Consider the following 57,671-nt stretch of genomic DNA (forward strand, 5'->3'; position numbering starts at 1 on the left):
CGCTCCATTTAATGAATGAATATTAACTTAATCAGTAAGTTAAAGTTTCATTAATCATTAAAAGTACGTTTATCTATTTTACTTTTAGTTTTTTTAGCTCTTTGTTGTTGTTTAGGTGTTTTATTTTTAGCTTTTGGTTCGTTTTGTGATTGCTTGCTATTCCCTGTTGATTTTTCATTGTTTGATTTTGTATCGTGTGTGATAACACCATTTTCAAATTTAGAAGTAGCGTGAGCTTGATTATTTTTTACTTGGTCTTCATTGGTGTTAATTGTTTTGTCTTCTTTTGTAACTAAATTAGGAACAGTATTAATACCTTTTGATTTAGCAACAGAAGGCTCTTCTAATAAAGTTTTTGTTTTATTGGCTACGCTTGAGTCATTATCTAATTTACTTTTTTTTGTTTTAGCAGCTGATGCTAGATTTTTCGCAGTAACATTTTTATTATGGCTAGCATCATCCTTAATTGAAGGATCTGATAAATTATTATTTGATGATTCAACTTTTACTGCATTTTGTTGTGCTGTTAATTCAGTAGCACTAACCTCTTTAGTTTCATTTTCTTCTTTCTCTGTTTCAGCTTTAGCTTCTTGTATTTCTTGTGCTTGAGGTGATTGGTCTGATAAATCATCTGACGTTTCAGCTTTGATTGCATTTTGTTGTGCAGCTAATTCTGTAGCACTAATTTCTTTTGATTTTGAATCTTTTTTAGCTTCAGCCTTAGCTTCTTGTATTTCTTGCGCTTGTGGTGATTGATCTGCTAAATTATTCGACGTTTCAGCTTTGATTGCATTTTGTTGAGCTACAAGTTCATCATTGCTAACTTCTGAATTGTCTCTGTTTTTAAAGTCATCAATTTTTTGTTTAACATTTTCGATATTACTTTCAGTTTGTTGCTTAATATTTTGGTAACGATTTCTCAATTCTTTTTCTTTAGTCTTCGCACCATCGATTTTTTCTTCAGCTTTATTTTTATAAAATAACCCTACAGCTGAACCGATTAAAGCACCTGTAATAAAACTAATTACAAAGTCCTTACGTGAAGGATGAGAACTGAACTTGTTGTGACCATATTCAGAATTTGATACATCATAATTATTAGAATTCTGATTTTCACCTTGTCCGTGTAAATCTTTACCAGTGTTGTTAGTCGCAAACTCGTCTCTATTATAATGTTCTGTATTTGAACCTTGCCTAGATTTACCATTTTTTTGGTTTGGTCCATTATCATGTAAATCATGACCAAAATTATTTTTTTCAAATTCATCTCTGTTGTAATGTTTTGTCGCATTTGACTGTGCAGCACTATCTTGTTGATTAGCACCTTGTCCATGCAAATCACTGCCTGTATTAGATGTTGCAAATGAATCTCTGTCATAATGCTTTGTTGCATTTGATTGTGATGTGTTGTCTTGTTGATTAGCACCTTTTCCGTGTAAATCATTACCAGAATTTGTAACTTCAAATGCGTCACGATTATATTTCTTGCTCATATTAACTCCTCCTATAAGAAAAGCACTTAAATAAGTAAAAACCTCATTTAAGTGCATTTGATTGAATCATATTAAAAGTTTTTCTCAACGTTAGTAGTGTAATTTTCGTTAGAATGATTTGCATCATTACCTACAGATGTGTTTCTGTAGTTTGCACTTCCTCTACGGTAGTGTCTATTTTGCCATTTGTCAGCAATTTCCATTGCAACATTTGACCATTGAACTACTTGAGAAATTTTATCTTCATTTTGAGAAATATTATGTGTAATTGAGTTTGTTACACGATCAACTGAACCATTTAAGTTTTGAACTGAATCACCGATGCCTTTAACACCGTCGACAACAGAGTTTAAACGTTCAACTTTTCCTTGAATATCTTCAGTTAAGCGATTAGCTTTGTGAAGTAAATCAGTTGTCTCACGAGTAATACCTTGAACTTGGCCTTCAACACCATCAAGTGTTTTAGCAACGTGATCTAAATTCTTTTTAACTGAAATTAAAACAACAACGATTCCAATACATAATACTAAGAATGCAATCGCAGCGATAATTCCAGCAATTGGTAAAATCCAATCCATTAAAAACGCCTCCTAATTACCATTTACTTTTAAATAAAAGCTATTAATTATAAATACCCAACATAATTATATATAAACATATTAAAATTCATTTGTCATGCCGACATGTTCTTCATATGCACGTTGTAACTTTTGAATGTCACCTGCACCCATGAATAAGATGACTGCATTATCAAATTGATCTAATACGTCAATATTATTTTCTTCGATAAGTGCAGATCCGTCAATACGATTTATCAAATCTAGAATCGTTAAATCGCCAGTATTTTCACGAATGGAACCAAATATTTCACATAAATAAACATGGTCCGCTTTACTTAATGATGTTGCAAATTCATCTAAGAAGGCTTGTGTTCTTGAGAAAGTATGTGGTTGGAAAACTGCCACAATATCTTTATTTGGATATTTTTTACGTGCTGTTTCAATTGTAGCACTAATTTCTCTTGGATGGTGAGCATAATCGTCTACTAATACTTGATTAGAAACATTTGTTTCATTAAAACGACGTTTTACACCACCAAATGTTTCTAATGCCTCTTTAATGTTGTTAACGTCCATCTTTTCTAGGTAACTAATTGCGATTACAGCTAATGCATTTTGGATATTATGATCACCGTACTGAGGTGATAAAAATTGATCATAATATTCACCATTAACATAAACATCAAATTGAGTGCCTTTATCCGTGATTTGAATGTTATCTGCGTAGATATCATCATTTTTATTTAATCCATAGTAATAAATTGGAACATCGGCTTTAAGTTGTCTTAGATGATCATCGTCACCCCAAGCAATAATTGCTTTTTTGACATTGTGCGCCATGCTTTGGAAAGCACTTGCTACATCATCAATATCTTTGAAGTAATCAGGATGATCAAAGTCAATATTTGTCATAATTGCATAATCTGGATGATAACTTAGGAAATGTCGACGATATTCACATGCTTCAAATGCAAAATAATCGCTCGCAGGTAATCCCATTCCAGTTCCATCACCAATCAAGAATGATGTTTTTTTATCACCATTCATAACATGTGATAATAAACCCGTTGTTGATGTTTTTCCGTGAGCACCAGTAACTGCAACAGATGTATATTGATCAATTACGTGACCTAAGAAGTCATGATAACGAATAACATCTAATTTTAAATCATGCGCTTTAACAATTTCTTCATGAGTATCTGGAAACGCATTACCTTGTATTACTACCATCCCTTTTTCAATATTATCTGCATTGAATGGTAGTATTTTAATTCCTTTATTTTTCAATGCTACTTCTGTAAATACATATTTTTCAATATCAGACCCTTGCACCTCATGACCAAGATCATGCATGATCTGTGCTAACGAACTCATTCCAGCGCCTTTAATACCAACAAAATGATAATGCGTCATATACATAAAACTCCTTTAAATTAATCTTTCTTTATGTCTGCTTCAGTAATAAATACATCTCTAGGTTTAGAACCATTAGCACCTGAAATATAATCTAATTGTTCAAGTTGATCTACAATTCGAGCTGCACGGTTATAACCAATTTGGAAATGTCTTTGAATTAATGAAGTAGATATATGTCCTTCTTTAACCATAAATTCACACACATCATCAAATAATTCATCTTGAGCTTGTGTTTGATTCTTTTTAAGTAATTCCTTCTCTTCGAATAAATAGTCAGGTTCTCTTTGATCTTTTATGAAATCAACTACATCATCAATCTCATCATCCGAAACAAAAGTACCTTGGACACGAATTGGTTTATTCATTCCGCTACCTAAATAAAGCATATCCCCATATCCTAACAAGCGTTCTGCACCGCCACTATCTAAAATCGTTCTTGAGTCAACGCTTGAAGATACCATAAATGCAATACGTGTAGGTATGTTAGCTTTTATTAAACCAGTGATGACATTCACAGAAGGTCGTTGTGTTGCAACTAACATGTGTATACCGCATGCACGAGCCTTTTGAGCTATTCGAGCAATTGATTGTTCTACTTCTTGAGGTGCCATCATCATTAAATCAGCTAACTCATCAATAACAATAACAATTTTTGGCATTCTTTGCTCATATGGTGCTTTTTTATTGAAGGCAGTAATATTTCTTACATGGAATTGCGCAAATAATTTGTAACGTTTTTCCATTTCATCTACTGCCCATTTTAAACTTTGTGTAGCTGCCTTTACATCAGTAATAACAGGTGAAACTAGATGTGGTAAATCGTTATATGGTGCAAGTTCTACCATCTTAGGGTCAATAAGTAATAATCTTAATTCTTCAGGATGATTTTTATAAAGTAATGACATTAAAATGCTATTGATACACACAGATTTACCTGAACCAGTCGCCCCTGCAATTAATGCGTGAGGTGTTTTAGCTATGTCCATCAATAATGGTTCATTATTGATTCGATTACCCATTGCTACTGTTAATTTAGACTCGGCATTTTTAAATTTTGGACTCTCTAAAATAGATTTTAAATTGACTTTCGTAGGATTTAAATTCGGTACTTCAATACCAACTAAACTTGTTCCAGGAATTGGTGCTTCAATTCGAATATCTTTAGCAGCTAGAGCCATTTTAATATCATCTTGTAAAGCTGTAATTCTTGAAACTTTGACACCCTTTTCTACCGCCAATTCAAAACGAGTTACACTTGGTCCTTCTGTAACATTTTGAACTTCAGCAGGTACATTAAAATAATAAAAAGCGTCATTTAATTCTTGTTTTTTCTCTTCAATCCATGATTCATCTATTTCATGTTCTTCATGATCTTCTAATAAATTAAGGGTTGGTAACTTAATATTAGGTCCTCTTCTTATAGGAGCCTTATGATTAGCGTCATTTCCATCTTTATGATTCCTTTTTGAAGTATCATCGGAATAATCCTCTTTAGAAACAAACTCATTAATATCTTGTTTATTATCATTTTGATTATTTGAATTTTGAACTTTTCCAAACTGATTTCCTTTAGGTATATCATTGTTTTGACTATTATCAACATCTTGATGTTCATTTTCTCTTGTGTTTTCGTCATTTTTAAAATTGTCTTTTTCAACTGAATGTTCGGAACTTTCATTGTATTCAAGAGATGCCAAATTAAAATCAGTTGATTCGTCAGAATTTAATTGTGACTCATTTAAATGATTGTCGAATTCTGCATTCATTTTCTCATCTTGTGCTTCTTTTTTTGTTTCAGGTTTTAATTCGGGCACATTAACTTTGTTTCTTGAAACTGAATTTTTTTTAGCATCCATTATACGCTTCTTATCAGAAGGTGTCATTACAACATTAAATGGTTTACTACCAGGCTTGATTGACATTTTTTGAGGTATTTTATTAGTTTTATTAGATGATAGTTCAGGTTTTTTATCTTCACTTAAACTATCTTTTTCAAGATGTTCTGAATCATCTGTTGTATTAGACGTTAATAATACATCTTCGTTATTAAAAGACTCATTTTGTATATCTTCTGTTTGTGATAACTTTTGATTTTCTTTATTCTTATCTTGTGCCAATCTTTCATCATTTTCTTCGTCTTCATTAGTTGCGTATTCTATATCTGAAGAAACAGCATTTCGAACAGCATTATTGATATTATTTTCTGATGGATTTTGTTGATCTTCAGAGTTATTCACTTCATCATTAAATGATAAATCATTTGTTTTATCTTGCATAAGTGATTCTGATTCATTAATCTCTCTATAATTAGCATCGTCTATTTTTTCATCATTGTTTTCAGAAATTGTTTTATTACTAATACCTTCATTTTCTCCATCATCCATGACTTGATCATGTAAATCATCATCATGAAGCATTTCTTCATGACTATTGGTGTCCTCTAAGTAGTCATCAAATTTTTCATTTGAATAACTTTCCACTTTATTATTGTTAATTTTTAATGATTGTTCTTCTAATACATCTTTAACTTGTACATCATCCTGACTAACTTGTTGGACGCTAGAAACTTGATTTAAATCAATTTCTTCATAATTGTAGGGTTCATGAGATTCATTTGAAACTTCCGTTTGATTATCAACATTACCACTATTAGTTTGTTCATCAGTTTGATTTTGAACTAGCCCATTGTGCTCATCTGCTAATGATTTGTTCTTACTATAATAACTATGCTTGCTTTCATCGATTTCATCTTCATTCGATTTATTGCTTACATTGTCACCTTGATTAAGTGAACTTTCACCAGTATATTGTTCTGCTTGCTTAGCATACATTTCATCGATTGCTCTTTGTATACTATCTTCTTCATCAGTTTGTTGTCGTTTATTTTGTAAGGCTTCTTTAAATTTACGCTTTTGTTGAACTTTACGCTCTCTTTCTTTTCTAATTTCCTCTACAATCTGAGATGCATAAATATTTTCAATATTCACCGTGTTATCACGTTTTGAATAATTTGGAGTACGCTCATTATTATTAGAGGTATTAGAACTTGATTCTATTGTTGATTCATTTTCATTGTTAATTGATGAATCAATTTGTGAGGAACGTTTAGTATCTTCCTTATTTGAATTGTCAGCTATACCATGATTACTTTCATGGGGAACATGTTCAACTGTGCTTGAACTAAATTTTGTTGTAGACTCTTTTGAATCTTCATCATCTTTAACAGGTGGTATTACACCGTTTTCGATGGGTCTACGCTTTTTAGTTCCAAAAATAGCAGATGGTACTTCCGATGTTTTAAAACTTGAACGGTGATATGTAGGTTCAGAACTTAAATGATAGTTTGATTTAAATCTTTCTGATTGTAACTTAACTCTAGATTGGTGATTAGAATTAGGTTTTAAATAATTTGAAACATTGGTACTAGAGTACTTGCTTTGATGTTTGTTAAAGCGTTGTGTATCACGTGTATCAGTATATTTATTTGATGACTTAGGACTTCTTGATTTAATAGAAGGTATACCAGTATCATCTTGATTTATATGATTTCTTCTACGTCGTCTTCTTGAATCTTCTGAACTATCATACTTAGCATAATTATTAGATTGATTTGTATGACCATCGTAAACAAATGAATCATATAAACTATGGTCATTAGTAGAATGTGGTCTATAACTATCTATATCATCATTACTGTCACGATAAATTGCTTCTTCATAATTCTCGTCTTGACCCACATCGATAGGGAAACGAAACTTACCTCTTGGACGATCATATATATCGTTGTTTTCAGGAAGTAATGAATCATCTTTATTTTGAGTTAGATCGCCATTGCGACGTTTACTTTTGCGTCTGAGCAATTCTTCATCAGAATTCTCTTTATTACTAAATAAATCATCAAACCAACTCATATATTCACTTCCTTCCTATCTTAATCGAAAAATGCTTGACCAATTTCATAGTCATTACTTAATACCATTATACCTTTTTCTTGAGGTGCATTTGGTAAATTTAATTCTTTCATAGAACAAATCATTCCACTAGAAGCTACACCACGTAATTCAGCATCTTTAATAACCATACCACTTGGCATTACTGCTCCTACTTTTGCTACAACCACCTTTTGGCCTGCCTCAACATTTGGTGCACCACATACGATTTGTAAATGCTCATTACCAACATTTACTTTTAAAACACTTAATTTATCAGCATCTGGGTGTTTTTCTTTAGTTTCAACATATCCAACTACAAACTTAGGAGATAGATCTGCATTTAATTGATAGTCTAATCCTGATTTATTTATGGCTTTCTGAAGCGCATCCACTAGTTCAGAAGTTAATTTAATATGTCCGTTTCCACTTATTTTGTTATATCTTGAAAATTCAAATATATTGAAACCGACTATTGTTCCTTCTTTACTAATTTCAACAATATCGCCTTGTTTTTTAAATTCAAACGGTCCATCAGTAGGTTCTATCTGTAGAAAAGCTACATCCCCTACTCCTTCTTTATTGTAAAATAAATTCATTTGAAATCTCCTCTATATCAATTATTTTTTATTATTAAATCTTTTACGATTTGCTTCTAATCGTTGAATAACATTTGGATCTCGCTTTTGTTTATTATTTTTACCCAAAATGAATATAGGTTCAAAATGTCCTTTTTCATAACCAAATGATAATGATGTGATTGGAACTAATCCCTTAGTGAAGAATTCCATTGTCAAATGAGCCATTACATCATAACCAGTTTTATTACGTATATCAGCAATAATTAAGACATCTTGATGTGGAACAGCTACTAACATTTCACCTTCACACTGTTGATAGATATCATCTAAAAATTTCGTATTCAAAATGCGACTAGCATCGTACCCATCATTTGAATTTACAAAATAGAAAATGTTTCCTTTAACTTCATCTGTTTTATATTCATTTTTGAGTTTACGTATGTTGAATAATGACATTTCTTTAACTTGTTGTTCAGTTAAACCAAGTGACTCCAACATACTTTCATCAATTAGTCGGTAAGATTTACCTAAATCAAGTGCGTAATAAATATTGGTTTCAGCTGTATGCTTTTCAATGATAAAACGATGACCTTCTTTTGTTTTTTTATCAAAACTTGTAGCACGTATGACAGGCATAATCTGGATGTTAGTCATTTTTTCAATGCTTTCATCATACATTTGAGCGATTGCTTCCTCGACATAATAAACAATTTCATCTATTATTTTCTCTTTTTGGACTTCATATTTAGCGACAATAGCGTTTAACTTGATTGTTACACCTTTATAATTGTCTTGTCTATATATACGTAATGTTTCCTCTTCACGATCAAATTTAAAATCAACATTTAGATGCGCTAAACGTTGTTTTAATTTATCTCTTATTTGAAAAACATTCATATTTAACACTCCTATATTCACACCTTATGCTATTTTACAATAAATTTGTAGTCAATTACAGAAAAAATAAGTTAGAGTTTAAATTCTACTATTTTTTAAATTACTTTTTAATTAAACATATTTACTCAAGAATTCATCAATTTGTTCAATAGATTTTCGTTCTTTTCCAATATAACTACCTACTAATTTATCATTTTTATACACTAAAAAGCTTGGGATACCCATAATATCATTTTCAATAGCTAAATCTATAAATTCATCTCTATCAACTGAAACAAAATTAAAATGTTTATACTTCTCTTCTAATCGAGGTAAATCAGGTTCAATAATACGACAGTCAGGGCACCAACCTGCTGTAAATTCAAATACTGTGTTTTCTTTCTTAAGTGAATTAAATTGAGATTCAGATTCTAATTTTATCATTTAATCTACTCCTTATCTTGGAATTGTAATTTGTTAATTTGTTCTATATTTAAATTTAATATAACTTGTTCAAGTAGCTGTCTTGCAGAATAGTAATCTCTAATATCAAAAACTGCATTCGTACTATGAATATATCTAGCACAAACACCAATTACTGCAGTTGGAATACCAATATTAGCTTTGTGTATTTCTCCACCATCTGTACCGCCTGGAGATATGTAGTATTGATATTTTATATGATTGTCTTCAGCTAACTTAATTAGATAATCTCTAAATTCTGGTTGTAGAATCATAGTGCCGTCTTTAATACGGATTAATGTTCCACCACCTAATTCACCTGATAATTGGTTTACACCTTTAATATCATTCGCAGGTGAACAATCTACAACCAAAGCAACGTCAGGCTGAATTAATTCAGCAGCTGGCTTAGCACCACGTAATCCTACTTCTTCTTGAACGTTAGCACCAACATATAAATCGACATCCAATTCTACATCACACAACAATTCTAGTATTTCAATTGCAATGACACAACCATATCGATTATCCCATGCTTTAGCACTATATCGATATTCAGATAACTGCGTCAATTCAGTATTTGGAACTATTGTATCTCCTATTTGAATACCTAATTCCCTTACTTCTTTATCAGAACTTGCACCTATATCTAACAATAAATCTTTTATTTCAGGTACTGCTTCATTTCCAGTTCTAAAGTGTTTAGGTATATTAGAAACAATCCCTACAATAATGTCTCCTTTTCTGTTTTTAACTTGAAGGCGTTGACCCTGCCATATATCATTTGCTACTCCTCCAAGATTGGTAAACTGTAACATACCATTTGTTGTTATATTTGTAATCATAAATCCAATCTCATCCATATGTGCAGCTATCATTACCCTCTTGGCATTAGCTTTTTTAGATTTTTTGACTCCATAGAAACCACCCATATGATTTACAATAAATTCATCAACATATGGTGCCATTTCTTTTTTCATATAATTTCGTACGTCTTCTTCAAAACCTGGCGCACCATGTAATTCACTTAAAGCTTTAATTCGCTCTAATGTTTTTTTCTTGTCCATCTTAACTAACACACTCCTTAAATGTATTATATCATTTTGAATATGGTACACTAATGATAAGAACTATTAATAGAGAGGTAAAGATTATGACACGTCAAACTTACAAATACATCTCAATTTCAGTTGCTTTACTTACAAGTGTTGCTACTATTATATTTATCTATTTTCTTAGAGAAAATAATAAAATCCAAAATCCTAGTAATGTTCTGAAAGAAGCCAAATCTTACTTTATGAATATTAAAGGTTCATTTATTCTTCATGAGCCGTATGTAGATGACAATTTATATCCAAACAGATTAATCTTTCAAGGTGGCATAACTCAAAGTAAGAATAATCAGCAAGTTGAATATATATTTTATGCGGATGCTAAATCGGGAGAAATCATTAATATTATAGAATTATAATAAAGTAAATGGTAAGAGGAGTTGGAATTAAAGTATGCCCACTCCTCTTACCATTTTTTACTTTACATGTAATTTCAATTATTAAAGCAAGCCTAAATCCAACATTTCACTAGTCAATCATTAACGCTTAATTGACTGCTTGATTGTTTTGCCATCAAGTTCATACTGAGCCGCGAAGAATACATTATCATGATAATACAAGAACCAATAATCTTGATAAATGTAATAGGGAATTAATCTTTCTTTTTCTCGAATGGATTGCATTGGATAATCGTCATATGCCATAACCCATAATGGATTAATATGTGCATTCGTAGGCATAATATCAGACATATGGACAGCTCTCTCTCCTTCACTTTCAATCGTAATAATTGATTGTCCATAACTATGACCACCCACGTGCTTCATATGAATGCCTGGATAAACTTCAACCTTTTTATCAAAAAGTATTAATTTATTTTCATAAGTACCTCTATTGATTTCCAAATAAGTTGCCTTACTACGTATGTTAGGGCTTATAAATTCATGCCACTCGTCTTGTTGCACAAAATGAGTAGCTTTCGAAAAAATTGAGTTGCCGTCAACATCTGTTAGACCTGTGGCATGATCAAAATGCATATGGGACATAAGTACCATATCTATATCTTCAACATTTAAATTTAATTTTTCTAGTTCATCATGTATTTGACTTTCATACATGACACCATAATTTTTAAGTTGTTTATCAGTTAATTTATGATTACCAATTCCAGCATCAATCAAAATATTTTTATCCCCTGTTTGAATTAAAATTGGGTAAGTTAAATTTGGAACTTGGTTTTTCTCATTAACAGCATATCGTTTAGTCCATAATGGTTTAGGAACTACTCCAAATATGGCCCCACCATCCATTTGCGTCATACCACCATTTAAATAATTGATGTTAAATGCGCCTAATTTCATATTAAACACCTTCCATTTGTCTTTTTATCTATTAAGTGTTCAGATATCAATCTAAGTTACAATACAATATCCACTTTAAAAATAAATAAACAGGAGTGGTACATTATTCATAATGAATCATTGTACCACTCCTGTAGGGTGATTAGAACTGAGTATATTTTATTGTTGTTAATTTCATTATTCTATCACTATTTTAATATTTGTAATACATTATTTCAATAGTACTTATTATTGAAATTTTACTAACTAATGTTTAATAGATTTATGAAATTTCGCTTCCATACGATAAATTCTAGAACCTTTTTCAGAAAATTTCTTTTCATATTCTGTCAAAATATTATCTTCATCATCTTCGTCATGTAGATTTAGATTTAACTTCGTAAAGTACATCCCATATTGCGACATACTTTCTAAACTGAAAGCGAATAAACCTCTATTATCCGTTTTAAAATGAATTTCTCCATCTTCTTTTAAAATTTGTTGATATAAAGCTAAAAAAGTATGATATGTCAATCGACGTTTAGCATGCCTTTTTTTTGGCCAAGGATCTGAGAAATTTAAATAGATTCGAGAGACTTCACCATCATTAAAATACTCATTTAACTCTATAGCGTCATTACATATCATTTTTAAATTTGTCAGGTTTAGTTCCTTCACTTTATCCAACACTTTATACATTACACTTTTTTCACGTTCCATAGAAACAAAGTTTATTTCTGGGAATTTAGAAGCTAGTGTAGTTATAAATTGCCCCATACCAGATCCAATTTCTATATAAATCGGTTGCTCTTTATCAAACCACTCTGACATTTTTCCAGCATGCACCCCATCCATATCAACTAAATTAGGATGTTCTTTCAAATAATCTTCCGCCCATGGTTTATAGCGAACTCTCATACACGAAATCTCCCTTAGATAAATAAATTGCTATTCATAACCTCATTTAAGAATTTCAACCAATTATTCATATCTTTAAATCTTTTCTGTTCTTCATACCACTGAACCATTCCGATTGATTGAATTACCGTATACCATTTCATACGCTTGTTTAATTCAATGCTCTCTTCTACACCGTATGTTTTAAACCAGTCTGACCAGTTTTTTTCGGGAACGTAGTTATAAAGCAGCATTCCAATATCAATTGCAGGATCAGCAATCATTGCACCTTCCCAATCTACTAAGAACAACTCATCCCGATCAGATAATAACCAATTATTATGATTCACATCTCCGTGTACAACAGTAAAAAAGCGAGAATCTAGGTTAGGTATGTGTTCTTCTAAATATGTTAATGATTTGCGAATAATATGATGTGTTAATACTTCTCTTGATAATGAAGCATTAATCTTTTTTAACATAATATTAGGTGTGATTGGTTCCATTTCCATTCGTTTAAGCATATTGAGTAAAGGTTTTGAACCATGAATCTTTTTTAATAATGCAGCAACTCGTGATTGATACATTTCATCAGGTTCTAGTTCTCTGCCATTTTTCCAATGCTGCGCTGTAACTACTTCACCTGTTTCAATACGTTTAGTCCAAACCAATTTAGGTACAATCCCCTCAGCTGAGAGCGCTGCTATAAATGGATTAGAATTACGCTTTAAAAATAGCTTTTGTCCATCTTGTTCAGCCATGTATGCTTCACCTGAAGCGCCACCTGCAGAATCAAGTGTCCACCCTAATTGATAAAACTGCTCCAACTCGTTCACCTCACTTTCAATTAGAAAATGGCTCGAGAAATATAGTTTTCAAGAGCCATATATTCTAATTTATTATAATCATTTGTTGGAAAAAAGATTATATATTTCAAAATAGTTATGTTTTTACATATAAGTCATAATTTTAAATAATATGTTATTGTCCCCTAACACTTATTTAAATAAATACGTCTCTTTTATCACTCAATGTTGATTTTATAATTTTTAGCCTTCTTTTTCAACTGAAAATGAGAAACAAAAAGATACATTTTACTAGTCGATACTAGCTAAAATTCGATTCAATCTTTAGGTTTCATTATAACACATTTTCATATCTTTAAACTGAGTATTTTTAATTTAATTCATTTAATTTATTCACACTGAAAAATAAAAAAGAACGTACTATAATTCTATCTTTTAAGAATTAGTACGCTCTTCAATTTAATTATTTTAATGAATTAACTACTTCTAGATTCAATATATTTATTAAAGCCTTCTTGTAATTGACGAGTAACAGGACCTACCTTACCGTCACCAACTTGTTCACCATCAATCTTAACAACTGGTGTCACTTCAGCAGATGTACTAGAAACAATGACTTCATCAGCATTTTTTAAGAATTCAACAGTAAATGTTTCTTCTTTAAAAGGAATATCTTCATCTTCAGAAATCCATTTAATAACCTTACGAGTAATACCATTTAAAATGTAATTATTAACAGGATGCGTATAAATGGCACCATCTTTAATCGCATATACATTACTAGAAGCGCCTTCTGTAACAGTTTCCCCTCTATGTTGAATTGCTTCACCAGCATTGTATTTAACCGCATATTCCTTTGCAAGTACATTTCCTAGAAGGTTTAAACTTTTAATATCACAACGTAACCATCTAATATCTTCAACAGTAGCTGCATTAATACCATTTTCTAAATCATCATATGGACGATCATAACTTTTAGCAAATGCCATAATAACCGGCTTTACTTCTGGAGTTGGGAACGAGTGATTTCTTGGTGCTACACCACGCGTAGCTTGAATATAGATACCACCATTTTGAATATTATTTACCTTTAATAATTCTCTAACTACATTTATTAATTCTTCGACAGTATAGCCTAAATCTAATTGAATTTCACTTGCACTTCTAAAAAATCGTTCAAAGTGTTCTGTTACTGTAAATAATTTCCCATCATATGCTCTAATGTATTCATAAATCCCATCACCAAATACATAACCACGGTCTTCATAAGATACTTTAGCTTCATTTTGGTCGATAAATTCGCCGTTAATAAAAACTTTTGTCATAGATTATCCCTCCACACAAAGTGAATAAATTGCTTCTAAATAGATACTTGTCGCGTTGAACAATTGCTTTTTAGTAATATACTCATTCTTTTGATGCATTAAATCCTCTGAATCTTCAAACATAGCCCCAAACGCTACACCTTTATCAAGATTTCTAGCATATGTTCCTCCACCTATTGTATATGGTTCAGACATATCACCAGTTTGATTTCTATAAGCTTTAACTAATTTTTGTACAAATGGATCATTTTTGTCTACAAAATGAGGTTGTTGAACTTTTCCTAATTCAAGGTCAAATCCATATGCTTTAATTTCTTTTGTAAATCGTTGTATTGCTTCTTCAAACTCAAATTTTTGAGGATAGCGTAAGTTTATGCCAAAACGTCCACCTTGTTTATTGTCGTAAGAAATTATACCAACATTTGTTGTTACATCACCCATGACGTCTGTATGGAATTTCATACCCATTTTCTCACCAAAGTGTGATTCATGAAGATAACGATTACTAAAGTCTACAAACTCTCTTGCCGTTTGATTTAAATTTAATGTTGATAAGAAATCTAATAAATATAAACCGGCATTAACTCCTAATGAAGGGTCCATACCATGAACAGCTTTACCTTCTAGCGTTAAAACTAACTCACCACTATCAACAACACTCTCACCCTGTAATTTATTTTGGTCTAAGTAGTGTTCAAAATGTTGTACAACGTCTGTCATATTTTCTTTTACAAATACTCTAGCTTGTGCATGATCTGGCACCATATTATAACGTTGTCCAGATTCAAACGATATTAATTCATAATCTGGTTCATCTTGGTCTTCAGAAGTGCTATTTTGGACTAAATCGAAAGTTGTTATACCTTTTTCACCATGAATAGCTGGAAATTCTGCATCCGGTGCAAATCCTAATGTAGGCATTTCTTCAGTTTGGAAATATCTTTCAGTACATCTCCAATCGGATTCTTCATCCGTACCTATAATGATATGAATGCGTTTCTTCCAATCAACTTTCATATCATTTAAAATTTTAACTGCATAATAAGCAGCTATTGTAGGACCTTTATCATCTAACGTACCTCTAGCAATAATTGCATCATCAGTTACAACTGGGTTAAATGGGTCTGAATCCCAACCATCTCCGGCGGGTACAACGTCAACGTGGCATAAAACGCCTAATACATCGTCACCCTTGCCCGCTTCAATTCTGCCTGCAATGTGATCTACATCATGGGTAGAAAAACCATCTCTTTGTGCAATTTCGTACATATAATCGAGTGCTTGTCGTGGTCCAGGACCAACTGGAGTTTCATCAGATGCTTTTGAATCATCTCTGACACTCTCAATTGAAAGTAGACCTTTCAAATCATCGATAATTTGACCTTCATATTCTTGAACTTTTTCTTTCCACATTCGAGATCAACTTCCTTTTCAATAGATATACATTTTATTTTACATAACTATGGAGATAAATTACAGTAAGATGTCAGAATATTTATAGATTTTATAAAAAATATTATTAACTATATTAAATTTATACATTTGACACCCTTATATGGAGTTATATTTAACAAGATTGTACGTTAGCATGTTTAGTAATAATTATAGTTACTTGTTTTCAAATGTATCTTCTTATTAAATAAAAAAGAACCTAATACATTTTTCAATGTTCAGGTTCAAAAACATCTTAGATAAAATCAAGATTAATCTTTATCTTCTAATGCATTATTATTTTTCTTTAAGTCTTCTTCAGTGACAACTCTTAAATTGTTATTAACAGTTGCGCCACCTTCATCATCAAATTTACCTTCTTCTAATGAATCTTCTTTATTAGCATCTAAATTAGTAAATTTTGATTTTTCTTCTTCTAAAAATGATTTTGGATCATTTTTTAAACGATTAGCATAGTCTTGAGGATTATTTTTAACTTCTTGAATTGTTTCATTAGCTTTAGAACTTAATTGACTTGCTAAACCTCTTGCGTTTTCTTTGTATCCCTCTGGATCTTCTTTATATTTATTATATTGTTCTTTTAATTTATCTCTACTTTCTTTTCGAGATAATACTACTGCTGCAGCTGCAGCGCCAACACCAGCAATTATTCTAAATAAACCTGTAGTTTTAGCCATATTAAACACCTTCTCCTTTGTTAATGCTGTAAAAGTTTTAATTCTTTATCTGAAAGTAACTTATACTCTCCAGATTTGAGATTTTCATCTAACGCCAAATTAGCGATTTTAAGACGTTTTAATTCTAATACCTCATTTTCAATGGCGTGAAACATCCTTTTAACTTGATGATATTTACCTTCATAAATTGTAACCTGTGATGTAGTTTCATTTATTCTAGTTAATTGTGCTGGTTTGACTGGACCGTCAGAAAGGATGATGCCTTTCTTAAATGCGTCAATATCAGCTTTAGTAACGGGATTTTGCGATGTCACTTCATATGTCTTAGAAACATGTTTAGAGGGACTCATTAAATTATGACTAAATTGACCATCATTTGTAATGAGTAGTAAACCTTCAGTATCCTTGTCTAGCCTTCCAACTGGAAAGATATTTAGATGTTGGTATTCCGGAATTAAATCAATTACTGTTCGATTTGATTCATCGTGTGTGGCTGAAATATAACCTTTTGGCTTATTTAGCATAATATAAACATTGTTAACGAACTCAACTTGCTTTTCATTTACACAAACCATATCTTCTGTGGGGTTAATATAAGATTTAGGTGACTTCTCGACTGAAGTATTAACTGTGACCTTTCCTTTTTTTAAAAGTTGTTTAACTTCAGTACGCGTTCCAACACCCATGTTTGCTAAAAATTTATCTAATCTCATCTTAGGAATCCAACTTTACGACGAATCTTACCAGGTAAATCCCCTAAAAACTCATCAGCTAATCTGTTCTTGATTGTAATTGCTCCATAAATCAGTCCACCAACTATAACCCCTATAATCAGTATTATAAATGCACCAGATTTTCGATCTACAGAAATAAATAAGCTTAGTAAGAAGTAGACTACTTCAACACTTATCATCATGATTAAACTATAAATGAAAATTTTAGCAACTTGAACCAATGTATCAGTAAAGTGGAACTTGGCATAAACTTTTAAAATCATTAAGTTTGCAACATTGGCAACCGTTAATGCGATTGCAGTACTTAAAACAGCTCCTGATGTATGGAATATCATAATTAAAGGAATATTTAAGATTAATTTAACAAATACTGAGCCTAAAATGACAAAAACTGTTAATTTTTGTTTATTTATTCCTTGTAACATTGAGGCAGTAACACTCAATAGAGAAATTAATATTGCAACAGGCGCATAATAAAATAATATTTTATTACCATCTGGATTGTATTGATAAAATACTGTATATAACGGTGAAGACAATGCCATTATACCTAGACTTGCCGGAACTGTTATATACATCAATACACCAATTGAAGTTTTAATTTGGCGATGCATTTCATTTAAGCGACCCTCTGCAAAAGTTTTGGTAATAAATGGTATTAAACTAACAGCAAATCCAGCAGCTAAAGATGTTGGGATCATAACAATTTTATTTGTTGTAAAGTTTAAAATTGTAAAGAAATAGTCCTTATTCGCATGAAACCCTGCTGCATCTAATGCATTATTATGTGTAAATTGATCCACTAAATTAAATAAAGGAAAATTCAAACTCACAATAACAAATGGAATACTATATGAAATAATTTCCTTATACATTTTTGTGTATGGCACGTCCAAACCGGTATGATCAGAAGCTACCATTTTTTGAATATGAGGTTTACGTCTACGCCAGTAATACCAAAGCGTTAACAAACCAGCAATTGCACCTATAGCAGCTGCAAATGTTGCTATACCATTTGCTTGTAGATAAGAACCATGAAAAACATTTAATACTAAAAAACTACCTATAAGAATAAAAACTATTCTAGCAATTTGTTCTGTTACTTCTGAAACAGCTGTAGGACCCATAGATTCATAACCTTGAAATACTCCACGCCAAGTAGCAAGTAATGGTATAAACATAACTACCATACTAATAACTCGGATAATCCATGTGATATCATCGATTGTCCAACCGCCTTTGCCTTCTTTGCGTCCTAACGTTAAAGCAGCAATGTCTGGTGCTAAGAAGAATAATATTAAAAATCCAATTATTCCAGAAATGGACATCACTATAAAACTCGATTTATACAATTTTTGTCCGACTTTATACGCACCTAAGGCATTATATTTAGCTACAAATTTTGAAGCAGCTAACGGTATGCCTGCGGTTGCTACAGCAATTGCAATATTATATGGAACATAAGCATAGTTGAATGGTGCTAACTTTTCTTCCGCATTTGCACCCATAATGGCATAAAAAGGAATTACAAAAAGTACACCTAAAATTTTAGTAATAAGAATACTTAATGTAATAAGAAAGGTACCTCTTACCATTTCCTTATTTTCACTCATATTTAATCTTCCTGCCTTTTTAATAATCAAATTATTTAATTTAAAACCTGTAATTTTTAAGGGCTTGCATTACTATAAAATATATCACAAAATACTAATTGTTTACTAATTACTTTAATAGTTTTACTAAATTTAAGTTTAAACGCATAATAAATCAAGATATATAATTAATTAATTAATGATGAACCAATCTTAAATTATAACTAAATTTATTGAGAATTCAAACGTATTTTAATTTATAATAAGAGAACTATGATTAACAAATGGAGGTTACTCTATGTATCAAACGATTATTATAGGTGGTGGACCTAGTGGGCTTATGGCAGCGGTTGCTGCATCAGAACAAAGTCAAAATGTACTCTTATTAGAGAAGAAAAAAGGTCTGGGTAGAAAACTTAAAATTTCAGGTGGTGGTAGATGCAATGTTACAAATCGTTTACCTTACGCAGAAATAATAAAAAATATCCCTGGTAATGGAAAATTTTTATATAGCCCCTTTTCAGTATTTGATAATGAATCGATAATCAACTTCTTTGAATCCAGAGGCGTCAAATTAAAAGAAGAAGACCATGGCCGTATGTTCCCTGTCACAAATAAATCTCAAGATGTAGTTGATACACTTGTAAATACCATAAAACAAAATAAAGTTGACATAAAAGAGGAAACTATCGTCAATGATATTAACGTAGAAGATAACGGGACTTTTAACGTTATAACTGATAAAGGTATTTTTTTAAGTAAAAGTGTCATTATTGCAACTGGTGGAACTAGTGTCCCTCAAACAGGTTCAACGGGTGATGGCTATAAGTTTGCTAAAAAATTAGGACATAGTATCACTGAACTCTTCCCTACTGAAGTCCCTATAACTTCAGCAGAGTCCTTTATTAAATCTAAAGAACTTAAAGGTTTAAGCCTAAAAGACATAGAATTATCTGTACTTAAGAAAAATGGTAAAAAAAGAATAAGTCATAAAATGGATATGATATTCACTCACTTTGGTATAAGTGGTCCTGCAGCGCTAAGATGTAGTCAATTTGTTTATAAAGAACAAAAAAACCAAAAGAAAAAAGAGATTAAAATGCAATTAGATGTGTTTCCAGAATTTAAAAATCATCTACTAGAAGAGAAGATAACATCCATCTTAAGTGAAGAACCTGACAAATATATAAAAAATAGTTTGAGAGGGTTAATAGAAGAAAGGTATCTTCTATTTATGCTAAAACAAGCTCAAATTGATGAAAATACTACTTTTCATCATTTATCAAATCAGCAACTTAAACAATTAGTTGAATGCTTTAAAGCGTTTACTTTTGAAGTTAATGGGACACTACCAATTGATAAAGCGTTTGTAACTGGTGGTGGTGTAAGTTTAAAAGAAATTTTGCCTAAAACAATGATGTCTAAAATTCAACCAGGACTATTTTTATGTGGTGAAGTCTTAGATATTCACGGTTATACTGGAGGATATAATATCACAAGTGCTTTAGTTACCGGCCATGTAGCGGGAAATGAAGCAGCCATATTTCAAATAGAATAAAAAGAACTTCCTTCAAACATATTGGTATTCAAAATGTTTGAAGGAAGTTCTATTAATCTTTAATTTGATTGTCAAAAATAGTGCAATTCAATCTTATTTAGCATTTTTTCTTCGTTTTGATATTAATAGCAAGAATAATCCACTTATTAAGGATAGTTGAGTTAATGGTACGACGTTAGATGTCATATTCACACCTGTATTAGGCAATTGTGAGCTTCCATTAAACTTAGTTACTTCTAATTTATAATTTACTTTTTCTTTTTTATTTTTAGATTCTTCTTTTTGTATTTCATTCACTTTTTCAGTACTTTTTACAATATTAAATTTAATATTATTAAGTTTAACCTCTTTTTCTTCAACAATTTGCTTTAATAGAGTATCATGTTTAGCTTTAGCTATAGTATTTGTTTCTGAAATTAACTTACTATATTTATCATCAATATTATTTACTTCACTATTACTTTTTGCTTTTTTGATTGCTGCGTAAGCTTTATTTATAATTTGATCAATCTTATGTTTCGCAGTCGATTTTTCTTCATCAGTTGCAAATTGATTTGAATCAATTTTTGCTTTTTGTTTTGTTGCAATATCCATAAGATGTTTGATCGCTTTTTCTTTCGCAATAACTGTAGTTTGAACATTTTTAATTTTCAATTCACCTTTATTTAAAGACTCGTCGACTTCGTTATTGTTTAAAGATTTATCAATATTTTCTTTCGCAATTTTAACTGCTTCATCAACTTTCGCTTTTGCCTCTGCTTTCTCCTCATCTGTCGCATTTGGTGTTTGATCAATTTCTGCTTTCTTCGCTTGTGCTACATTATCAATCGCTGTTTTTGCTTCATCTTTTTTAACAACCGTCGGTTGGACGTGATTGATTGCTTCTATTCCATTTGTTTTTGCGTTATCTACGCTAGCGTTATTTGTCGCTTGGTCTATTGACGCTTTCGCATTATTTGCTGCTTCATCGACCTTAGCTTTTGCCGCTACTTTTTCTTCTTCTGTCGCATTTGGTGTTTGATCGATTTCTGCTTTCTTCGCTTGTGCTACATTATCAATCGCTGTTTTTGCTTCATCTTTTTTAACAACCGTCGGTTGGACGTGATTGATTGCTTCTATTCCATTTGTTTTTGCAGTATCTACATCATTGTTATTTCTCGCTTGGTCTATTGACGCTTTCGCATTATTTGCTGCTTCATCGACCTTAGCTTTTGCCGCTACTTTTTCTTCTTCTGTCGCATTTGGTGTTTGATCGATTTCCGCTTTCTTCGCTTGTGCTGCATTATCAATCGCTGTTTTCGCTTCATCTTTTTTAACAACCGTCGGTTGGACGTGATTGATTGCTTCTATTCCATTTGTTTTTGCAGTATCTACATCATTGTTATTTCTCGGTTGGTCTATTGACGCTTTCGCATTATTTGCTGCTTCATCAACTTTCGCTTTCGCTGCTGCTTTTTCTTCTTCTGTCGCATTAAGCGTTTGATCGATTTCCGCTTTCTTCGCTTGTGCTGCATTATCAATCGCTGTTTTCGCTTCATCTTTCTTAACAACCGTTGGTTGGACGTGATTGATTGCTTCTACACCATTTGATTTTGCGTTATCTACGCCGGCGTTATTTGTTGATTGGTCTATTGCTTTCTTCGCTTCTGTTACTGCATCATCGACCTTAACTTTTGCCGCTACTTTTTCTTCTTCTGTCGCATTCGGCGTATTATTAATAGCTTCTTTTTTTGCAGTTGCAGCATCGTCAATTGCTTTTCTTGCTGCTGCTTTCTTAACCGTATCAGGAAGAATTCCAGAAATTATTGTAGTGTTGTTGGTTGTTGCTTCATCTACTGCGTTATTTGTAGTTGCAGCATCAATTGCAGCCTTTGCTTGTTTAGCCGCTTCATCAATTTTGGCTAAAGCTACATCTTTCTCTTCTTGAGTAGCCTCATTGTTATTATTTACTAATGCCTTTTGATTTAAGACCGCTATATCAATCGATTGTTTAGCATCTGATTTTTTAACTATTTCTGGTTGAATATTGTTAATTGCACTAATACCATGCGCTTGAAATTCATCAACACCATCATTAGTGGTAGATTGGTCTATGAGTCTGTCAGCTTTTCTAACTTCATCTGTTACCCTTTGAATTGCTGCATCTTTTTCTTCTTGTGTTGCATCACTCAATTGATTAATTAAAGCTTTTTTCGCTTCAGCTGCTTGTTCTATAGCCTTTTTACCATTTGCTTTTTTTGTAACAACCGCATCAATAGTATTAATAATATCTATACCATTAGTTTGCGCTTGATCTACATCATTGTTTGATGTAGCTTGATCAATTAAAGCTTTTGCTTTATTTGCTTCTTCAGTAGCTTTATTCATTGCTACCTCTTTTTCTTCTTGTGTCGCATCATAATGACCGTCAATGTATACTTTACGTTGGGTTAAAGCCGCTTCAATTGCTTGTTTAGCTTCAGCTTTTTTAGTAGCGGTTACATTAATTAAATTGATTTGAGAGATACTGCTTTCTTTTAGTGGAGCGATATCATTACTAATAGTTAATTTATCAATTTCAGCTTTATTCTCGTTATATTTATTTTGTAATTTGGTTAAAGCAGCTTGTTTTTCTTCAGTTGTAGCTTCAGTATTACTATTGATAACACTTTCTCTAGCTTTAGCTGCTTTATCTATATCAAATTTAGCTTTTGCTTTCTCTAAGTTTAATAATAAGTTATTGATTTCTGCTTGGTTCTTTCTATCGGTTAATGGTGTAGCATCTGTTTCATTTTTTACAACCTTTGCACTTGTGAGTGCTGTTTGTAGATTGTTCCATGCTTCTGTAGAATAATTACTTTGATTAACTTGACCAAGTTCAGTTTCAATTTCACTAATTTTACTATTAATGGCATCTTTATACATATTGACAGTTACAGATTGCGTTGGAGCTATTGTACTACCTTGTCTTTGATCACTCTCAGTAATAATAAATTCATTATTACCACCATATCTTAAGTAGTTGTTGTCACCAGGTGTTTGCACAGCAAAGTCTCTTGAACCATTTTTACGGTTCATGTTAATACCTTCAGTTTGATAAATTAGATTCGCATTAAAATCCTTTTTAATTGGAACTGTAGTAGGTATTGATACAGTATAAGAAATATTTCGAGTAGTACCAGTATCTATTGGATTAATATTAAGCGTAAGTTCTCTAGTACCTTCATTAAATGTACCAGTTGCATTCTCAGCTGAGACAAAAGTCACCCCTTCAGGTAATACAACTTTATATTGTGTTTTGTTAGAACTAGAGTGACCTTTGTTCTCAATAGAAACATTTAATTTAGCATTTACAACAGGTGAACTATCAGATGTAGAGTTAGCTTGGTATTCAGTTTGAACTGCACTCACTTTTAAATAAGCACCAGTATTAACAGAAACATCCGCAACTACACCACCACCAAAGTTATTAGGACCTTTAAGTAAACGATGTCCATTATAAGTGTCATGACTGACATTCACTAAAGACTCAAATTGTAATCTAATTCTTGAAATGTTTTCAGGTACATTAAAAACACCTTTAAAAATACCGAAAGCTTGGTTACTTGTTTTAGGCGTACCTTTATACAATAATGTTGATGGATTATTAGCATCATATATATACATGCGTGCACTATTAAACCCAGAAATATTACCTATTGAGGAACCTAAGTAATGAAATTGTAATTCAGAACCAGGTGTAACATCGATATCTTGATATATCGGTCCTACACTATTATCTGGTCTTCCGTAAGATAAATTATCGCTATACTTAGATAATACAGCACCAATTTTATTATTAGTCTTATCGAATGTGATATAAGTGTATGATGGTAAGACTTTTGGTCCCCATACTAATGGTATTTGTGTTTGTTGGCTATTGACTACTTTCCATCCAGGAATCTTACTTGCTTCATCCATTGCAGATTCTGTATTTGCTGTTGGAATTTCAGCTCCGTTAGATGTATCAGTAAAGTTACCGTTAACGACTTGACCTGAGTTTGTTTCATTAATAGCCATTGGGTCTTGTTGTGTTTGAGTATTTGAAGTTACATCATTAGCATCACGTTTCGCTCGTTTGTGAACTGTTGTCGCTTTACTATCCTTATTGGATTTATTATTCTCTAGAATTGGTTGATTTGTATCAACATTATTATCTTTAACTTTTGACTTATCTTTATCTTTGTCAGATATTTCAGTGCTATTTATATTTTCTGCGCTATTTGTAGTTTGAGTTTTATTTGGAACTTCAGTAGTCTCACTAACAGCCTCTCTATTTAAAGTAGTATTATCATCTATCTTAGATTCACTTTTAGATGAATCTTTAATAGCATCTGGTTGATGTTGATTTAAGTTTTCCGTATTTTTTGATTCAGTAATTTTTTGTTGAGCTAATTGACTATGCTCATCTAATTCAGCTGCATGTCCTGTGTGAGTGATAAATGCTAGAGTAGCAATCACTGTTGAGAACGTCCCAACTGTAAATTTACGTATACTGAATTTTTGTTTTTTAAATAGATTCATTAAATATCCTCCTTGTAGTCTGATCTTGATGTCTTTGATTTAATGAATTTGTCAAAATATAGTCTGTACACTATTTGACCACTTACGAAATTATTCTATCACTATTGATTATTGTACGCTAGTGTATATTTAATTATTCTTTTAAAAATATTATAAAATATGATCACAAAAAAAAGAGATTGACATATTAGTCAGTGATATGCTCCCTTCAAAGTAGACATTGAAAAAATGAAAAACTTTGAAGAGGGCTTTTTTATGACAAGCCATCCTAAAGTAGATGTAGACTTACTACTATATATGTTTCAAGAATATGAAAAAGGTATTTCATTCCAGTATTTAATCGATACATTAAAAAATAGATATTAATATCAATACTTTATATCCAAAATACAAGTATTATAAAACTCATGGAATTGAAACACTACTTCCAAAAGCTCACTACAATCATTATCCCAAGGATTTGAAATTAAAAATTATAAATGAATGTTTTAATTCAAATCAATCCGCTCAAGATCTCGCCATAAAATACAATATTTGTAGTTCGACACAAGTTAAAAGTTGGATAAAAATGGATACTGAAGGAAAAGAGATTAAAAAACAATCTCCTAAATCTGAGGTGTATATCATGAAAGCAAGACAAACCACATTCGAAGAACGTGTCGCAATTGTTGAATATTACTTAAATCACAAACAATCATATAGAGAAGTTGCAGAACACTTTAATATCACATACGACCATATTTATCAGTGGATCCAAAAATATCAAGCTCATGGAAGTGATGGATTAGTAGATGGCCGTGGCAAAGGCAAACCGCAATCTATATTGACATCAGAAGAGCAAAAAGAAGCAGAAATCAGAGTATTAAAAGAACGTAGTAGATTACTAGAAATGGAAAATAATGTTTTAAAAAAGTACAATGAAATAGAAAGGGAGATGATTCGCAAATACAACAAATCGCGTCGTACAAAACAATCGAAACGTTAAAGAATCAATATCCGATTCGACAATTATGTCATGTATTAGGTATTTCTAGGTCAAGTTATTATAAGTGGTGCCATCGTAAACCCACTAAACGAGAAATGGACAATGAACAACTTAAACAAGACATTGAAACCATTTATCATAAGTATAAGGGCATATATGGATATCGCCGTGTTTATATCTATATTAGAAAATATTTAAATAAAAAAGTAAATTACAAACGTGTTTACCGTTTGATGAAAACACTCAAATTAGCTACAGTAATACGACCTAAGCGCAAACCTTACCGTCGTTCAACACCTTAAATTACAGCAGTCAATATACTTAACCATCAATTTGAAGTTGCATCACCGAATAGAACTTGGTTAACAGATGTCACAGAATTTAAAATCAAAGATGGTCGTAAACTTTATCTAAGTGCTATTTATGATCTAGGTACTAAGCGAATTGTTAGCTATGAACTAGGCTTATCTAATAATAATATGTTAGTTTTCAGCACATTGGAGAAAGCAGTCCAACAAGTTCAAAATACCAAAGGTATATTGTTTCATAGTGACTGTGGTTTTCATTATACTTCCAAGTTATTTAAATATAAGTTAGAACAAAACGGTATGATTCATAGTATGTCTCGTGTTAGTAGATCTATAGATAATGGTCCTATGGAATGGGTTTGGGGTACGATTAAAAGTGAGATTTTCAAAGGCAACAAACGATTTATTTTTAATAATGTTGAAGAGGCAAAGCAACAAATAGAAAAATACATTCATTTCTTTAATACAGAAAGAATCACATTAAAAATGGCCGATTTTGTCTAAAAACAAAATCAACCATTCATTTTAATTATTTAATTGTCTACTTGACTGGGTGTAGTTCACAGCCTCTTAATGTTAATTAGATGCTATCAATAACTGTACCTTCAGTACCCCACTCATTCATGCCACCTTCAACATTAATAGCATGTACACCTTGATCTTCTAAATATTTTACAACTTTTGCACTACGCATTCCTGCGGCACAAATAATATAATATGTTTCACTTTTATTAAAATGATTTAAGTTGTCAGGAATTTGATCCATAGGAATTGTTTTAGCTCCAGGAATAACTCCCATTGCAGTTTCTTCATCTGTACGAACGTCCACAATATTCACTGGATTAGATTCTAATACTTTTTCTTTTAATTGATCTACTGTAATAGATTCCATTATTAAAACTCCTTATATTATTATTTTGCAACGATGTTAACAAGTTTTTGAGGGACTGCAATTACTTTTTTAATGTCTTTACCCTCAATCGATAGTTTAACATTTTCATCTTGTAATGCTAATGTTTCCATTTCATCTTTAGAAGTATCTTTAGGAATATTTAATTTTGCTCTTACTTTACCGTTCACTTGTACTACAATTTCAACCTCTGAATCTACAAGTAATGATTCATCATATGTTGGCCATGGTTGATAAGTAATAGTGTCTTCATTACCTAAACGGTTCCATAATTCTTCACAAATATGTGGTGCAATTGGTGCCAGCATTTTTACAAAGCCTTCAGCATATGGTTGATAAATCGTTTCTGCTTTATAGCAATCATTAATAAATACCATTAATTGACTTATCGCAGTATTAAAGTTTAATGTGTTGAAGTCTTCTGTAACTTTTTTAACAGTTTGGTTATAAACTTTATCTAATCCATTATCATTATTTTCAACTATTTTATTTGATAATGAACCGTCTTCATTGATGAATAGTCTCCAAACACGGTCTAAGAAACGTCTTGAACCATCAAGACCATTTTCACTCCAGGCAATAGCTGCATCTAATGGTCCCATAAACATTTCATATAATCGCAATGTATCAGCACCGTGTGAATCTACAATATCATCTGGATTAACTACGTTGCCTTTAGACTTACTCATTTTCTCGTTACCTTCACCAAGTATCATACCTTGATTAAATAATTTTTGGAACGGCTCTTTAGTAGGTACTACACCTAAATCGTAAAGAACTTTGTGCCAGAATCTAGCATAAAGTAAGTGAAGTACAGCATGTTCTACCCCACCAATGTATAAATCTACTGGTAACCAGTGTTTTAATTTTTCTGGGTCAGCTAACATATTACTATTATGAGGATCGATATATCTTAAGTAATACCAGCAACTTCCTGCCCACTGAGGCATAGTATTAGTTTCACGACGACCCTTCATGCCTGTCTTTTCATCAACAACATTCACAAACTCATCGATATTAGCTAATGGAGATTCACCTGTACCAGAAGGTTTAATTTCATCAGTTTCTGGTAGTAAAAGTGGTAATTCTTCTTCTGGAACTGTAGTCATAGTACCATCTTCCCAATGAATAACTGGTATTGGTTCACCCCAATAACGTTGTCTGCTGAATAGCCAATCTCTTAATTTATAATTTACTTTTTTCTCTCCAGCACCATTCGTTTCTAGTAATTCAATTGCTTTAGCAATAGCCGCTTCATTATCTAAACCATTAAGTTCTCCTGAGTTAACATGTTGACCTTCACCAGTATATGCCTCTTTTTGCACATTGCCGCCTTCAATGACTTCGATAATAGGTAAATCAAATTTAGTTGCAAACTCGTGATCACGTTCATCATGCGCGGGCACAGCCATGACTGCGCCTGTACCATAGCTAGAAAGTACATAATCCGCAATCCAAATTGGTAATTGCTCACCTGATAATGGATTTATAGCATAAGCACCTGTGAAGACACCTGATTTATCTTTGGCTAAATCTGTTCGTTCAAGGTCAGATTTTTTAGATGCGTCTTCTTGATATTTTTTTACTTCTTCTAATTTATCTTCAGAAGTAATAACATTTACGAGATCATGTTCTGGACTTAATACTAAGAAAGTTGTACCGTAAATTGTATCTGGTCTCGTTGTAAACACATCGATACTAGCATCTTCATTTTCAATTTTAAAAGAAACACGCGCGCCTTCTGAACGTCCAATCCAATTACGTTGCATGTCTTTAATAGATTCTGGCCAGTCAAGTTCATCTAAATCTTCTAATAATCGGTCAGCATATTCTGTAATTTTTAATACCCATTGCTTCATAGGTCGTCTATAAACTGGATGTCCTCCACGTTCAGAAACTCCATCAACAACTTCTTCATTAGATAGAACAGTTCCTAAAGCTGGACACCAGTTGACAGCAACTTCATCTACATAGGCTAAACCTTTATTATACAGTTGGATAAAAATCCATTGTGTCCATTTGTAATATTCAGGGTCAGTAGTATTTACCTCTCTATCCCAATCATAACTGAAACCTAATTCTTGTATTTGACGTTTAAAAGTTTGAATATTTTGCTTTGTAAATCCCCTAGGATCATTACCAGTATCTAATGCATATTGTTCAGCAGGTAATCCAAAGGCATCCCATCCCATTGGATGAAGTACATTATAACCTTGCATACGTTTATATCTAGACACAATATCAGTAGCTGTGTAACCTTCTGGATGCCCTACGTGTAAACCTGCTCCAGATGGATAAGGGAACATATCTAATGCATAAAATTTCTTTTGTCCTAGATTATCACTCGTTTTAAACGTTTTGTTGTCTGCCCAATAATTTTGCCATTTTTTCTCAATTTCCTTGTGATTATATCCCAAATCTTTTTCCTCCTATAAATAAAAAAACACCTCAAACTATTATTTATTAAAGGGACGACTTTTAGCCGCGGTACCACCCTAATTCACAAAAATTGTGCACTTTATAATAGTAAGAGATGTTTATAATTTAATCGAATAACGGTAAGTTCACTTAATTCTTAACACTAGTTCTCACCACCACTAGCTCTCTGATGAAAAGTACTTAAGTTACTACTCCAATACATTTTAATATTATGAGATTCAAGCACTAATTGCAAGTGGTAGTTACTATTTTGTTTAAACTCATGTATAAATAAAACTTCTATCTTGATTGTCGCGATTGTTTTCCTTTTGGCAGCCATTTATCAAAGATTGAAAGGAAAATAATTCCTACAATTAATAAGAACATGATGCCAATGAACATCGCACTCATATTAAAGGTATCAACTAATACCCCACCTATTAGTGGACCAAATGCTTTACCAACAGTTGAAGCTGAATTTACGACACCTTGATATTGACCTTGTTTTCCTTCTGGTGCTAAATAATTAGCTATAGTTGGTACTGCTGGCCAAACAAACATTTCACCAAAAGTTAATATAATCATTCCTATTAAAAATACAGTAAATTGTTCGGCAAAACTAGTTACAAAGAATGAAAGCATAAAAATTAAAATACCAACTAACATTTGATATTTTAAATTACCTTTTAATAAAATAATTGCTGGTCTTATTAACGGTTGAGCAACTAAAATCATAATACCATTCACTGTCCATAATATACTGTATTGCGACATAGAAATATTTAATTCTTGAGTGAATGATGCAATTGTAGTTTCCCATTGAATGTAAGCAATCCAACAAATAGCAAACATTACACACAGTAGTAAGAGTGCAATGAAACGTTTTTTATTCTCTTTACTATGGATATCTAGACTATCAGGTGTTCTGATTTTAGCATGATATTCAAGATTAAATTGAGTTATCGCTACAATTCCAAACAAGACGTACATAATCAAGTTTGCTAAGAAAATATAATTAAAGCTTAATTCCGCAACGAAACCACCCATAGCTGCACCGGTTGCTACACCAATATTTTGAGCTAAGTATATTGCATTGAAAGTCGTTCTCCCACCGTTAGGCCAAACTGCACCAGCCATTGCATATATCGCGGGAACTATCATTCCGCCACCAAAGCCTAACAATACTAACCAAACAGCATACCATGGCCATCCATGGAAGAAGTTTAAAAGCGTAGTACTGATTAAACATGTAACGGTACCGATCATAATTGTTCGATAACCACCTAATTTATCAAACAATGAACCTCCTAGTAAATTTCCGACTACCATTCCGAATGAATTAACCATTAGAACAATCGCAGCAATTGTCAGGCTCTTACCAAGCTCTTCTTTCATATAAATTGTGTTTAAAGGCCATAAAAAGCTAGAGCCAGTTATATTTAGCGCCATGCCTATAACTAGCCACCATACTGATCTAGGTATATTCATATTTTTAGTCCCCTCTTTATATTTTTGATGAACTACATTAAACACCATAACATTAAAGTATGTTAAAATCTTTACTTAGAACTAAGTTAGATAGAAAGGAAAATGTGTTATGGGTAACTATTTCCCGTATGCCTTTGAAAATAAACGATATCATACATGGAATTACCATTTAAAAAATAAATTTGGTCAAAAGATTTTTAAAGTAGCACTTGATGGTGGATTTGACTGTCCTAACCGTGATGGTACAGTTGCACATGGTGGATGCACGTTCTGTTCAGCCGCAGGTAGCGGTGACTTTGCTGGTAACAGAGCTGACCCAATTGAAGTTCAATTTCAACAAATTAAAGATAGGATGCATGAAAAATGGAGTGAGGGTAAATATATTGCCTACTTCCAAGCTTTCACGAATACGCATGCACCAGTAGAAGTATTAAAAGAAAAGTATGAGCCTGTCTTAAAAGAAGAAGGTGTTGTAGGTTTATCTATAGCAACCAGACCAGATTGTTTACCTGATGATGTAGTAGAATACTTAGCCGAGTTAAATGAACGTACTTATTTATGGGTAGAATTAGGTTTACAAACTGTACATCAAGAAACCTCAGACTTAATTAACCGTGCTCATGATATGCAAACTTATTATGAAGGCGTTGCTAAATTAAGAAAACAAAACATTAATGTGTGTACTCATATTATTAATGGCTTACCTGGTGAAGACTATCAAATGATGATGGAAACTGCACGTGAAGTAGCTCAAATGGATGTTCAAGGCATTAAAATTCATTTACTTCATTTATTAAAAGGGACACCAATGGTTAAACAATATGAAAAAGGAATGCTTGAGTTTATGTCTCAAGAAGACTATACCAATCTAGTATGCGATCAATTAGAAATTTTACCACCTGAAATGATTATTCATCGAATTACTGGAGATGGTCCTATTGATTTAATGATTGGTCCTATGTGGAGTGTTAATAAATGGGAAGTTTTAAATGAAATTGATGATGAATTAGCACGACGCAACTCCTATCAGGGTAAACATTATACATCTGAGGTAAAGGTTAACTCATGAAATTAGAACGTATTCTCCCCTTCTCAAAAACTTTAATAAAAGACCATATTAAACAAGATAGTATTGTCATTGATGCTACTTGTGGGAATGGTAATGACACGTTGTTTCTTGCACAACAGGTTCCAAATGGTCATGTTTTTGGTTTAGATATACAAGACTCAGCAATTCAGTTAACTTTCGAAAAAGTAAAAGAATTTCATAATGTAACATTAATTCGTGATGGTCATGAAAACATTAAGAACCACATTGACATTAAATTTAAAGGTCAAATAGATGCAGCGATATTTAACCTTGGCTACTTACCTAAGGGTGATAAATCAATTGTTACGAGACCTGAAACTACAATAAAAGCAATTAATAACATTTTTGATTATTTAAGTGTTGAAGGTATTATCGTGTTAGTTATATACCATGGGCATGCTGAAGGACAAATTGAACGAGATGCTTTATTAGATTTCTTAGAACATTTTGATCAAGAGAAAGCTCATATTCTTAAATATCAATTTATGAATCAAGTGAATCACGCGCCATTTATATGTGCGATTGAGAAACGCTAAACCTAACATCATACATCTTCTCTGATATAATTTTAAATAATATATAAAATCCACTCCATAGTTTAATTATGGAGTGGATTGTTTTGTCGAAAAATCTCTCTAAATTATATTCAAAACAATATAAACTAAAACATCAAATCGATTAAATACGCATTAATGCGTTTAGACTATTTTCAAGTATTTCATATCGTTTCTTAATAGTAGAAGTAATGAAATTTAGTAGTTCATCTTTAAGTTCTTGCTTCTCTTTATTAAAATGAATAATTACAGTTCGTTCATCATCTAATGGTCTCTCTTTAAATATCCATTCAGATTGAACAAGTTTGTTATATGTACGTGTACGTTTATACGATTTAATATTAACGTAACTATCCATTTCTTTTAACGTCATGGACCCTTTGTCCCATAAAGTTAGTAAAATGAGAACCTCTTCTTTGGTCAAATCATAAGTTTCATAAATTACTTTAAAAATCGAATTGATTTCTTTACACACTTCTTCAAGCTGCAAAATCATAGCTACATTCTCTCCTGCTTGATTATTCATGTTGCTCCCTCCCTAAATAATTGTACACATCCCGATTAAATAATTATAGAATTAACTATCATTATATATTTACCCAATTATTCTCGTTGTAATTAAACAATTTATAATAACTCCAAAAAATTAACTTACATTAAAGCATATGTTAAATTACTTTAAATTTTTATTGGTAATTCAACAAAATATAATTAAAATTAAAAACATATACTATTTACATTATATTATATTTTTAATTTAATTTAAAAGATGTTAACTTCTAAATATTGAATTACCTTTGTGCATTAATCAATTGCATTACATATAATTGTTTATCAAAAAGGAGCCAGAACAGAATTCTCATCGAATTCTTAGTCCCAGCTCCTCAAGGATAACTAGAAATGAAGAAATATTATAAATTGTTTCTCAATTTGATCAATTACGACGAATTTGCATTGTAGTCATGAAATATTACTTCATCACACACTCTGATTTTTAAACTTCTTCGATTTCTTCTTCATTTACTATAAAACCCATTGTATTCACACTATTATTTAAAAACGTCAACACGTAACGCATCACTTGATCACGTTCAGGTTCATTATGAATTTCATGATAGAAGCCTTCCCATACTTTAAAATAAAATTCATTAGTGTTTAAATTATTTTTAAGTTCATTGAATGAGCGTAATTCCAATAATTTATCTTCAGTTCCATACATTAGTAACGTTGGCATAGATTGTATATCTTTGGAATGTTGAACTGTATCTTTCATTGTTTCCAACACAATGTTATACCACTTGTAGGTTACTTTTCTTAACATTAATCCATCTTGTTTAGTTTCTTCAATAACTTCATCATTTCGCGTTAAATCTTTAGTTTCAATACCTAATTTGAATCGTGCGTCCTTAGAACCTTTACCTACATTTGAAATTAACATATTTTTACGTGTCTTATTATTTCTTTTAAATTCTAACAATGGAGAAAGGAGTAACATACCCTCGATAGGTAATTCTGTTTTTTCAAGTACATTTAATAAAATTAATCCACCTAGTCCAACACCCATGACAAAAGTAGGAATCTTGTATTCATTAGCAATTCTAACCCATTCTATTAGTGTTTCATGATAGATATCAAAATGCTCAATTTGTCCCTTGTTTGCTCTAGAAGTTTGACCTTGACCAGGTAAATCACCCATTATAACGTGATAGCCATTACGTCTTAACATTGTAATGACGTATGCATATCTGCCAGTGTGTTCTAAAATGTTATGTACTATAACCACGACACCTTTAGCATCGTGTTCAGTTTCCCATTTCCACATATGTATAATTCCTTTCTAACTTATATTTCAATAAATGTATTATATCAGATTATTGGTTTGGACTGGTGTAAATCTTAGAGACAAAGTGATTACAAATTTTAGTTCGATATTGTAATTATACCTTTTTTTACAGTATTCAGATAATTGAAAACGCTTTCTACTATCGCCTATTCATGCTAAACTATTATTAAATTATAAGTTTTATGTAATATGGAGGAATGGGATATGTCACTTTTTAAGAATTTTTTTATTGCATTATCAAATAGCACTTATTTAAATGAAACAGCAAAAAAAGTAGGTCCTAAAATGGGTGCAAATAAAGTTGTGGCTGGTAATACTATCGAGCAATTAATTGACACAATTGAGAGACTCAACGATAAAAATATAGCAGTTACAGTTGATAATCTTGGCGAGTTTGTAGGAACGGTTGAAGAGGCTACTCAAGCTAAGAATGAAATTTTAGAAGTTATGCAAGCTATTAAAGATTATAATGTCGATGCTCATATGTCTGTAAAATTAAGTTCTCTTGGTGGTGAATTTGATACTGAGCTAGCTTATAATAATTTAAGAGAGATTCTACTTAAAGCTAACGAATTTGATAATATGCATATTAATATCGACACTGAAAAATTTGACAGTTTACAGCAAATTGTTGAAGTGTTAGATAGACTTAAAGGGGAATTCAGAAACGTTGGAACAGTAATACAAGCTTACCTTTATGATGCAATTGACTTAATTGAAAAATATCCTAATTTGCGCTTAAGATTAGTTAAAGGTGCATATAAAGAAGCTGAACAAATTGCATATCAAACTAAAGAAGAGATTGATGCAAATTACATAAAAATCATTGAGAAACGTCTTTTAAATGCGAAAAACTATACATCAATCGCTACACACGACGATCAAATAATTAACCACGTTAAACAATTTGTTAAATCACATAATATTGATAGAGATCAATTTGAATTCCAAATGTTATACGGATTCCGTAGTGAATTAGCTGAGGATATTTCTCGTCAAGGATACCATTTCACAATTTATGTTCCTTATGGCAATGATTGGTTCGGTTACTTCATGCGTAGATTAGCTGAACGCCCTCAAAACCTTGCTCTTGCATATCAAGAATTTGTTTCAACTAAAACATTGAAAAAAATTGGTCTTTTCACTAGCCTAGGCCTTGGAGTTGCATTTATTATTTCTGGTTTTACAAGATTATTAAAAAGATAAAAAAATAAATCCTCGACACTGCTAGTGCTTTGTCGAGGATTTATTTTTTTAATTAAAATTGTTTTAATAAATTTGCCATTTCAATAGCACTTACTGCTGCTTCAGCACCTTTATTACCCGCTTTAGTTCCAGCTCTTTCAACCGCTTGTTCAATACTTTCAGTGGTTAATACGCCAAATATAACTGGAATATCGCTTACATCATTCGCCTTTGATACTCCTTTAGCAACTTCATTACATACATAATCATAATGAGATGTTGCACCTCTAATTACACAACCTAAAGTGATGACTGCGTCATATTTACCCTTCTGAGCTAGTTTTTTAGAAACTAATGGAATTTCAAATGCACCAGGTACATAAGCAACATCTATATTACTATCTTCCACACCGTGACGTACAAGTGTATCTTTTGCACCATTTAATAAACGGTTCGTTATAAAATCATTAAATCGACTTACAACAATAGCTACTTTTAGATCTGTTCCTACCAATTTACCTTCAAAATTCATCTTTATTCCTCCTAAATTAAATGTCCCATTTTTATTTTTTTAGTATTCATATAATCATGATTATGTTCTGTTTCAGCTACAATAATTGGTGTGCGGTCCGCAACTTTAATACCATACTCAGATAATCCCTCAAATTTTTTAGGATTATTACTTAACAAATTCACTTGTTGTACATTGAAATAATTTAAAATTTGAGCTGCTATATGATAATCCCTCAAATCTTCGTCAAATCCTAAAGCTAGGTTGGCAGTTACTGTATCATGACCTCGTTCAATTAATTCGTATGCTCTTAATTTATTGATTAACCCTATGCCTCTTCCTTCTTGAGGCAAATAAATAATCATGCCACCATGCTCATTAATATATTTCATCGCTGATTCTAGTTGTGCACCACAATCACATCTTTGACTATGGAAAATATCACCTGTTAAACATGCAGAATGAATACGCACATTTTCTGTGGCACGTGGTTCTCCTTTAGCAAGTACAACAATTTCTTCTTTAGTTAATGGTGATTCGAATCCATACATTTCAAAAGTTCCATGATCTGTCGGCATATTAACTTTTGCTTTTAACTCAACACTAGTGTCTTTGTCTTTTTGATAATTAACTAAACTTTCAATAGTAATCATTTTAAGACCATGTTGATGTTTAAACGCTTCTAGTTGTTCACCTTTAGCCATTGTCCCATCTTCATTCATGATCTCACATATAACACCTGCTGGAACTGCTTTCGTTAGTTTCGCTAAATCTACAGCTGCTTCTGTATGACCAGTACGTTCCAACACACCGTTTTCTTTAGCTATTAGTGGAAAAAGATGTCCAGGTTTATGGAAATCTTCAGGCCCAGATTCTGGATTAATTAAAGCACGTGCCGTTGCCATTCTATCAAATGCACTTATACCGGTTGATGTTGTAACGTGATCGATACTTACTGTGAAATTAGTTCCAAAACCATCCGTATTATGTTCTACCATAGGCATTAGTTTAAGTTTAAGTGCCAAGTCTTTACTAATTGGTGCACAAATTAGCCCTCTACCTTCTTTAGCCATAAAATTAATAGTATTATCATTCATCCATTGCGTTATAGCTACAAGATCTCCTTCATTTTCACGATCCTCGTCATCCACAACAATAATACTTTCACCACGTTTTAAAGCATTTAATGCATCCATAATATCGTCAAATTCCATCTATAATTACGCCTCCTAAAAGCCAAATGCTCTTAACTTATCTAATGTAAGCTCTGACTCATTTCTACTTATCATTCGTTCAACATATTTAAAAAGAACATCCGTTTCTAAATGAACTTGGTCGCCATTTTGTTTAGAAGATAAAATCGTTGAACGTCTTGTTTCAGGTATTAAATGAATATCAAAACTATCATGTCGTAAATCGAAAATTGTTAAACTCACACCATCCACAGTGATTGAACCCTGTTTGACCATTTGATTAAAGATATTTGTAGATGCTTTAATCGAAACTATCCTTGAATTAGGAGTTTCCTTAACTTGTGTTATAACACCTTTGTCATCAACATGACCTAAAACAAAATGACCTCCAAAACGTCCATTTCCTGACATTGCTCTTTCTAAGTTGACTTCATCATTTTTATTGATTTGAGATAGATATGTTTTATCTTCAGTACCTTTTATAACTTGAACAGAAAAATAATTACTTGTGAAGTCAATCACTGTTAAGCAAGCTCCATTCACACTAATAGAGTCACCAATGTTCATGTCTTCTGTGATAGTTTGACAAGCTATATCCAATGTTCTAACCGATTGATGAGTACGAATATTTTTGACAGTACCTATTTCTTCAACAATACCTGTAAACATAAGTTGTCACTTCTTTCGCAAAATCATTTTTAAATTTTGATTAATTAACTCAGTAGAAGAAATTTCAAATTGAGTGGTTTCATTTAAATCAATAATATCCGCAGTTTGAAAGAATTGATTTTTTCCAGAACCACCTATTATTTTCGGGGCGTAATAAATAATAAGTTGATTAATAAAATCAGTTTGGAGAAATTTGGAAGTTATACGAGGACCAGCTTCAATTAATAATGAACCAATACCTCGCTTATATATATCTTTAAGAATATCTTTTAAATCGCATTTATCTATACAGATAACCTTTATGTTTCGATTTGGACTTTCAAGCGTTTGATTTTCAGTATAAATCCACACTTCACTCGACGAATCTTGAAAAAGTTGTTTCGTAAAGTCAACATTGCCACTTTTAGCTAGCACTAATCGGATTGGATTTTTACCATTTGGAATACGAGTCGTGTAAAGTGGGTTATCAGCATTAATTGTACCATTTCCTGTCAACACAGCATCATGCGTATGTCTTAAATGGTAGACATCTTGTTTGACTTCTGAATTAGTAATCCATTTACTCTGACCTAAATCTGTTGCTTGTTTACCGTCTAATGATACAGACACTTTCATCGTAATTTCAGGGATTTGCTCTGACTTAGCTTTAAAAAAGTCTTTATATAAGGCAGCTGCTTCTTCAGAGTATTGATGTTCTACATCAATCCCAGCTTGTTCTAAAATAGCGTCCCCTTCAGAAGGTAATGTCGTATCTTTAACAGCGTAAATAACTTTGCTTAGTCCAAATTCAATAATTTTGTTCACACATGGTGGTGTTGAGCCAAAGTGGGTACATGGTTCTAGCGAAATATAGATTGTTCCACCATTTGCTTCCTTTCCAGCCATATCAAGTGCTTGTACTTCCGCGTGCTTCTCACCTTGTTTTAGATGAGCACCGAGTCCAACTATTCGGCCGTTATTAACAACGACCGCACCAACTGGAGGATTGATACCCGTTTGTCCTTTAACCATTTGTGCGAGTTGTATAGCGTATTTCATAAAATTACTCAATAAATCACCTCATAATCAAAACTCCCTATACCAATAAAGTGCTTAAAGGCATAGGGAGACCAAATATATTCAAATAAGCTTACAACATTAGTAAATGTGTATGCTAAATAACCATCATAATTATCAAATAATGACGACTCATTCTTTCTCCCATCCAGACTTTCACTGTCGGCTCTAGAATCTCACTAGATCAGCCATCAAAGTTATTACCTTTTACTTTGACAGGTCGCAGGCTTATATTACTGCCGGTTGGGAATTGCACCCCGCCCCGAAAGAATTCATATGAAATTGTGATTGTTTGAGTTAACGTAGTTTAATAACTACAACATTAATCATACGCTTATTGTTTAAAAATTACAAACCGTCAACGCTGCATATTATTTAACAGAGTAACTAATAATGGAATTTAGTTATTTAAGTGTAAATGTCTACATTATGAACTAAAATGGTCAAATTTACTTTGGTTTTCATATAAATAATTTACAGAATTGACCGCTTGATCAACGATCATCTTCACTCCATTACGCAATTTATTAACGCCATTAGTTACTTGCCCAATAGCTATCATATTGTTGAGAGTTCCATATCTTGGACTTATGACTTGATTGGTTTCTGGAATAATTTGTATACCTCCCATTGGATGTGGTTGAACAATTTGTCTGTTTTGTAGGTTAAGAATAAGCTGATCTTCCTCATCTAAATCTGATAAATGTGTTTTTGATCCAGTCGAATTAATAATGACATCATATTGATAATAATAATCATCATTGTTAAATTCCAATAAATAATGGTTGTCTTTATAAGTAATATCCTCTAATCCGCTTTTAACAATTAATGATTGATTATTTATTAAGTCTATAATTAACTCTGCAGTACGAGGTGGCATAGGGTTAGAATTTAATTGAATAATTTTTGAGAAACGTTTATCAAAGTCTTGCTGATCTTCTCGACTAAAGCTATTCCATATCCAGTTTAGATTTTCTTTAATATTTTCAATTAAACTTTGAAACACACCAATTTCATCAGGTCTATCAAGATCATACTGTAAATCTTGAATTGTATTTCCTGTGCGACGATATACTAGTTTCTCTAAATCAATATTATGATCTTTACATTCTAATTGGAATAATTCAAAAGCTAATTCTAAAGGTACATTTCCATAATATTGCGACTTCAATTCATTAAACTTTTGCTTAGTTAAATGTTTAAACTCAACATCTATCATATTTCCTCTAACACTAGGTAAATGTGCTGAGCGACTAGTCATAGTTATTGGTAATTTAGGATGATGTGTAGTCACGTATCTAACTACATCTAAACTGGCTAATCCAGTGCCTATAATTGCAATATCGTCTGATTGAGACACTTCATCTAATGTATTATATGTAGGATAAGGTGTTTGAATATAACCTTTATTCCCTTTTAGTTTATATGGATCATGATATGCGAATGTGCCAGTCGTTAAGAATATATAATCATACTCTTTCCATTCACTCATATCTTCTGAAGTACATACATAGTATGTTAATGTAGTCTCATCAATTTCTGAATTTGTAAAAATTTCGCGAACTGGATGCTTAATAATGGTTAAATTATCAAATAACAAGTCGTAGTTAGATAGGTATGACTTCATATAATGACCAAATACAAACCTAGGAAGATATTTAGGATTATCGAATTTAAATTCTGATTGCTCTTGATACCATTTCCAGAACTCTTCTTCATCATCCAAATTCAAACTCATTTGCTTAGTTGGCAAATTAATTAATAATTGGCTGCTGTCATTTTGAAAAGGTACACCCTGCCCCATATTCTTATCATGATCATATACATCAACCTCAAGATTTTTAAACGCTTCATTTTTGACTAATTGCCTTAGTACACTAACACCAGCTGTGCCCATCCCTATAATTGCTACACGCATATATTCATCATCCTTTTAATTTTCTCTAACAAGAATTTTTAATAATTTAATTATATCAATATCATAAATTGCTTAAAATAATTTATACTTATATGCACTTAACATTCTCCATTTTTCTTTATCCTATATTGATATGTTAATATTGAGTTAATGAGGTGAACTAAAATGAAATTTCTCTTAAAAGTTTTCGTAGTATTTGTTATAGCATTTAGTTGGATAACTCGAAAAAATAAAGCCGAATAAATGTTTGTGAACATAAAATATATTAAAGAAAAAGCCAACGTCATCACTTGCTTGAATCAGTGTGATCGTTGGCTTTAGTTTACTTACAATTATTTATTTTTGATGTTTATTATCATCTTTGTATACGTATAATTTAAAATATTTACCTTCTGTTTTCATCTCTTTATAGAAATCTGCGATAATTTGAGCATTACTTTCTGCCCATTTAATATCAGTAGCATATTGATGTTTACCTGGATTTTTAGGATTCCATCTCATACTGTAAAGCGTATTTTGATCATCATGTGATAGGAAGTGTTGGTGAATAAAATCAGCACCACCTTTGATGGCTTTCTCTGGAGTATCCCAACCGTGTTTTTTTGCGTATTCTGAACCAGTTTTAATAGGAACACTATCGAGAGCACCTACACCATAGAAGTTATAATATTTTTTACCATCAATTTCTACACCCTTGGCTAATTCACTTTTAACTGAACCAGTTTCTAATAAAGCATGAGAAATTAAATAAACTTCATTCACATGTTTCTCTTTAGCAGCACTAATAAATGCATCAGTATGCTTTAATAACATAGGTCGATCGAATAACATACGCTTAATACGGTTTTCATCAATACCTTGATATTTAGATAAATCTAAAAATTGATACTTTTGTTTGTCATCATCAATGAACTTACTACTGTCCATTGCAGCTTTTATTTCATTATCTGAAGCATCTCTCCAAGCAGTATTATTCTTGTTAGAGACTTGTTGACTTGTGTAATTATCAATTTGTTTATCAGCAGCTTTATTTAGTGTAACGTTTAAATGCTCTACTTTTTCTTCTTCATTTACTTTTTTAAAGAATATTTGATCTGAAATCATAGTAAAGAAAATAAAACCTGCTGCGACTAAAACAATCAATAACCCCACTAGGCTAATAATTGAGCCTTTTTTGTGCTTCGTCATATTCACACCTCTTAGGTCAATGTTGTTTTTTCTTTAAAATCTTTATGATAATAAAGTTTAACATTATTAATTCTTATAAACAATTTTATACTTACAATGTTACATATTCATAAAATAAAAGTAATCAAAATGAAACTTTGCAAAATAAAAAGTAATGAAACATATAGAATTTCATTACTTGATTCCATAAAGCATAAATATTTATTGTTAATTATCTTTGCGATAATCCATCATTATAAAACTAGCTGCTTGAGATCTATTCTTGTAATAATATTGATTTAAATCAACTGTTCCTTCTATTTCACCATCTCGATACATCATTTCATTTGTGAAATTGTTAATCATTACAAATTCAGAACGATCCCTAATTATGCCTAAATCATCATTTCTTGCAAAAAAATGCTCTAAATTTAAATGTGCGTAATCCAAATTTATACCTCCCACGTTACAAATTGACTAGAACTTAAATATATTTATGAATGTTAGGTATGTTCATAATTAATTGTCGCATTACTGAGTTACTTATGACTTAAACCATTATTTTGCATACTTTCATTATTCTATGTTTACTATTTAACACCCTTTTTTCAAATTACGCAAATGATAATTTAAATAAGTTAGTTTAAATTTTAGATATCCGGAAATTTTGTTTAAGTACTTAACCTAGGAGCGAATTCCAAGTACAATGAATTTTGATGACATATATCATAAATATCATAGAATTATACATTATTTGTTAAAACGTTATTACGTCAAGTATAATTATGATGAATTTTATCAGTTATTGCTAATTAAACTGTGGCAATTATCTAAGAATTACAATAAGAATTCAAATATTTGTTTATCCTCTTATCTCTATCAACGGCTCAACTTTTACTTAATTGACTTATTTAGAAAAGAAAATTTAAAACCAGAAATAGTTGAAGTCGATAATTTACAAACTCCTCAAATTACTTCTATTAATACAGAGATAACTTTCTTCAACTATAATGACATTTCCAAAATTTTAAATGCACAAGAACTCGCATGGTATAACTATTTTATTCAAGGCTATAAACAATTCGAAATTGCCGACTTAATGCATGTCTCTTTATCGAGTATTAAAAAGTATAAATCCTCTTCCATAAAAAAGCTCACCGATTATTATTTTAAAGGTGAATAATATGATTCCACACAATTCTTACCATTTGCTTTATATTCAAACATTGCAACATAGTGAACATAAAACTAAATGCTGCTTTTCGACTTATGACATGGTGCTACCTTTTCCAATTAAAAAGGTACTAATTTATTATTTCGAACAGCATAATCAATCGTATTTGCAAAGGCTAAAGTTGGCAAAACGATTATTAGCAATTAATAAATTAGTACCTTTATATATATCTGACAAAGTTGTCCTCTTCCCTATTAAACATCAACGTGCACCTTTACAAACTTACATCAACGCATTAACAATTATTGGATTAACTTCTACTACAAATGGCGTCATCATTACTTTTGAAAACAATATCCAATTACAAGTTGATGAACCCTATTCGTTAATTTATAAAAAATGGCAAGAAAGTACATTATTGTATCATTTAGTACAAAAAACTATGCAGATTTATTAAATTTATATTCTAATAATTTTTTTGTAAAAAATGCAGTAACTGATTTAATGAGTAATAAACTTACGATTGCAAGAAGTATTGCACCTATTAAAATTAAGATCACATTTATAACTGGCATTGAAACTTGTGGATTTATAAAATAATTCACTGCAGTAAGACTTGTAATAAACCCTGTTAAAAATAACCCTAGCAAGAAAGCATAAATGAGTACAATTCCAATTAGTAAAAATAACAATGTGGAACTTGCCACATCTTTTTGTTTAAATATGTTATTTTTTAAAAATTGATTTGCGTACTGAATTGGTTTGCGATATTTCTTTGACTGAATATCCCCTTCATTACCCTCAACCTCTTTATGGTAATGCGTTAAATTATTTTTTAATAGCTTTTTTTCCTTTTTATTTAAAAACCACAATTGTTTTTTAACTTTCTCTTCAAATTCTGTATATTTCATACTATGTGGTTATCTCCTTCTAATATGATTTCTTTTAAATTTTAGCGAAGTTCTTAATTACTTACAAGTTAAAAAACATAAGCTTTATTATATAAAAATACTCCGTTTCTGAAAGAGATTGATTTAGAGAATCTATAAACAGACATGAAAATGTTAATTGTATGTAGAAGTTCTAATCAATATCTTATATAACGGAGTTATTTTTAATTTTTAAATCTTAAAGGATAGATAAACCTGAGCTTTGAATATCCTTAGCGAAACCTTTTACAGTATCAACTGATAATTCATTAATATCTCGACCTAAATTAGTATTTACTTTCTTAACTACATCTGCTGGACATGTAATAATGTCGGCACCAATTTCATTTGCCTGAATAACATTAAATAATTCACGACAACTTGCCCACAATAATTTAACGCCTTCTTTACTATGCGCCACATCTACTGATTCTTTCATCAAAGGTAATGGATCAACACCAGTATCAGCTATTCTACCCGCAAATACTGAAATATATGTAGGTACTTCTTCAGTTACCGCTTCAGTAATTTCTTTTACTTGCTCAATAGTGTACACTGCAGTAACATTTAAACGCACATTGTCCGCTGATAATTTTTTAATTAACGGAATTGTTGATTCACCTTTAGTATTCACAACTGGAATTTTGACAAAAACATTATCACCATATTGTTTTAATATTTCAGCTTCTTTTTCCATAGTTTCTAAATCATCAGCGAATACTTCAAATGAAATAGATGCATCTGGAATTTCTTTAACCGCTTCTTCAGCGAATGATTTATAGTCTGTTACACCCGCTTTAGCCATTAAACTAGGATTAGTAGTGAAACCGTCTACCTCTTTATTTTTATATGCTGCTTTCATTTGTTCAATATCTGCGCCATCTGCAAATACTTCGACATTTAATTTTGCCATTACATTCTTCCTCCTTTATTTACGATTACGATGATAGTTAAATTACATCACAATAGATTTCTTATATGTATATACTTCTTTTCATATGATGATCAGACTATTCCGCATCAATAAAATATTTATAAATTATTTATATCATTCTTAGAAACACTTGGCGAATGTTTTGCTTTTTAACAAAATTAATTATCAAATTCACTAGTCACTATTAAATGTTAATTAAAATATGGTAATATGATTAGATGATATTAGGTAGGAGGAACATTATGTCTAAGCCAAAAAAATACTTCTATATCTCAATAATTTTACTCATCATAAGTTTTTATTTTAATACATTCAACCCACTATTAAGTCAGCAAATTACTTCTGTTAAATATTTACTTATTGCGTGTAGTATCATTAATGTGATTATATTAATTGCTTCTATTATATTCTCAGATAAAGCGATTAAACATTTAGGTGATAAACAAGGATGGATAAGAATTGCGAGTAAAATTTTGCCAATAATCATTTTATTGGTGATTGTATACCATATCTATGCCTCAATTAAGACATTTGGTATATTGTCGTAAACTTTTTTAAATGCCAGAACTAACTTTTTAATTTAAAAATAATTAACGATTACTGTTTAACGTAATAAAAATAATGAATAGGTGTGACAAAATGCAATATTTATTTGTGTTTATTGGGGGCTTATTTGGAGCATTACTAAGATATGTCTTATCAACTCTTAATGCCAATTCTGGATTACCACTCGGTACATTGATTGCGAATATTGTGGGTGCATTTTCAATGGGATATTTATCTTCGTTATCCATTCAATTTTTTAAAAACAACCCACTAATTAAAAAAGGTGTCACAACGGGACTACTAGGTGCTTTAACTACCTTTTCAACCTTCCAATTTGAGTTAGTTACAATGTCACAAAATAATAGTATCGCTTTGCTCTTTATCTATGGCTTAACCAGTTATATAGGAGGCATTCTTTTCTGCTGGTTAGGTGTTAAATTAGGGAGGCAACCTATATGATACATATACTACTTATTATGGTAGGTGGTGGCATTGGTGCTGTTATCAGAGCTTGGTTAACAGATGTCTTTAAAAGTAAAATAACGTCACCTATACCGATTGCAACTTTAATAGTCAATCTCGTTGGTAGTTCCTTAATTGGCTTCGTGTATGGGATAGCTCAAGATTATCAATTATTTTCACTGTTTTTTATAACTGGCGTTCTTGGAGGATTAACAACCTTTTCAACTCTGTCTTATGAAATCGTCCAATTTATTTCGCCAAGTTTTAAACCTGTTCAATTTTTTAGTTATTCTATTTTACAATTTGTAATAGGGTTTATCTCTTGCTTTATTGGTTATTCGATATAAATAAATACACTTCATAGTTTTAAGATTAAATCTTGCAACTATGAAGTGTATTTTTATATTTTTATTAATGTCCCTCAAATGTTGCTGGATCAGGACCAATGCGTTGATCTTTGTTTAGAGAATCAATTTGTTCCATTTGTTCATCTGTTAGTTCGAAATCAAAAACATTAATATTTTCCTCTATTCTTTGAGGTGTAACTGATTTAGGAATAACGATGACACCATGTTGCATGTTCCAACGAATGACGACTTGTGCTGCCGATTTATTAACTTCTTTGCCAATTTGATTAAGTGTTTCATCACCTAAGATTTGGGCATTCATAAATGGTGACCATGACTCCATATGGATATTTTGTACTTCTAAATATTTACGTAGTTTATTTTGAGTAAAATATGGGTGAAATTCTACTTGGTTGATGACTGGCTTAATAGAAACTTGAGCTAATAATGCTTCAAAGTGTTCTGCATTGAAGTTACTTACACCAATATTTTTAACCTTATCATCTTTATATAAATCTTCCATACCTTTCCATGTATCAACCATTATTGCTTCATTAGTACCAGGCCAATGAACAAGATATAAATCTAAATAATCTAGTCCTAATTTATTGATACTTGTTTCATAAGCATTTGCAACATTTTCGCGCCCAAAATCTTCAAAATATAGTTTTGATGTAATGAATAAATCTTTACGTTCTAACCCAGTAGCTTCTAGACCTTCTTTAATTCCTAAACCAACTTGTTCTTCATTACCATATACTTTAGCTGTATCAATACTACGATAACCTGAGACAATTGCATGCTTAACTGCATCCTTACATTCATCGTTATTTTCTACTCTAAAGGTGCCAATTCCAACTTTAGGCATTGTGTGACCATTATAAAATTCAATTGTTCCCATAAAAGAAACCTCTTTTCTTTATATTTTAATAATTACTACTCTATTCCCATAATTGTCGTTATTGAAAACCTTAATATTAGTTTATTATTTTAATAAGCTTCTCCTCAAAATTAAAAAATCCGAGATATAACCATATCTCGGATTAATACTAATTAAATGATTCAATTTTATCCATAACATTTTGTAATTCATCTACATTATATTGAATACGTCCATGGAATACAAATTTATTAAAGAACTCATCTAATTGATCAGGTCCAACTAGAACTTTAACACTTGAACTTTGTGCATAATTTGAAATCGTTACGTCTCCATTGTGTTTAGGATTAAAGTATAAAATCGCAGTTGGCGTATATTTAGCCCCTAATTGTGTTTGCAAGTCTGACGCTAACTTTTCAATTGAAGTAAGTTGTTCTGAGTAATTAACGAATGACAATGAAGATTTATCTTCATTTTGATCGAGTACTAGTGTTTGAGGTGACTTAGCATCTAAATCCAAAGTACTAAATACTTGTTCCATCATAGGCAATTCGTTAAATTGCTTACCACTTATACCTTGATAAACATGCCCTTTTAATAGTTGAGAATCTATAATATATAGACCTGTACGCGTAAGTACAAGGTGACTAATGCGTTCAATATCATTGAATTCATTACTTGGTAAGAAGATGTTTGCCATAATATGCATATCTTCAGGTCTAATACGTTTTTCTTTCACTAAACGATCTCTAATTCCAATTAAGCGCATATCCGTAACATATTCACTTTTGTTTTTTGAGAATAGTTTCAATGCATCAATTTCACGATCTTTACCGCTTACAGTTGCATCAAAATCTTCTTTTTGTTTAGTAACCTGCTTTTTATTTTGTATGCGTTCTTTCTCTAGGGCTTCGTCATGTGACGCTTTCATTTGCTTTTCTTTTAAGTCGTATTCTTCTTTTGTTTTCTGTTTAATATTGTTTTTACTTTTAAGTGTAACTAAGAATAATATTAAACAGATAATTGCAACTACAATTGCTACGATTAAACCAATTTCGATTGGTCCAAATGAATTCATTAAATCAACGCTCCTTTAATCTATCAGTAAATCTAATTATAATGGAAACTATCTATAATTTCGACAATTTCTTTATATTATTTAAAGCGTTTATTAAGCTTGAACAGCATCTTTTAATACATTGACTTTATCTAATTTCTCCCATGGTAACAATACATCTGTTCTACCAAAGTGACCATAAGCAGCAGTTTGTTTGTATATAGGATGCTTTAAATCTAACATTTTAATGATACCTGCTGGACGTAAATCAAAATTAGCTCTAACAGCTTCAACAAGTTGAGCTTCAGAAACTTTGCCCGTTTTAAATGTATCAATTGAAATTGAAACTGGTTCAGCCACGCCAATAGCATAAGCAAGTTGTACTTCACATTGGTCTGCTAGTCCTGCAGCAACAATATTTTTAGCTACATATCTTGCCGCATAAGCTGCTGATCGGTCTACTTTAGTTGGGTCTTTACCACTAAAGCAACCTCCTCCATGACGTGCATAACCACCATAAGTATCAACAATGATTTTACGTCCTGTTAATCCAGCATCACCTTGAGGTCCACCGATAACAAATCTTCCAGTAGGATTGATAAAGAATTTCGTTTCATTATCAATTAATCCTTCAGGAACTGTTGGGTATATGACATGTTCTTTAATGTCACTTTGAATTTGTTCTAATTCAATGTCATCCGCATGTTGAGATGAAACTACAATCGTGTCAATACGCTTAGGTTTATCTGATTCGTCGTATTCAACTGTTACTTGAACTTTACCATCCGGTCTTAAATAGTCTAAAATTCCATCTTTACGTACATCAGATAAACGTTTAGCTAATTGATGAGATAGAAAGATAGGTAAAGGCATATATGTTTCTGTTTCATTTGTAGCATATCCGAACATTAAACCTTGGTCACCGGCACCAGTAGCTTCAATCTCTTCTTCTGAAATATCATTTCTGTATTCAAGTGCTTTGTCAACACCTTGTGCAATATCAGGTGACTGCTCATCGATTGCAGTTAAAACTGCCATAGTTTGGTAATCATAGCCATATTTAGCACGAGTATAGCCAATACCTTTAATTGTTTCTCTTACAACTTTAGGGATATCTACATAGGTTGATGTAGATATTTCACCTGAAATTAGAGCCATTCCAGTTGTTACAGTAGTTTCACAAGCAACACGTGCATTAGGGTCATCTTTTAAGATTTCATCTAAAATGGCATCAGATACTTGGTCAGCAATCTTATCTGGATGTCCTTCTGTCACTGATTCTGAAGTAAATAAACGTTTATTGTAAGTCATGATTTGCTCCTTTTATAACTATATTTACGAAAATTCTCTTTTAAATGTGAGCTCAAAAATAAAAGAGCCTTCTTCACTATTCAAGACAGAGAGAAGGCTCTTAAACGTCCATTCGCTCTTATCGTTCAGACGAGTATATGTCTGCAAACGGTTTGGCACCTTTCTTTTAAAAAAGAGGTTGCTGGGTTTCATTGGGTCCATGTCCCTCCACCACTCAGGATAAGAGAATCCGTTAAGAACTATACTACCTAATTCATTTATTAATGTCAATTTTGTTTTTACATGTTTTTTGTCTTTTCCAGGTGGAATAATTACGGCATTATGTTATACTATTTTAATGTAAAGGCTTACAATATTGAATTTCTATAACACACGCTGGAGGGATTGGGTATGTCAGTAGATACATACGGCGAAACACCTAAAATTAAAAAATTATTGGAAAAAGAAAGCTCTCTTTTTCAGCTTTCAACAACTCAACTTTATTACAAAATTATGGATAATAATGAAGGAGAATTAACTGAACTTGGTGCTATCAATGCGAGCACAGGTAAATACACTGGACGTTCACCTAAAGATAAATTCATTGTTACAGAACCTTCTTATAAAGATAATATTCATTGGGGAGATATCAACCAACCTATCGATGAAGAAACTTTCTTAAATCTCTACTCTAAAGTTTTAGACTATCTTGATAAAAAAGACGAACTTTACGTTTTTAATGGTTATGCAGGTAGTGACAAAGACACACAATTGAAACTTACAGTTATCAATGAACTTGCATGGCACAACCTTTTTGCTCAAAACATGTTTATCCGCCCAGATTCTAAAGAAGAAGCTAGTAATATAAAACCTAACTTCACAATTGTTTCAGCACCTCACTTTAAAGCTGATCCTGAAGTTGATGGAACTAAATCTGAAACTTTTGTTATCATTTCATTCAAACATAAAACCATTTTAATTGGTGGTACAGAGTATGCTGGTGAGATGAAAAAAGGTATCTTCTCAGTAATGAACTATTTACTTCCAATGCAAGATATTATGAGTATGCATTGTTCTGCGAATGTTGGAGATAAAGGAGATGTAGCCTTATTCTTCGGATTATCAGGTACAGGTAAAACAACTTTATCAGCAGCACCTGATAGAAAATTGATTGGTGATGATGAACACGGTTGGAATAAAAATGGTATTTTCAATATTGAAGGTGGTTGTTACGCAAAAGCAATCAACCTTTCTAAAGAAAAAGAACCTCAAATTTATAACGCGATTCAATACGGTACTATATTAGAGAATACTGTGGTTAACGAGCGTGGTGTTGTTGATTTCGATGATAATTCATATACTGAAAATACACGTGCTGCTTATCCAATTCATCACATTGATAACATTGTATTACCATCTAAAGCAGCACATCCTAATACAATAATTTTCTTAACTGCTGACGCATTTGGTGTACTTCCACCCATTGCTAAATTAACTAAATCTCAAGCGATGTACCATTTCTTAAGTGGTTTCACTTCTAAATTAGCTGGAACTGAGCGTGGTGTTACTGAACCAGAACCATCATTCTCAACTTGTTTTGGTGCACCTTTCTTACCACTTAATCCTATTAAATATGCAGATTTATTAGGTGAGCTAATAGATAAACATGAGGTTGATGTATATTTAGTTAACACTGGCTGGACTGGTGGTAAATACGGCGTAGGTAGACGTATTAGTTTACATTATACTCGTTATATGGTAGATCAAGCAATTAAAGGTAAATTGAAAAATGCAGAGTTTACAAAAGATGAGAAATTCGGTTTAAGTATTCCTACTGAAATGGAAGATGTTCCAAAAACAATACTTAATCCAATTAATGCTTGGAGTGATTCTGATAAATATCGCGCTCAAGCGGATGACTTAATCCAACGTTTTGAAGAAAACTTCAAGAAATTCGGTCCAGAAGTTGAAGAAATTGCTAACACTGGTGGCTTTAACAAATAATTAAATATTTATTAAAAAGATAATGTATAAGGCATACTGTACTGAACCCTTATACATTGTCTTATTATATTTCTTCACATTTCGTCATCCATTGATGCACATAATCGAGCGCTAATTTCATTGCTTGTGGTCTAGGTACATGCCCTTCATCAAGCTGATAAAATGTATCGTGAACAACACCTTTTAATTTCAATTGTTCTTCCAAGTAATTGGCATGATGAATACCTACTTGTTTATCCTTGCCACCATGAACAATTAAAATTGGTGGACTATTAGAATCAATAAGTTTTATCGCATCTCTTTGGTCATAAGATTCTTTATTTTTGGAGGGATGTCCTACCATTCGACGCAACATCCCCCTTAAATCAGTACGTTCTTCATACATCAAGTGCATACTTGATACACCACCCCAGATGATGTAACTATCGACTGGGTAATCTTGATATGTAAGTAGTCCTTGTATTCCACCTCTTGAAAAACCAATCATGTGTAAATATGCATTAGGAAATCGTTGTTTAAGTATCTTTATGAGATAGGTAACATCTTTTAAATCAGCGTTAGCAAACTCATCTCTACCTTCACTTCCATTACTTCCTCTATAATAAGGACCTACAACTAAGGTATTATCATTTGCAAACTGCATTAGTCTTGCTGCACGTACACGTCCGACTTGTCCCTTACCTCCTCGCAAATATACTACGATTCTTTTTACTGTCTTCGTTAATGGACACATTTGTAATGCTTTTACTTTTAAGCCATCAACTTTATAAGTAATTTCATCGAATTGGTGCGTTTTTGATGCTATAGGCATTTTCTTAGTCGCGATAATATCCAAGTTCTATCATCCTCTCGACACATTTAAGAATTGCATTATCTTGTATTAAATAACTTTGTTTATCTAATGGAATAGAATTAATATTATCAAATAATAATGGCCCTCTCGTTTCTAAATAATCACTTTTCTCTTTAAATGATTTAACCTTCACGATATATACATCTTTTTTGAAAATTGAGTTATCGAATGTATGAACCTGATATTGAGCAATATAATCTATCGTTTCAGGTATGCCTCCTGTTTCTTCAAAAAGCTCTCTCTTGATAGCTTGTAAGCTTTCTTCTCCTTTTTCAACCTTACCACCCGGAAACTCGATGCCACGTAATTTATGATGGGTAAATAGTAACTGACTCTGATATAACGGAATAGCTAAAACATGATTACCATCTGGATGATCGTTGTTCGTTTTGTAACACATTGTGACACGTCTATTATCTTTATCTAGAAACTCCATGTTCCATACTACTCCCTTCAATATGTTAAACTTATTTATAATCGTATTACTTGTTGGAGGCCTATAATGTTAAAAAAAATATTTCTTGGAATAATCCATATATATCAACGCTATATTTCACCTATGACACCACCCACATGCCGATTTTATCCTACGTGTTCAGAATATACACGAGAAGCGATTGAAGTTTACGGCCCACTCAAAGGCGGCTACATGGGAATACGTCGCATTCTTAAATGTCATCCACTACATAAAGGTGGGTTTGATCCAGTTCCTTTAAAAAAGGATAAACATAGACACTAATTTAATTTAAGTAATTTTGATTTATCGATTTGAGGGGGGTGAAATGAAATCATCCCCTCTTTTAATTTACCGACACCTTGCGTGAAATCGTCAGTAAAATAATAACCATCTGGGGTTACATCCCCAGGATAATCACCTTCTCGAGCTAATAATGCAGTAAAGTAACGACTTAGTCCATATTCGTACATTCCACCTATAACCACTTTAATATCAATTGATTTCAATTCACGAATCAATGATTGTACTCTATCAAGACCACCCATTCTAAATGGTTTAACAATCACTACTTTAACCGGGAATTGGTTAACAATTGAGATAATACTATTGATATCAGTAGCTTTTTCATCGAGTGCAATTGCAGGGTATTGCGTATGATCAATGTGTAAAGTTGAAGAAAGCGATTTAAATGGTTCTTCTATATAAAGTATATTTTGGTCATTTATAGATTCTAATTTTTGAAAATCAGAAACATCTAGTGACTCATTAGCATCTAATGCTAATTCAAAATCATAAGGCAATATGTCATCTAAAAGTGAGATGTCATCATTCAGTTGACTTGTCCATTTCAACTTTATACGTTTGGGTTGAGTTTGTTTTAAATACTCAAGTTGTTGTGCACTTATGCCACTTATCGTTGCACCATACGCTACTTTAAACTTCGGTAAATCATGATACATCTGATAAATCGCCATAACTACAGTACTTCTCGCTGTGGGATAATTGTCAAGTATATCTAAATATGGTTTCCAATCTTCATATTTATGAACAGACTTTTTAACAATACTTTCTGACCATTGTGAAAGTATTTCTTGTACAGTTTCAATCGTTTCTTCGTTGTACCAATTTGTTTCAAAAGCATTGCACTCTCCAAAAAAAGATTGATCATCTTCACTTAAAATTTCAACAATAAGTGCTTTTCGGTATGTCATTTTAACTTTGGGAGTTACAATTGGATCTCTAAATTCATGATTGTAAAGATAAAAATTTACTGCTTTAATCCTCATATTATTGTCCTTTATTAATCATTTTGTTGCGTTGTAATTTACCTGTAGAAGTGTATGGTAAACTTTCAACCTGATGAAAGGCTTTGGGTACTTTATATTTTGCCAAATACGTTTTCAAATATTTAGTTAATTCTATTTCTGGAATTGTATCATCTGAAACATAATATAGTACTGGTATTTGACCCCATGTCGCATCCTCTTGCGCTACACATACAGCGTCATTAATATCTGAGTGTGTTTTAGCAATTGATTCAATCTCATAAGGATAAATATTTTCCCCACCACTTATGATTAAATCTTTGCGACGATCATAAACCATCACAAATCCTTCCTCATCAATTTCTGCTATATCACCAGTCTTAAAGTATCCATCCTCAAAAGTATCGCTCAACCCTGCTGGATATAAATAACCGTTCATTACATTATTCCCTTTTATGAGAAGTTCGCCATGACCTTCACTATTTGGATGTTTAATACGTACATTAACGTTTTCGCTTGGTTTGCCAACAGTATCATACCGTTGTGCAAGCATCTCGGGTGTAGCAGTTAGAAATTGAGAACACGTTTCTGTCATTCCAAATGAATTGTATATCGGTAACTGATAATTTAGGGCTTCATCAATTAATGTAGATGATAATTTGGCACCTCCAAGTAAAATTTTCTCAATTGAGAACGGTTGGTTTAATCCTGCATCCATAAGCCATTTAAGCGTTTGTGGCACTAGTGATATATGGGTAGGTCCTTCTTCCTTAATGATCGATAACATCGTTTGTGTATTATATTTTTCCAATATACGTACCGTAAAGCCCTCAATTATAGAACGTAATAAAACACTAAGACCTGAAATATGATATATCGGTAAAACAGATAACCATTTAGTGGTTTCATCATATCCTAAACTTTCTTTACACCCAATTGCACTTGCATAATGATTTTTAAAGGTTTGTGGTACTGCTTTTTGAGGACCTGTCGTTCCAGATGTAAACATAATTGAAGCAATTCGATCATAATTACATGTTTGATTATTGATACGTTTTGAATATTGTTCTATTTCAGATATATGTATTACATTAAAATCCGACAAGTGAAATGGTTGCGTCGTTAATATTGTTGATACATTAATGGAATTCATTTGATTTATCATTTCAGTTTCTGTTAATCGCGTGTTTATCATTGCTATTTCAACATTAGCTAACCAACAAGCGTTAATCAGTGTGATAGACGCAATATCGTTTTTAATATACAATCCTACTCTATTATTATTTAAAGAAAGAATTTGTTCAGATATTGAAAATGCTCTATCATACAATTCCTTAAAAGTTATAGAATGATTTCCATCTGTAACTGCTATCTTATCTCTATTTTTAATACTTTGCTCTTTTAACCAAAAATCCACTGTTCATTCCTCCATATAAATACATTATAATTATAACGATAATTTAGTTAGTTAGCATTGGTTGTGTTTAAGAAGCAGCATATTTCAGTGATATTAGTTTATTACAAATTGACATTTTGGAAAATTTCAATCATTAAATAATGAATTGGCTTTATTTTTTAAATTAAAAAAGAGTTTAAAGTGATGATTACCACTTTAAACTCAAATAAGCCTATGATATTCAATTATTCCCTAGCCTCATAGCAGGCAGGCTACTGGTTTCAATGCATTTCGTTTTATAAGTTCCACGCATTGTCGTTGATTTATGAATATTATAATATATTTATATAATAATTTAAATATGAAGATCTAATTATTCTTAAATTTTCTTATCTCGATCCATAATCTAATAGTTGAATGACACCAACATGATTAAAAACTGAACTTGTTTATTCCTTTTATCTATTTTTTTAATACTCTTAAATATTAATATGATATGAGAAAAGAGCTAGCGTATCCACTACTCTAGCTACTTTTTCTGTTTATTTTGAAATTTTCATTCTAAACCCTCGAAATTCAATGTATTTCGTTTATAAACTAAACGCATTATGTTGAGCTTAATATAATATTAAAAGATATTTTTTATTATTAATTCTAAAATCTAGTTTTACCCACGCACTTCATTAAAAAGTTGCTTTTCATCACAATTTCAACAATAAAAAAAGCAAGATCAACGTGCCAGAAATTTTACTTTCTAGGCACTTCTTTGACACTTGCCCACTCTACAACATATTGTGATAAGCTTTTATTATGGAGAACAAGGGATTCGAACCCTTGAAGCGCTTATAGCGCTTACACACTTTCCAGGCGTGCTCCTTCGGCCAGACTCGGACAGTTCTCCTCAATATTAATAACTAAATTACATAAAAAAACAGAAGCGATATTTCACTTCTGTTTGTATGACTCCTACGGGACTCGAACCCGTGTTACCGCCGTGAAAGGGCGGTGTCTTAACCGCTTGACCAAGGAGCCATGGCTCCGCAGGTAGGATTCGAACCTACGACCGATCGGTTAACAGCCGATAGCTCTACCACTGAGCTACTGCGGAATAATATGATGGAGCGGGTGATGGGAATCGAACCCACAACATCAGCTTGGAAGGCTGAGGTTTTGCCATTAAACTACACCCGCGTAGTAAACGATTATGGGGCGGTTGAAGGGAATCGAACCCTCGAATGTCGGAACCACAATCCGATGCGTTAACCACTTCGCCACAACCGCCAAAATGATTGAATGGTTCAGGACAGAATCGAACTGCCGACACATGGAGCTTCAATCCATTGCTCTACCAACTGAGCTACTGAACCGTAATAAGTAATGGCGGTCTCGACGGGAATCGAACCCGCGATCTCCTGCGTGACAGGCAGGCGTGTTAACCGCTACACTACGAGACCTATTAAAACTATGTATTGCGGGAGGCGGATTTGAAC

Annotated in this window: 50 protein-coding genes, 8 tRNA genes, 1 pseudogene, 2 riboswitches and 1 other annotated feature (1 of these 62 only partly in view); of the genes and pseudogenes, 13 read left to right on the top strand and 46 right to left on the bottom strand. The window is 31.9% G+C overall.

Annotated elements, in window-relative coordinates; all coding sequences use genetic code 11:
- Positions 1–50 precede the first annotated feature (50 nt).
- The 8 genes from BDW31_RS04700 to BDW31_RS04735 all read right to left on the bottom strand — a co-directional run bounded on the left by BDW31_RS04700 (position 51) and on the right by BDW31_RS04735 (position 10,384).
- Positions 51–1,493 (bottom strand): YtxH domain-containing protein, encoded by a 1,443-nt coding sequence (locus BDW31_RS04700; RefSeq protein ID WP_242305942.1) that lies wholly within the window; start codon positions 1,491–1,493, stop codon positions 51–53.
- Positions 1,494–1,564: 71 nt separating this feature from the next.
- Positions 1,565–2,071, bottom strand: coding sequence for a DUF948 domain-containing protein (locus tag BDW31_RS04705; protein WP_011275484.1), 507 nt, complete (start codon positions 2,069–2,071; stop codon positions 1,565–1,567).
- Between the two features lie 81 nt (positions 2,072–2,152).
- Positions 2,153–3,466, bottom strand: a complete 1,314-nt coding sequence (gene murC, locus BDW31_RS04710; RefSeq protein WP_037551066.1) for a UDP-N-acetylmuramate--L-alanine ligase — start codon at positions 3,464–3,466, stop codon at positions 2,153–2,155.
- Between the two features lie 20 nt (positions 3,467–3,486).
- Entirely contained in the window at positions 3,487–7,380 is a 3,894-nt protein-coding gene (locus BDW31_RS04715; protein ID WP_110709236.1) for a DNA translocase FtsK, read from the bottom strand.
- A gap of 20 nt (positions 7,381–7,400) precedes the next feature.
- Positions 7,401–7,997 carry a YtpR family tRNA-binding protein gene (gene ytpR / locus BDW31_RS04720; RefSeq protein ID WP_037551069.1) on the bottom strand — a complete coding sequence of 199 codons (597 nt, stop codon included), beginning with the start codon at positions 7,995–7,997 and terminating at the stop codon, positions 7,401–7,403.
- 21 nt (positions 7,998–8,018) lie between these two features.
- Positions 8,019–8,876 (bottom strand): DUF1444 domain-containing protein, encoded by an 858-nt coding sequence (locus BDW31_RS04725; protein ID WP_110709238.1) that lies wholly within the window; start codon positions 8,874–8,876, stop codon positions 8,019–8,021.
- Positions 8,877–8,987: 111 nt separating this feature from the next.
- Positions 8,988–9,299 (bottom strand): thioredoxin family protein, encoded by a 312-nt coding sequence (locus BDW31_RS04730; protein WP_110709240.1) that lies wholly within the window; start codon positions 9,297–9,299, stop codon positions 8,988–8,990.
- A gap of 5 nt (positions 9,300–9,304) precedes the next feature.
- Entirely contained in the window at positions 9,305–10,384 is a 1,080-nt protein-coding gene (locus BDW31_RS04735) for a M42 family metallopeptidase (protein ID WP_085060182.1), read from the bottom strand.
- Positions 10,385–10,470: 86 nt separating this feature from the next.
- Here BDW31_RS04735 and BDW31_RS04740 point away from each other — a divergent pair, with 86 nt between their 5' ends.
- Positions 10,471–10,788, top strand: coding sequence for a hypothetical protein (locus BDW31_RS04740; protein ID WP_053025155.1), 318 nt, complete (start codon positions 10,471–10,473; stop codon positions 10,786–10,788).
- A gap of 120 nt (positions 10,789–10,908) precedes the next feature.
- On the opposite strand, the gene BDW31_RS04745 is transcribed toward BDW31_RS04740, so the two are convergent.
- The 8 genes from BDW31_RS04745 to BDW31_RS04780 form a co-directional block, all read right to left on the bottom strand.
- Entirely contained in the window at positions 10,909–11,730 is an 822-nt protein-coding gene (locus BDW31_RS04745) for a YtnP family quorum-quenching lactonase (RefSeq protein WP_110709241.1), read from the bottom strand.
- A gap of 246 nt (positions 11,731–11,976) precedes the next feature.
- The gene (trmB, locus tag BDW31_RS04750) at positions 11,977–12,627 is read right to left on the bottom strand and encodes a tRNA (guanosine(46)-N7)-methyltransferase TrmB (protein WP_037551081.1); all 651 of its coding nucleotides are present in this window, start codon (positions 12,625–12,627) and stop codon (positions 11,977–11,979) included.
- A 14-nt stretch (positions 12,628–12,641) separates the two neighbouring features.
- On the bottom strand, positions 12,642–13,433 hold the full coding sequence (locus tag BDW31_RS04755; protein WP_037536899.1) for a phosphotransferase family protein: 792 nt from the start codon (positions 13,431–13,433) through the stop codon (positions 12,642–12,644).
- A 455-nt stretch (positions 13,434–13,888) separates the two neighbouring features.
- Positions 13,889–14,737 (bottom strand): D-amino-acid transaminase, encoded by an 849-nt coding sequence (dat, locus tag BDW31_RS04760; RefSeq protein WP_110709244.1) that lies wholly within the window; start codon positions 14,735–14,737, stop codon positions 13,889–13,891.
- A gap of 3 nt (positions 14,738–14,740) precedes the next feature.
- Positions 14,741–16,150 (bottom strand): Cys-Gly-3M3SH dipeptidase, encoded by a 1,410-nt coding sequence (locus tag BDW31_RS04765; RefSeq protein WP_070440090.1) that lies wholly within the window; start codon positions 16,148–16,150, stop codon positions 14,741–14,743.
- Positions 16,151–16,440: 290 nt separating this feature from the next.
- Positions 16,441–16,866 carry a YtxH domain-containing protein gene (locus BDW31_RS04770; RefSeq protein ID WP_110709246.1) on the bottom strand — a complete coding sequence of 142 codons (426 nt, stop codon included), beginning with the start codon at positions 16,864–16,866 and terminating at the stop codon, positions 16,441–16,443.
- A 20-nt stretch (positions 16,867–16,886) separates the two neighbouring features.
- Positions 16,887–17,579 carry a pseudouridine synthase gene (locus BDW31_RS04775; protein WP_110709247.1) on the bottom strand — a complete coding sequence of 231 codons (693 nt, stop codon included), beginning with the start codon at positions 17,577–17,579 and terminating at the stop codon, positions 16,887–16,889.
- The gene (locus BDW31_RS04780; protein WP_110709249.1) at positions 17,576–19,213 is read right to left on the bottom strand and encodes a putative polysaccharide biosynthesis protein; all 1,638 of its coding nucleotides are present in this window, start codon (positions 19,211–19,213) and stop codon (positions 17,576–17,578) included. The genes BDW31_RS04775 and BDW31_RS04780 overlap by 4 nt, the downstream gene beginning before the upstream one ends.
- A gap of 277 nt (positions 19,214–19,490) precedes the next feature.
- Here BDW31_RS04780 and BDW31_RS04785 point away from each other — a divergent pair, with 277 nt between their 5' ends.
- Positions 19,491–20,750: a BaiN/RdsA family NAD(P)/FAD-dependent oxidoreductase gene (locus BDW31_RS04785; protein ID WP_070840143.1), complete on the top strand. Its 1,260-nt coding sequence runs from the start codon at positions 19,491–19,493 to the stop codon at positions 20,748–20,750.
- Between the two features lie 93 nt (positions 20,751–20,843).
- Here the strand turns inward: BDW31_RS04785 and BDW31_RS04790 are convergent, their stop codons facing one another.
- Positions 20,844–25,292 carry a SasC/FmtB family protein gene (locus BDW31_RS04790; RefSeq protein ID WP_110709252.1) on the bottom strand — a complete coding sequence of 1,483 codons (4,449 nt, stop codon included), beginning with the start codon at positions 25,290–25,292 and terminating at the stop codon, positions 20,844–20,846.
- A 228-nt stretch (positions 25,293–25,520) separates the two neighbouring features.
- Between BDW31_RS04790 and BDW31_RS04795 the strand changes: the two are divergent.
- Positions 25,521–27,089: pseudogene (locus BDW31_RS04795) on the top strand (IS3 family transposase).
- Between the two features lie 76 nt (positions 27,090–27,165).
- Here the strand turns inward: BDW31_RS04795 and BDW31_RS04800 are convergent.
- From BDW31_RS04800 to BDW31_RS04810, 3 genes are all read right to left on the bottom strand, one after another.
- Positions 27,166–27,477: a rhodanese-like domain-containing protein gene (locus tag BDW31_RS04800; protein ID WP_037552296.1), complete on the bottom strand. Its 312-nt coding sequence runs from the start codon at positions 27,475–27,477 to the stop codon at positions 27,166–27,168.
- 20 nt (positions 27,478–27,497) lie between these two features.
- Positions 27,498–29,912 carry a leucine--tRNA ligase gene (gene leuS / locus BDW31_RS04805; protein WP_037552293.1) on the bottom strand — a complete coding sequence of 805 codons (2,415 nt, stop codon included), beginning with the start codon at positions 29,910–29,912 and terminating at the stop codon, positions 27,498–27,500.
- A gap of 47 nt (positions 29,913–29,959) precedes the next feature.
- Positions 29,960–30,145 (bottom strand) — a binding site (T-box leader).
- Between the two features lie 68 nt (positions 30,146–30,213).
- On the bottom strand, positions 30,214–31,401 hold the full coding sequence (locus tag BDW31_RS04810) for an MDR family MFS transporter (protein ID WP_037552289.1): 1,188 nt from the start codon (positions 31,399–31,401) through the stop codon (positions 30,214–30,216).
- A gap of 109 nt (positions 31,402–31,510) precedes the next feature.
- Here BDW31_RS04810 and mnmL point away from each other — a divergent pair, with 109 nt between their 5' ends.
- A complete protein-coding gene (gene mnmL, locus BDW31_RS04815) occupies positions 31,511–32,470 on the top strand; it encodes a tRNA modification radical SAM protein MnmL/YtqA (protein ID WP_037552288.1) in 960 nt (319 codons plus the stop codon).
- Positions 32,467–33,027 carry a tRNA 5-(aminomethyl)-2-thiouridylate-methyltransferase MnmM gene (gene mnmM, locus BDW31_RS04820; RefSeq protein ID WP_037552284.1) on the top strand — a complete coding sequence of 187 codons (561 nt, stop codon included), beginning with the start codon at positions 32,467–32,469 and terminating at the stop codon, positions 33,025–33,027. Before mnmL ends, mnmM begins: the two co-directional genes overlap by 4 nt.
- A gap of 142 nt (positions 33,028–33,169) precedes the next feature.
- On the opposite strand, the gene BDW31_RS04825 is transcribed toward mnmM, so the two are convergent.
- Together BDW31_RS04825 and BDW31_RS04830 are read right to left on the bottom strand one after the other, a co-directional pair.
- A complete protein-coding gene (locus tag BDW31_RS04825) occupies positions 33,170–33,571 on the bottom strand; it encodes a transcriptional regulator, SarA/Rot family (protein WP_110709254.1) in 402 nt (133 codons plus the stop codon).
- A 468-nt stretch (positions 33,572–34,039) separates the two neighbouring features.
- Positions 34,040–34,867 carry an alpha/beta fold hydrolase gene (locus BDW31_RS04830; RefSeq protein WP_053026962.1) on the bottom strand — a complete coding sequence of 276 codons (828 nt, stop codon included), beginning with the start codon at positions 34,865–34,867 and terminating at the stop codon, positions 34,040–34,042.
- Between the two features lie 225 nt (positions 34,868–35,092).
- On the opposite strand from BDW31_RS04830, the gene BDW31_RS04835 reads away from it, so the two are divergent.
- A complete protein-coding gene (locus tag BDW31_RS04835; RefSeq protein WP_110709256.1) occupies positions 35,093–36,094 on the top strand; it encodes a proline dehydrogenase family protein in 1,002 nt (333 codons plus the stop codon).
- A gap of 52 nt (positions 36,095–36,146) precedes the next feature.
- Here BDW31_RS04835 and ribH read toward each other — a convergent pair whose 3' ends face one another.
- The 7 genes from ribH to BDW31_RS04870 all read right to left on the bottom strand — a co-directional run bounded on the left by ribH (position 36,147) and on the right by BDW31_RS04870 (position 43,037).
- Positions 36,147–36,605: a 6,7-dimethyl-8-ribityllumazine synthase gene (ribH, locus tag BDW31_RS04840; RefSeq protein WP_110709258.1), complete on the bottom strand. Its 459-nt coding sequence runs from the start codon at positions 36,603–36,605 to the stop codon at positions 36,147–36,149.
- Between the two features lie 11 nt (positions 36,606–36,616).
- Positions 36,617–37,798: a GTP cyclohydrolase II gene (ribA, locus tag BDW31_RS04845; RefSeq protein WP_085060669.1), complete on the bottom strand. Its 1,182-nt coding sequence runs from the start codon at positions 37,796–37,798 to the stop codon at positions 36,617–36,619.
- Between the two features lie 15 nt (positions 37,799–37,813).
- Complete coding sequence (locus tag BDW31_RS04850; RefSeq protein WP_110709260.1) at positions 37,814–38,446, bottom strand: riboflavin synthase; 633 nt, start codon at positions 38,444–38,446, stop codon at positions 37,814–37,816.
- 6 nt (positions 38,447–38,452) lie between these two features.
- The gene (gene ribD / locus BDW31_RS04855) at positions 38,453–39,496 is read right to left on the bottom strand and encodes a bifunctional diaminohydroxyphosphoribosylaminopyrimidine deaminase/5-amino-6-(5-phosphoribosylamino)uracil reductase RibD (RefSeq protein WP_037552270.1); all 1,044 of its coding nucleotides are present in this window, start codon (positions 39,494–39,496) and stop codon (positions 38,453–38,455) included.
- A 138-nt stretch (positions 39,497–39,634) separates the two neighbouring features.
- A riboswitch (FMN riboswitch) is annotated at positions 39,635–39,776 on the bottom strand.
- Between the two features lie 153 nt (positions 39,777–39,929).
- Positions 39,930–41,420, bottom strand: coding sequence for an FAD/NAD(P)-binding protein (locus tag BDW31_RS04860; protein WP_085060668.1), 1,491 nt, complete (start codon positions 41,418–41,420; stop codon positions 39,930–39,932).
- A 336-nt stretch (positions 41,421–41,756) separates the two neighbouring features.
- Positions 41,757–42,608, bottom strand: a complete 852-nt coding sequence (sagB, locus tag BDW31_RS04865) for a peptidoglycan release complex glucosaminidase SagB (protein ID WP_110709262.1) — start codon at positions 42,606–42,608, stop codon at positions 41,757–41,759.
- A gap of 207 nt (positions 42,609–42,815) precedes the next feature.
- Positions 42,816–43,037, bottom strand: coding sequence for a hypothetical protein (locus BDW31_RS04870; RefSeq protein ID WP_110709264.1), 222 nt, complete (start codon positions 43,035–43,037; stop codon positions 42,816–42,818).
- Positions 43,038–43,293: 256 nt separating this feature from the next.
- Here BDW31_RS04870 and BDW31_RS04875 point away from each other — a divergent pair, with 256 nt between their 5' ends.
- Positions 43,294–43,770, top strand: coding sequence for a sigma-70 family RNA polymerase sigma factor (locus BDW31_RS04875; RefSeq protein WP_110709266.1), 477 nt, complete (start codon positions 43,294–43,296; stop codon positions 43,768–43,770).
- A 1-nt stretch (position 43,771) separates the two neighbouring features.
- Positions 43,772–44,218: a competence protein ComK gene (locus tag BDW31_RS04880; protein ID WP_037552261.1), complete on the top strand. Its 447-nt coding sequence runs from the start codon at positions 43,772–43,774 to the stop codon at positions 44,216–44,218.
- On the opposite strand, the gene BDW31_RS04885 is transcribed toward BDW31_RS04880, so the two are convergent.
- Both BDW31_RS04885 and BDW31_RS04890 read right to left on the bottom strand, forming a co-directional pair.
- Positions 44,202–44,672, bottom strand: coding sequence for a hypothetical protein (locus BDW31_RS04885; protein WP_110709268.1), 471 nt, complete (start codon positions 44,670–44,672; stop codon positions 44,202–44,204). The two genes, BDW31_RS04880 and BDW31_RS04885, sit on opposite strands and share 17 nt — an antisense overlap.
- Before the next feature lie 217 nt (positions 44,673–44,889).
- A complete protein-coding gene (locus BDW31_RS04890; RefSeq protein WP_085060664.1) occupies positions 44,890–45,603 on the bottom strand; it encodes a transaldolase in 714 nt (237 codons plus the stop codon).
- A gap of 263 nt (positions 45,604–45,866) precedes the next feature.
- Here BDW31_RS04890 and BDW31_RS04895 point away from each other — a divergent pair, with 263 nt between their 5' ends.
- The 3 genes from BDW31_RS04895 to BDW31_RS04905 all read left to right on the top strand — a co-directional run bounded on the left by BDW31_RS04895 (position 45,867) and on the right by BDW31_RS04905 (position 46,979).
- Entirely contained in the window at positions 45,867–46,172 is a 306-nt protein-coding gene (locus tag BDW31_RS04895; RefSeq protein ID WP_085060663.1) for a hypothetical protein, read from the top strand.
- A gap of 91 nt (positions 46,173–46,263) precedes the next feature.
- Positions 46,264–46,629 (top strand): fluoride efflux transporter CrcB, encoded by a 366-nt coding sequence (crcB, locus tag BDW31_RS04900; protein ID WP_037552253.1) that lies wholly within the window; start codon positions 46,264–46,266, stop codon positions 46,627–46,629.
- Complete coding sequence (locus BDW31_RS04905) at positions 46,626–46,979, top strand: fluoride efflux transporter FluC (RefSeq protein WP_110709269.1); 354 nt, start codon at positions 46,626–46,628, stop codon at positions 46,977–46,979. The genes crcB and BDW31_RS04905 overlap by 4 nt, the downstream gene beginning before the upstream one ends.
- Positions 46,980–47,043: 64 nt before the next feature.
- On the opposite strand, the gene BDW31_RS04910 is transcribed toward BDW31_RS04905, so the two are convergent.
- The 3 genes from BDW31_RS04910 to metK form a co-directional block, all read right to left on the bottom strand.
- Positions 47,044–47,880 carry an aldo/keto reductase gene (locus BDW31_RS04910; RefSeq protein WP_110709271.1) on the bottom strand — a complete coding sequence of 279 codons (837 nt, stop codon included), beginning with the start codon at positions 47,878–47,880 and terminating at the stop codon, positions 47,044–47,046.
- A gap of 148 nt (positions 47,881–48,028) precedes the next feature.
- On the bottom strand, positions 48,029–48,937 hold the full coding sequence (locus tag BDW31_RS04915; protein ID WP_085060661.1) for a hypothetical protein: 909 nt from the start codon (positions 48,935–48,937) through the stop codon (positions 48,029–48,031).
- 93 nt (positions 48,938–49,030) lie between these two features.
- Complete coding sequence (gene metK / locus BDW31_RS04920; RefSeq protein ID WP_037538587.1) at positions 49,031–50,227, bottom strand: methionine adenosyltransferase; 1,197 nt, start codon at positions 50,225–50,227, stop codon at positions 49,031–49,033.
- 115 nt (positions 50,228–50,342) lie between these two features.
- A riboswitch (SAM riboswitch) is annotated at positions 50,343–50,453 on the bottom strand.
- Positions 50,454–50,617: 164 nt separating this feature from the next.
- Here metK and pckA point away from each other — a divergent pair.
- The gene (pckA, locus tag BDW31_RS04925; RefSeq protein WP_037552246.1) at positions 50,618–52,210 is read left to right on the top strand and encodes a phosphoenolpyruvate carboxykinase (ATP); all 1,593 of its coding nucleotides are present in this window, start codon (positions 50,618–50,620) and stop codon (positions 52,208–52,210) included.
- A gap of 64 nt (positions 52,211–52,274) precedes the next feature.
- On the opposite strand, the gene BDW31_RS04930 is transcribed toward pckA, so the two are convergent.
- Entirely contained in the window at positions 52,275–53,045 is a 771-nt protein-coding gene (locus tag BDW31_RS04930; protein WP_085060659.1) for an alpha/beta hydrolase family protein, read from the bottom strand.
- A complete protein-coding gene (gene ytkD / locus BDW31_RS04935) occupies positions 53,026–53,499 on the bottom strand; it encodes an RNA deprotection pyrophosphohydrolase (RefSeq protein WP_053025186.1) in 474 nt (157 codons plus the stop codon). The genes BDW31_RS04930 and ytkD overlap by 20 nt, the downstream gene beginning before the upstream one ends.
- A 66-nt stretch (positions 53,500–53,565) precedes the next feature.
- Between ytkD and yidD the strand changes: the two genes are divergently transcribed.
- Positions 53,566–53,802 carry a membrane protein insertion efficiency factor YidD gene (gene yidD, locus BDW31_RS04940; protein WP_085060658.1) on the top strand — a complete coding sequence of 79 codons (237 nt, stop codon included), beginning with the start codon at positions 53,566–53,568 and terminating at the stop codon, positions 53,800–53,802.
- Here the strand turns inward: yidD and menC are convergent.
- The 10 genes from menC to BDW31_RS04990 all read right to left on the bottom strand — a co-directional run.
- Complete coding sequence (gene menC / locus BDW31_RS04945) at positions 53,799–54,806, bottom strand: o-succinylbenzoate synthase (RefSeq protein WP_037552237.1); 1,008 nt, start codon at positions 54,804–54,806, stop codon at positions 53,799–53,801. The two genes, yidD and menC, sit on opposite strands and share 4 nt — an antisense overlap.
- Position 54,807: 1 nt before the next feature.
- A complete protein-coding gene (gene menE, locus BDW31_RS04950) occupies positions 54,808–56,202 on the bottom strand; it encodes an o-succinylbenzoate--CoA ligase (protein WP_085060657.1) in 1,395 nt (464 codons plus the stop codon).
- Between the two features lie 790 nt (positions 56,203–56,992).
- Positions 56,993–57,082: transfer RNA gene (locus BDW31_RS04955), tRNA-Ser, on the bottom strand.
- Positions 57,083–57,141: 59 nt separating this feature from the next.
- Positions 57,142–57,213 (bottom strand) — tRNA-Glu (locus BDW31_RS04960).
- Position 57,214: 1 nt separating this feature from the next.
- A tRNA-Asn gene (locus BDW31_RS04965) sits at positions 57,215–57,289 on the bottom strand.
- A gap of 9 nt (positions 57,290–57,298) precedes the next feature.
- A tRNA-Gly gene (locus BDW31_RS04970) sits at positions 57,299–57,372 on the bottom strand.
- Positions 57,373–57,386: 14 nt separating this feature from the next.
- Positions 57,387–57,462: transfer RNA gene (locus BDW31_RS04975), tRNA-His, on the bottom strand.
- A gap of 13 nt (positions 57,463–57,475) precedes the next feature.
- A tRNA-Phe gene (locus BDW31_RS04980) sits at positions 57,476–57,548 on the bottom strand.
- Between the two features lie 11 nt (positions 57,549–57,559).
- Positions 57,560–57,635 (bottom strand) — tRNA-Asp (locus tag BDW31_RS04985).
- Positions 57,636–57,650: 15 nt separating this feature from the next.
- Positions 57,651–57,671, bottom strand: a tRNA-Met gene (locus tag BDW31_RS04990); it runs 53 nt beyond the window's last position.

The sequence above is a fragment of the Staphylococcus sp. AtHG25 genome (genome assembly GCF_003217445.1).
Taxonomy (GTDB): domain Bacteria; phylum Bacillota; class Bacilli; order Staphylococcales; family Staphylococcaceae; genus Staphylococcus; species Staphylococcus haemolyticus.

Bases quoted from the DNA above. Each gene is read 5' to 3' on its own strand.
- mnmM (WP_037552284.1), top strand. From the start codon at position 32,467: ATGAAATTAGAACGTATTCTCCCCTTCTCAAAAACTTTAATAAAAGAC.
- BDW31_RS04715 (WP_110709236.1), bottom strand. From the start codon at position 7,380: ATGAGTTGGTTTGATGATTTATTTAGTAATAAAGAGAATTCTGATGAA.
- BDW31_RS04895 (WP_085060663.1), top strand. From the start codon at position 45,867: ATGTCTAAGCCAAAAAAATACTTCTATATCTCAATAATTTTACTCATC.
- BDW31_RS04905 (WP_110709269.1), top strand. From the start codon at position 46,626: ATGATACATATACTACTTATTATGGTAGGTGGTGGCATTGGTGCTGTT.
- BDW31_RS04835 (WP_110709256.1), top strand. From the start codon at position 35,093: ATGTCACTTTTTAAGAATTTTTTTATTGCATTATCAAATAGCACTTAT.
- ribH (WP_110709258.1), bottom strand. From the start codon at position 36,605: ATGAATTTTGAAGGTAAATTGGTAGGAACAGATCTAAAAGTAGCTATT.
- BDW31_RS04890 (WP_085060664.1), bottom strand. From the start codon at position 45,603: ATGGCAAAATTAAATGTCGAAGTATTTGCAGATGGCGCAGATATTGAA.
- metK (WP_037538587.1), bottom strand. From the start codon at position 50,227: ATGACTTACAATAAACGTTTATTTACTTCAGAATCAGTGACAGAAGGA.
- BDW31_RS04735 (WP_085060182.1), bottom strand. From the start codon at position 10,384: ATGGACAAGAAAAAAACATTAGAGCGAATTAAAGCTTTAAGTGAATTA.
- trmB (WP_037551081.1), bottom strand. From the start codon at position 12,627: ATGAGAGTTCGCTATAAACCATGGGCGGAAGATTATTTGAAAGAACAT.
- BDW31_RS04885 (WP_110709268.1), bottom strand. From the start codon at position 44,672: ATGAAATATACAGAATTTGAAGAGAAAGTTAAAAAACAATTGTGGTTT.
- BDW31_RS04725 (WP_110709238.1), bottom strand. From the start codon at position 8,876: ATGAATGTTTTTCAAATAAGAGATAAATTAAAACAACGTTTAGCGCAT.
- BDW31_RS04860 (WP_085060668.1), bottom strand. From the start codon at position 41,420: ATGCGTGTAGCAATTATAGGGATGGGCACAGCTGGTGTTAGTGTACTA.
- BDW31_RS04830 (WP_053026962.1), bottom strand. From the start codon at position 34,867: ATGTGGAAATGGGAAACTGAACACGATGCTAAAGGTGTCGTGGTTATA.
- BDW31_RS04745 (WP_110709241.1), bottom strand. From the start codon at position 11,730: ATGAAATTAGGCGCATTTAACATCAATTATTTAAATGGTGGTATGACG.
- ytpR (WP_037551069.1), bottom strand. From the start codon at position 7,997: ATGAATTTATTTTACAATAAAGAAGGAGTAGGGGATGTAGCTTTTCTA.
- ribA (WP_085060669.1), bottom strand. From the start codon at position 37,798: ATGGAATTTGACGATATTATGGATGCATTAAATGCTTTAAAACGTGGT.
- dat (WP_110709244.1), bottom strand. From the start codon at position 14,737: ATGACAAAAGTTTTTATTAACGGCGAATTTATCGACCAAAATGAAGCT.
- BDW31_RS04770 (WP_110709246.1), bottom strand. From the start codon at position 16,866: ATGGCTAAAACTACAGGTTTATTTAGAATAATTGCTGGTGTTGGCGCT.
- BDW31_RS04810 (WP_037552289.1), bottom strand. From the start codon at position 31,401: ATGAATATACCTAGATCAGTATGGTGGCTAGTTATAGGCATGGCGCTA.
- BDW31_RS04825 (WP_110709254.1), bottom strand. From the start codon at position 33,571: ATGAATAATCAAGCAGGAGAGAATGTAGCTATGATTTTGCAGCTTGAA.
- crcB (WP_037552253.1), top strand. From the start codon at position 46,264: ATGCAATATTTATTTGTGTTTATTGGGGGCTTATTTGGAGCATTACTA.
- BDW31_RS04915 (WP_085060661.1), bottom strand. From the start codon at position 48,937: ATGAATTCATTTGGACCAATCGAAATTGGTTTAATCGTAGCAATTGTA.
- menC (WP_037552237.1), bottom strand. From the start codon at position 54,806: ATGAGGATTAAAGCAGTAAATTTTTATCTTTACAATCATGAATTTAGA.
- BDW31_RS04875 (WP_110709266.1), top strand. From the start codon at position 43,294: ATGAATTTTGATGACATATATCATAAATATCATAGAATTATACATTAT.
- BDW31_RS04910 (WP_110709271.1), bottom strand. From the start codon at position 47,880: ATGGGAACAATTGAATTTTATAATGGTCACACAATGCCTAAAGTTGGA.
- murC (WP_037551066.1), bottom strand. From the start codon at position 3,466: ATGACGCATTATCATTTTGTTGGTATTAAAGGCGCTGGAATGAGTTCG.
- BDW31_RS04705 (WP_011275484.1), bottom strand. From the start codon at position 2,071: ATGGATTGGATTTTACCAATTGCTGGAATTATCGCTGCGATTGCATTC.
- BDW31_RS04765 (WP_070440090.1), bottom strand. From the start codon at position 16,150: ATGTGGAAAGAAAAAGTTCAAGAATATGAAGGTCAAATTATCGATGAT.
- yidD (WP_085060658.1), top strand. From the start codon at position 53,566: ATGTTAAAAAAAATATTTCTTGGAATAATCCATATATATCAACGCTAT.
- BDW31_RS04880 (WP_037552261.1), top strand. From the start codon at position 43,772: ATGATTCCACACAATTCTTACCATTTGCTTTATATTCAAACATTGCAA.
- BDW31_RS04740 (WP_053025155.1), top strand. From the start codon at position 10,471: ATGACACGTCAAACTTACAAATACATCTCAATTTCAGTTGCTTTACTT.
- BDW31_RS04800 (WP_037552296.1), bottom strand. From the start codon at position 27,477: ATGGAATCTATTACAGTAGATCAATTAAAAGAAAAAGTATTAGAATCT.
- BDW31_RS04785 (WP_070840143.1), top strand. From the start codon at position 19,491: ATGTATCAAACGATTATTATAGGTGGTGGACCTAGTGGGCTTATGGCA.
- sagB (WP_110709262.1), bottom strand. From the start codon at position 42,608: ATGACGAAGCACAAAAAAGGCTCAATTATTAGCCTAGTGGGGTTATTG.
- BDW31_RS04850 (WP_110709260.1), bottom strand. From the start codon at position 38,446: ATGTTTACAGGTATTGTTGAAGAAATAGGTACTGTCAAAAATATTCGT.
- ytkD (WP_053025186.1), bottom strand. From the start codon at position 53,499: ATGGAGTTTCTAGATAAAGATAATAGACGTGTCACAATGTGTTACAAA.
- BDW31_RS04780 (WP_110709249.1), bottom strand. From the start codon at position 19,213: ATGAGTGAAAATAAGGAAATGGTAAGAGGTACCTTTCTTATTACATTA.
- BDW31_RS04775 (WP_110709247.1), bottom strand. From the start codon at position 17,579: ATGAGATTAGATAAATTTTTAGCAAACATGGGTGTTGGAACGCGTACT.
- BDW31_RS04700 (WP_242305942.1), bottom strand. From the start codon at position 1,493: ATGAGCAAGAAATATAATCGTGACGCATTTGAAGTTACAAATTCTGGT.
- BDW31_RS04730 (WP_110709240.1), bottom strand. From the start codon at position 9,299: ATGATAAAATTAGAATCTGAATCTCAATTTAATTCACTTAAGAAAGAA.
- pckA (WP_037552246.1), top strand. From the start codon at position 50,618: ATGTCAGTAGATACATACGGCGAAACACCTAAAATTAAAAAATTATTG.
- BDW31_RS04790 (WP_110709252.1), bottom strand. From the start codon at position 25,292: ATGAATCTATTTAAAAAACAAAAATTCAGTATACGTAAATTTACAGTT.
- mnmL (WP_037552288.1), top strand. From the start codon at position 31,511: ATGGGTAACTATTTCCCGTATGCCTTTGAAAATAAACGATATCATACA.